Source organism: Amycolatopsis sp. NPDC051373 (genome assembly GCF_040689465.1).
Lineage (GTDB): Bacteria > Actinomycetota > Actinomycetes > Mycobacteriales > Pseudonocardiaceae > Amycolatopsis.
This window is the reverse complement of the sequence record NZ_JBFBAE010000029.1, coordinates 56,050-112,154: the sequence shown is the minus strand read 5'-3', so window position 1 is coordinate 112,154 and position 56,105 is coordinate 56,050. Positions and strand designations below refer to the sequence as shown.

Here is a 56,105-nt window from a genome sequence, read left to right as displayed (position 1 = left end):
GCGTCTCGCGGATCCTGCTGGCCAACCAGCTCGTGGACCCGGCGGGCCTGCGCTGGCTCGCGGGTGAGCTGGCCGCGGACCCGGCGTTCGAGTTCGTGTGCTGGGCCGACTCCGTGCGCGGGGTCGAGCTGATGACCGAGGCGCTGGCCGGGTCCGCGCGTCCGGTCGACGTGCTCGTCGAACTGGGTGGCGCCGGCGGGCGCACGGGGGTGCGCGACCCCGAGACCGCGCTGGCCGTGGCCGAGGCCGTCGCCAAGAGCCCGGTGCTGCGGTTGCGCGGCACGGGCGGCTACGAGGGCGCGCTGTCGCACGACACCGACGACGCCGCGCTGACCAAGATCAGTTCCTATGTGGACACTCTGCGCGACTCGGCGATCGCGTTCGCCGACAAGGGGCTGCTCGCCGAGGGCCAGGTGTACGTGACGGCCGGCGGCAGCGCGTACTTCGACCGCGTGGCACAGGAGCTCACGAAACCGTGGCCCGACGGCATGGACGTGCTGCCGATCCTGCGCAGCGGCGCGTACGTGACCCACGACGACGGTTTCTACCGCGAGATCTCACCGCTCGGCGTGCACCCGCGGCTGGCCGGCGTCGAGCCGTTCCACGCCGCGCTGCACGCGTGGGCACAGGTGACCTCGAAGCCCACCCCCGAGCTGGCGCTGCTCACCGCCGGCAAGCGCGATCTACCCTACGACGAGGGCATGCCAGAACCGCAGCTGCTGCGCAAGACCGGGGTCGTCACCGAACTGACCGGTCACACCGTCACGAAGCTCAACGACCAGCACGCGTTCCTCGCGCTGCCCCCGGAGTCGCCCGTCGAGGTCGGCGACTGGGTGCGGCTCGGGCTTTCCCACCCGTGCACGACGTTCGACAAGTGGCCGCTGCTGCCGGTGGTGGACACCGACGGCGAGACGGTCGTCGACTTCGTGCGGACGTGGTTCTGATGGACGTGCGCTGATGGACACTGTCATCCGCGGCGCCCAAGTGGCAGACGGCACCGGCGACCCGCTGACCCGCCACGACGTCGGGATCACCGGCGACCGCATCGCCGAGGTCGCCGAACCGGGCTCGCTCACCGGAAAGCGCGTTCTGGACGCCGACGGCCTCGTGCTCGCGCCGGGGTTCATCGACATGCACTCGCACTCCGACCTGCAGCTGCTCACGAAACCGGACCACCTCGCGAAGGTCTCCCAGGGCGTGACCACCGAGGTGCTCGGCCAGGACGGTCTCTCGTACGCACCGGTCGACGACACCGTGCTCGAGGCCCTGCGCCAGCAGCTCGCCGGCTGGAACGACGACCCCGCCGGCTTCGATTGGAACTGGCGCTCGGTCGGCGAGTACCTCGACCGGCTCGACCGCGGCGTCGCCGTGAACGCCGCCTACCTCGTGCCGCAGGGCACGGTCCGGATGCTCGCCGTCGGCTGGGAGAACCGGCCGGCGACCGACGCCGAGCTCGACCGCATGAAGGAACTCATCGCGACCGGCCTCGAAGAAGGCGCTTTCGGGCTGTCCTCGGGGCTCACCTACACCCCGGGCATGTACGCGGACACGGCCGAACTCGTCGAGCTGTGCCGCGTGGTCGGCGAGCGCGGCGGCTACTACAGCCCCCACCACCGCAGCTACGGCGCGGGCGCGCTGGAGGCCTTCGCCGAGATGGTCGATGTTTCGCGCCGCGCGGATTGCCCGCTGCACCTCGCGCACGCCACGATGAACTTCTCCGTCAACAAGGGCAAAGCGCCGGAGCTGCTGAAGCTGCTGGACGACGCCCTCGACGCCGGCGGCGACATCACCCTCGACACCTACCCGTACCTTCCGGGCGCCACTTACCTCTCGGCGCTGCTGCCGAGCTGGGCCACCGAGGGCGGGCTCGACGCGACGCTCGCGCGACTGTCCGATGCGGACACGTGCGAGCGGATCCGCGTCGAGATCGAGGAGACCGGCTCGGACGGCGCGCACGGCGTGCCCATCGACTGGTCCGGCATCGAGATCAACGGCGTGCGCCGGCAGAGCAACGCCGGACTCGTGGGCCACAGCGTCGCGGAGTCCGCGCGGGCACAGGGTAAAACGCCCGCCGAGCTGTACTTCGCCACGCTGGTCGACGAGCGCCTCGGCACGTCGTGCCTGATGCACATCGGCCACGAGGAGAACGTGCGGGCCATCATGCGCCACCGCACGCACACCGGCGGTTCCGACGGCCTGCTCGTCGGCAACCGGCCGCACCCGCGGGCCTGGGGCACGTTCCCCCGTTACCTCGCCCGCTACGTCCGCGAACTGGGCGTGCTCGGGCTGGCCGACTGCGTCGCGCACCTCACCGGGCGCGCGGCGCGGCGGCTGCGGCTCGCCGACCGGGGCCTCGTACGCCCCGGGTACGCGGCCGACCTGGTGTTGTTCGATCCCGCCACGATCATCGACACCGCCACGTTCGAAAACCCGAGGCAGCCCGCCAAGGGGATCGCCTGCGTTTTCGTGAACGGCGTCGCCGCGATCGAGGACACCCACCCCACCGGCGCCCTCGCCGGCCATTCCCTTCGTCACCCCGGGAGGGGCCGATGATCCATTGGCTGCAGACCACGACCGGCGGTCTGCTCACGCTCGCCGCGGTTTCGATCGCCGTCCTGCTCGTGCTCATCATCAAGGTCAAGGTCGAACCGTTCATCGCGCTGATCGTGGTGGGCGTGCTCACCGCGCTGGCCGCCGGGCTGCCGGTGGGCACGCTGGTCGGCACCGCGCAGAAGACGTCGGACTCCCTGCTGGAAAAGGGGTTCGGCAGCATCCTCGGGCACATCACGGCGATCATCGGTCTCGGCACCCTGCTGGGGTCGATCCTCGAACGGTCCGGCGGCGCCCGCGTGCTCACGTCGGCGCTGCTGCGCTCGTTCGGCGAAAAACGGGCGCCGCTCGCGATGGGTCTGTCCGGCCTGATCTTCGGCATCCCGGTGTTTTTCGACATCGGCATCTTCGTGCTGGCGCCGCTGGTCTACGCTGCGGCCAAGCACGGCGGCCGCTCCATCGTGCTGTACGCGATGCCGCTGCTGGCGGGCCTGTCGATCACGCACGCGTTCATCCCGCCGCACCCAGGGCCGGTCGCGGCCGCCGGGCTGCTGCACGTGGATCTCGGCTGGCTCATCCTGATGGGCGCGGTCTGCGGCATCCCGGCGTGGTTCGTCGGCGGCATCCTCTACTCGACCTGGATCGGCAAACGCGTGAACGTGCCGCTCGCCGAGGAATTCGCGAAGCTCGCCGGTGACGACGAGGACGACGCCACCAACCCGCCGTCGCTCGGCCTGGTCAGCGGCATCATCGCGATCCCGCTCGTGCTGATCCTCGTGGGCACGTTCGGCAGCATCGTGCTGCCGAAGAACTCCGGCGCCGCCGGCGTCGCGGCGTTCCTGGGCACCCCGGCCATCGCGCTGACGATCGCGACGCTGCTCGCGTCGTGGCTGCTGGGCCGCCGCCGCGGCATGACGGGCGCGGACCTGGCACAGCTGTCGACGAACGCGCTGCGCCCTGTCGCGATGATCCTGCTGGTGGTGGGCGCGGGCTCGTTCTTCGGGGCGGTGCTTTCGGCGACCGGCATCGGCAAGGCCGTCGCCGGCTCACTCGGCGATGCGGGCCTGCCGGTGATCCTCGCGGCGTACATCATCAGCTGCGGCATGCGCATCGCGCAGGGCTCGGCGACGGTCGCGATCGTGACCACGAGCGGCATCGTCGCGCCGACGGTGGTGGAGCTGCACTACTCGCAGCCGCAGCTGGCCCTGATCGTGATCGCGATCTCCGCGGGCTCGATCATCGCCTCCCATGTGAACGACGGCGGCTTCTGGATCGTGTCGCGCTACTTCGGTCTTTCGGTGCCGCAGACGCTGAAAACGTGGACCGCGCTCGAGACGGTCCTTTCCGTCAGTGGCTTCGCCGTGGCAGCATTGATCATGGCAGTGGTCTGAACCACCTTTTGGTCCCCTCACCGTTGGGAGAAACCTCGATGGCCGGACTTTCCCGTCGCACGTTCCTCGGCGCCGCAGGCGCCGCCGGACTCGGCACCGTGCTCAGCACACAGCTCGCGAGCGCCGCACCCGCCGGGTGCCCGCGAGACGCGGGAACCACCGCGTACGTCGGCAGCTATACCAGCACCCCACCGGCCGGACACGGCCTCGACGTCGCGGGCCGCACGGGCACCGCGCCGGCGCTCACCCCGGTGCGCACCGTCGCGGGCGTGCCCGACGCGTCGTGGTTCGACCGCAGCCGCGACGGCCGCACCCTCTACGTGACCAACGAGGGCGACCCGAACGGCGCGATCTCCGCACTCGACGTCACCACGGCGACGAGCCCGAAGCTGCTCAACTCCGTGTCGTCGAAGGGCAGCGCGCCCACGCACCTGTCGGTGCACAGCAGCCAGAAGTACGTGCTGGCGGCCAACTACGGCTCGGGCAGCGTGGTCGTGCTGCCGATCCTCGCGGGCGGCAAGCTCGGCCCGGCCACCGACGTGCAGCAGCACACCGGGGCCGAGCGCGACGCGCACGCGCACCAGGTGGTGAACGACCCGACCGGCCAGTGGGTGCTCTCGGTCGACCTCGGCGCCGACTCGGTCTACGTGTACTCGCTCGACACCGGCAGCGGGAAACTCGCGCTGCACCAGCAGGTCACGCTCTCCTCCGGCGCGGGGCCCCGGCACCTCGCCTTCCACCCGAACGGCCGCTACGCCTACCTCGCGCAGGAGCTGCGGCCGGAGATCACCGTACTTTCCTGGGACGCGGCTGCGGGCAAGCTCACGCCGCTCGCGGTCGTCCCGGCGGTGCCGGCCGGCAGCACCGGCGACCTGTTCCCCGGCGAGATCGCCGTGTCGAACGACGCGAAGTTCGTCTACGCGACCGTGCGCGGCCCGAACACGATCGCCACGTTCTCGGTTTCCGGCGGCGGCACCACGCTGAAGCTGGTGTCCGGTGTGGACACCGGAGGCAACTGGCCGCGCCACCTCGCGCTCTCGCCCGACGAGCGCTGGTTCTACGTGTCCAACCAGCGTTCGGGCACCGTCACCTGGCTGCCGCGCGACGCGGCCACGGGCCTGCCCGGCGCGGTCGCCGGCTCGCTCGCCGTGCCGTCGGTCAACTCCGTTTTCTTCGCCTGACCCGGCGTTTCCCGCAGGCGGCGGACCGACCGGTCCGCCGCCGCCGGGCCCTACCCTCTGGGAGCTCAACGATGAGAGTGCGTCGTACGTCCACCGTCATCAGTGTCACCGCGGCGCTGGCCCTGCTGGCCGGCTGCGCGCCCACGCAGTCCGCCCCGGCCGCGGCCGGCGGGGACGACCAGACCGGCACCCTGCGGGTGTGGCTGTTCGACGAGGCCAGCCGCGCACCCAAGGAAGCGGCGGTGAAGGAGGCGATCACCGAGTTCAAGGCCGCGCACGCCGGCGTGGACGTCGACGTGCAGTGGGTGCCGGTCGAGGGCCGCGCCGACAAGTTCTCCGGCGCCTTCAACGACCCGTCGAACGCCCCGGACGTCGCCGAGTTCGGCAACACCGATGTGGCGAGCTACGCCCAGACCGGCGCGCTCAGCGACCTCACGGGCGACATCTCGTCGTGGAGCGAGGGCAAGGACCTGCTGCCCTCGGTGCTCGACACCGCGAAGTCGGGCGGCAAGACCTACGGCCTGCCCTGGTACACCGGCATCCGCGCCCTCTACTACCGGACCGACGTGTTCACCGAGCTGGGCCTCAAGCCGCCGGCGACCCTCGCGGAGCTGACCGATGACGCCCGCAAGATCCACGCCGCCAAGCCCGACCTCTACGGCATCTCGACCGGTGGCAAGTACACCTACGCACTTCTGCCGTTCGTCTGGGCCAACGGTGGTGACGTGGCCGAGTCCGACGGTGGCAAGTGGACGTCGACTGTGGAATCCCCTCAGGCGAAAGCCGGTATCACCGCGTACGCGAACCTGCTCAAGGACGACATCTGCCCGCCCGCCGCCTGCGCGAACCTCACCGGCACGCAGAGCGTGACCGCCTTCGCCGGCGGCAAGGCCGGGATGACCATCGGCGGTGACTTCAACCGCAAGGCCGTGGAGCAGGGCGCGGTGAAGGGCAAGTACGCCGTGGTCCCGCTGCCGGGCACCACCCCGGGCTCGGTCGCGCCCGCGTTCGCCGGAGGCAACCTGCTGGGCGTGTTCGGCGCGAGCAAGCGCCACGGGCTCGCCGTGCAGTTCGCGGAGCTGCTGGCCGGGGCGAAGTACCAGGAGAAGATGTACAACGCCATGGGCAACCTGCCCACGCTGGAGAGCGTGCAGAAGAAGCTCGCGGCGAGCGACCCGACGCTCAAGCCGTTCGTGGACACCCTCGCCGCCGGCACGAAGTTCGTGCCGAGCACGCCCGGCTGGTCGAAGATCGACAGCCAGAACGTGCTGCCCACCGCCGTCCAGCAGATCGCGACCGGCGGCAAGGACGTCGACGGGGCGCTCGCCGACGCCACGGCGGCGATGAACAAGAACTTCGGCTGATGGTCACCCAGCAGCTGCCCGTCTCCGTCCCGGCCCCGGTCGCGCCCCGACGCGCACGCCGGCGCCGGGACGGCCGGGCGGCCCTGATGTACCTGCTGCCCGCGGGCATCCTGCTCGCGGCGCTGCTGGTGTACCCGATCTACCAGCTGGTGCTGATCTCGTTCTACGACTACGGCCAGCCCCAGGCCGCGGGCGCGGCGCCGCTGGTGTTCCTCGGTTTCGACAACTACGCGGCGCTCCTGCAGGACGTGCAGTTCTGGACGGTGCTCGCGAAGACGGTCGGGTTCGCCGCCGCGTGCGTGATCGGCAGCCTCGTGGTCGGCACGGCGCTGGCGGTGCTGGCGTCGAGGGTGCGCGCGGTGCCGCGCACCCTGCTGTTCCTCGCGGCGCTCGGCGCGTGGTCGACGCCCGCGATCGCCGGCTCGTACGTGTGGCTGTTTCTCTTCGACACCGACTTCGGTCTCGTGAACGAGGTGCTCTCGAGCATCGGCTTCACGGGTATGGCGCACCACTCCTGGACGTTCGGCACCTTCGGCGCGTTCGGGCTCGTGGCCGCCGAGGTGATCTGGTGCTCGTTCCCGTTCGTGCTGGTCACGATGTACGCCGGGATCAAGGCGATCCCAGAGGAGGTCCTCGAGGCCGTGTCGCTCGACGGCGCGTCGATGTGGCGCAGCACGTGGACGGTCGTGCTGCCCATGGTGCGGCCGCTGCTGACGATCGCGACGATCCAGTCGATCATCTGGGACTTCAAGGTGTTCACGCAGATCTACGTGATGACCAACGGCGGCGGCGTGGCGGGGCGCAACCTCGTGCTCAACGTCTACGCCTACCAGCAGGCCTTCGCCGGGCAGGAGTACGGCCTCGGCTCGGCGATCGGAGTCGTGATGACACTGCTGCTCCTGTCGATCACCGGGCTGTACGTCCGGTCCCAGCGCCGGAGCACCGCATGGCTGTGATCAGTGCGCGGTCCCTCTCGACAAGAACGGGCCGCCGCCGGGTGCGCCGCCCGGGCCGGCTCGTCGCGGAGATCATCGCGGTCGTGGTGGCCGGGATCGTGGCGTTCCCGCTGTACTGGATGGTGCTCTCGGCGTTCAAGCCGGCGGGTGAGATCCAGACGGCCAACCCGAAGCCGTGGACGCTCGCGCCTTCGCTCGACAGCTTCCAGCGCGTGCTCACCGTCTCGGGCTTCGGCCGGTTCTTCGTGAACAGCCTGGTGGTCGCGCTGGCCGTGGTGGTGCTGTCGCTGCTGCTGTCGTTCCTGTCGGCGGTGGCGCTCACGCGGTTCCGCTTCCGCGGGCGCACGGTGCTGCTGGTGATGATCCTCGTGGCGCAGATGGTGCCGGTGGAGGCGCTGACGATTCCGCTGTTCTTCCTGATGCGCCAGATCGGCGCGGTCGCGCCGGCGTTCGGGCTCAACGAGCTGGGCTCGCTCGTGCTGGTGCACCTGGCGTTCAGCCTGCCGTTCGCGATCTGGATGCTGCGCGGGTTCGTCGCGGCGGTGCCGGTGGAGCTCGAGGAAGCGGCGAAGCTCGATGGCGCGTCGCGGATGCGCTTCACGTGGCAGATCCTGTTCCCGCTCGTGGCGCCCGGCTTGGTCGCTGTGAGCGTGTTGGCGTTCATCCACGCGTGGAACGACTTCCTGTTCGCGAAGACGTTCATCATCTCCAAGACCGAGAACCAGACGCTGCCGCAGGCGATCCTGGTGTTCTTCAAACCGGAGGACACCGACTGGGGCGCGGTGATGGCGTCGTCCACTCTCATGACGATCCCGGTTCTGGTGTTCTTCGTGCTGGTGCAACGCCGGCTCGTCGCCGGGATGTCCGGCGCGGTGAAAGGCTGATATGCCCGGGTTCGACACCCTGCTCCCCCGCCCCGTCTCCGTCACCGAGGTGCCGGGCGCGTGCCCGTGGCCGGCGCCGGTCACCGTGCAGCAGGCGCCGGAGCTGCCCTCCGAGGGCTACCGCCTGACGATCACGCCGCGCGGGGTCACGCTGGCGGTCGCCGACGCCGCGGGCGAGGTGTACGGCCGGCAGACGCTGCGCCAGCTCGCCGGTCCGGACGCGTTCCGGGCGGCGTCGATCCGCACGGGGTCGACGCTGCCGTGCGGCGTGGTGGAGGACCACCCGCGGTTCGGCTGGCGCGGCTGCCTGCTCGACGTGGCGCGGCACTTCCGCACGAAGGCCGAGGTGCTGCGGTTCGTCGACCTGCTGGCGGCGCACAAGCTCAACGTGCTCAACCTGCACCTGACCGACGACCAGGGCTGGCGGATCGAGGTGCCGCGGTTCCCGCGGCTGACCTCGGTCGGCGGCTGGCGGCGTTCGTCGATGGTCGGCCGCCACGACGGCCCCGAGCGCGACGGCCGCCCCCACGGCGGGTTCTACACCACCGACGACCTACGGGAAATCGTCGCGTACGCCGCTTCGCGGGCTTTGACGGTAGTGCCGGAGATCGACGTGCCGGGCCACGCCCGCGCGGCCATCGCCGCGTACCCGAAGCTCGGTCCCGATCCCGACGCGGACTGGGAGGTGTGGACGTCCTGGGGCATCAGCACCTCGCTGCTGGATCCGTCGGAATCCACTTCGGACTTCTTCCGCGCGGTGTTCGACCACGTGCTGGACGTCTTCCCCTCGCCGGTCATCGGCCTCGGCGGCGACGAGGTGCCGGGCGCGACCGAGGCCCACGGCCGGTTCGTCCGCGAGATCGCGGCGCACCTGGCTTCGCGCGGCCGGCAGGCGCTCGGCTGGGACGAGGTCCTCGACATCGACGACCTCCCGCCCATGGTGATCGGCGCCTGGCAGGACGAGGCACGCGGCGAGCTGGCCGCGTCACGGGGTCACGACGTGGTGCTGTGCCCGGAAGACCGCGTGTACCTCGACCACCGCCAGTCCGACCACCCGGACGAGCCCATCCCCGTCGGCTACCTGCGCACGCTGGAGGACGTCTACACCTACGATCCGGCGTTGACCGGTCCGCACCTGCGCGGCGCCCAGGCCCAGGTCTGGACCGAGCACCTCGACACCGCCCGGCGCGTAGACTACGCGGCTTTCCCCCGGCTGAGCGCGTTCGCGGAGCTGGCGTGGAGTACCGGCCCCCGCGACTTCGCCGAGTTCCTGCCGCGGCTGCGCGACCATCACCTGCCGCGGCTCGACGCGCTGGGCGTGGAGTACCGGCCGCTCGACGGACCGCACCCGTGGCAGACCCGGCCCGACGCACCGGGCCGACCGCGCTGAGTGCTAGCGCTGCCCGCGGTCCGGCCTGACCACGTGCGGCCCGGGCTTCCCGTCCGGCAGCGCGCTCACCGGACGAACACCCGTGGCCCACCACCAGAACGCCGCTCCGACCACCGCCACCAGCAGCCCGCCCACCATCAGGACGACGGCGAGCCACACGACCGACGCCGACAACGCGGCCATGCCCCCGACCACGGCCAGCACCCCGGCGAAATACACCAGCGCCCACCCCTGCAGCGACTGCCGCACCTTCCGGGCGGCCGCGACGCGCAGCCGGAGTTCGGCGCCGCACCAACCGCAGACGGCGGTCGCCGAGGTGTATCCGGTCGCGGGGCGCCGGACGGTGAGCGGAGAGCTACGTTCGCCGCCTTCGGCACTCCGCTCGTGCGCGAGGTGCCGCAGTCGCAGCCGTGGGCGCGGGTCTCGCTCCACCGGTTTCCCCTTCGTCGGGCTGGTTCGCGGCGACCGTACCGCGCGCCCCGCCGAGCTGTGTAGAGCGTTATACAGAACAGTGAGCGAACAACCATCCGGGTGAAACCGGGCGATTCGCCCGCCGGGAGACGGTCCGTGAAGACACGCTCTTCTCGTCGATCGACGGACGAGGGGGAGATCGTGAAACGACTTGGTGTGCTCGCCGCACTCATCCTGACGGCGCTCGGGGTGCTCACCCCGGTGGCGTCGGCGGCGCTGCAGCCGGGGTACGGCCCGCTGACCATCGAGCCCGCGGACCCGAACCGGCAGTTCCGCGCCATGCCTTCGCTGCAGTGGGTCACCTGGCAGGACGCGGCCGGCACGACGAAGCACCGGTTGATCCGCAGCTTCCTGGTCAGCGCCGACGGCGACCGGCAGGTCAAGTCCCGCGTCGAGTACCGGGACGACGCCGGCCGCTGGCAGCCCGCGCTCGAAGCCGGAACCGGGAAGAAGCTGCAGGACCTGTCGTCGGCCCAGTTCGCCATGGTGGCCAACGGCGTCGCGACAGGCAGCGAGTACTCGGTGTTCGAAAGCCTCGGCCGGGTGGACGGCACGAGGCAGCGGTACTTCGTGCGCTGGACCTCGGCCGACGGCGGGGCGAGCTGGCGGATCGGCCGGGCGAACCTCGACCTGGCCGGCGCGACCATCCGAGCCGGCGAGACCGGGCGTCTGTTCCAGGGCGTGCTCACGTTGCCCAACGGCGACCTGGTCGCGCCGTTCTACGCCGGGCAGGCGAACACTCACTCGGCCGCCTACCTGCTGACGATGCCGAAGAGCGGCACCACCTGGACCCGCTCGGCCACCCCGTTCCTGTCCGCCACCTTCAACTACAGCGAGTCCAGCGTGACCCGCCGGGCCGACGGCAGGTTGCTGATGATCACCCGGCAGGACGACGATCCCACGTCCGAAGTCATCCGCAGCCGACTGCTGGGCCGGATCACCAACGGCCCGGTGAACTCCGCGGCGGACCTCGCGGCCGCGAGCTGGGGCGCGGCCTTCGCGGTGAAGGTGCCCGGTGCCGCCGACGCGAACGCGGTCCGCGGCGTCGCCCCGGTGGTGAACACGATGCAGGACGGCATTCTGATGCTGGTGTTCGGCCGCCCCGGCAACAACATCGCGTTCAGCTACGACAGCGGCGCCACCTGGACCGGCCTGCACCGCTTCTACGACAACCAGCCCCGCAACTGCGCCAAGCCCAACGGCGTGCACCCGTGCGACACGCTCGGCTCCAGCGGCTACGTCGGGGTCGCCGTCACCGGACCCCGCACCGCCACGTTCTACGGCGACAACTGCCAGTCCGGCTGGGGCTGCGACGTCGCCTACGACTACCCCCACGAACGGGACAGCAAGCTCTGGACGATCTCCGTGCGGCTCGCCTGAGCCACGCGGCACCGCCCTCACGCGGGGCCGTGGCGGTACCAGACCTCGGGCCGGCCGACCTGGCCGTAGCGGGGCTCGCGGTGGGCCAACCCGTTGTCCGCCAAGTACTCCAGGTAGCGGCGGGCCGTGACGCGCGAAGCGCCGATCGCGCTCGCCGCGCCGGCGGCGGAGAGGCCTTCGGAGGCGGCGGCGAGGGCGGAGGTGATGGCTTCGAGGGTCTCGGCGCTCATGCCCTTCGGCAGCGCGTGCTGCTCGCTCGTGCGCAGCGTGGCGAGCGCGCGGTCGATCTCGGCCTGGCCGGTGACCTCTCCCGAAGCCTGGTGGAACTCGGCGTAGCGCTCGAGCTTTTCCCTCAGCGAAGCAAAAGTGAACGGTTTCAGCAGGTACTGCACCACGCCCACCGATACCGCCGCCTTCACCAGCGCGAGGTCGCGCGCCGAGGTCACGGCGATCACGTCGATGGGCAGGCCGGCCGCGCGCAGGGAGCGACACACGGCGAGGCCATGGGTGTCGGGCAGGTAGAAGTCGAGCAGCACGAGGTCGACGGGTTCGCGTTCGCAGAAGCGCAGCGCGTCGCCGCCGGAGTGGACCACGCCGGCGACGCTGAAGCCGGGCAAGCGCTCCACGTAGAGCCGGTGGGCCTCGGCGGCCACGGGCTCGTCCTCCACCACCAGCACGCGGATCACCGCAGCGCCTCCTGCCTCGGCAACCGGACCGTGAACACCGCGCCGCCGTCCCGGCCGACGTCCACGCTGCCGCCGTAGCGGCGCACGGCCTGGACCACCAGAGCGAGCCCGAGCCCGTGGCCCTCGCCCGCCTTCGTGGACCAGCCGCGGCGGAACATGTCCTCTACAGCTTCCTCCGGTACGCCCGGGCCGTTGTCGGCGACCCGCAGCAGCAGCCCGTCGTCGTCGGTCCGCGCGGTGACGACCACGGCGGGCCGGCCGTCCGCCCCGCGCGCGGCGGCGTCGATGCCGTTGTCGACGAGGTTGCCCAGGATCGTCACGAGGTCCCGGCCGACGATCTCCGGGCCGAGGTCCTCGATCACGGTGTCGGGGGTGATCGTGAACTCGACGCCGCGTTCGCTCGCCTCCGCGGCCTTGCCGAGCAACAGGGCCGCCAGCACGGGCTCGGACACCGCGCTCATCACGCGGTCGGTGAGCTCCTGGGCCAGAGCGAGCTCGGCCGTCGCGAACTCCACCGCGTCCTCGGGCCGGCCGAGCTCCACCAGGGAAACGACGGTGTGCAGCCGGTTCGCCGCCTCGTGCGCCTGCGACCGCAGTGCCTCCGCGAGGCTGCGGGCGGTGGTGAGCTCGCCCGTCAGCGTCTGCAGTTCCGTGTGGTCGCGCAGGATCACCACGGTGCCCTGTGCGCGTCCGGCGGAGCGCACGACAGTGGTACTGACCACCAGCACGCGCGTGTCGGTGAGGTGCAGCTCCTCGGTGCGCGTCTCGGCGGAGACGAACGCGGCCACCAGTTCCGGCGGCAGCCCCAGCTCGACCAGCGGCAGCCCGACCGGATCCGCGGTGAGACCCAGGAGCGTGCGCGCACCGTCGTTGCACAGGCCGACGCGGCCGTCGCGCCCGACCAGCAGCACGCCCTCGCGCACGGAATGCAGCACCGCTTCGTGGTACTCGAACAGGTTGCTGAGCTCACCGGGCGCGATCCCGCGCGTCTGCCGCTTGAGCCGGGCGCTCACGAGCCAGCCGCCGCACGCGCCGACGAGCAGCACCGCGCCCGCGACGCCGGCGAGCGGCCACACGCGGTCGCGCAGCTCCGCGGAGATCGCGGCGATCGTGATGCCCACCGCCACGAGGGCGACGACGCGATGGTTCGCGTCGAACACCGGCACCACGGCCCGGACCGAAGGCCCGAGCGAACCCGCGTAGGTCTCGGTGACCACGCCACCCTCCTGGGCGGCGTCGATGTGGCCGAGGAACGGCTGCCCGATCAACGCGGGGTTCGGGTGGGTGTAGCGGATCCCCTGCGGGGTCATGATCGTGACGAAGTCGACGTCGGCGTCGGTCTGCACCCGCGCCGCGTAGGGCTGCAGCACGGCCGTCGGGTCCGGTGTGGACACCGCTCGGGTCACACTCGGCGAGTCGGCGATCGCGTGGGCGACCGCCAGCGACTGGTCGCGCGCCCGGTCGGTCGTCGTGCGGCCGGCGTCGAGGTACGCGATGGTGATCCCGCCGCCCACGAGCACCAGCAGCACCGCCAGCTGGAGGACCAGCAGCTGGCGGGCGAGGCTCCAGCGGCTGGTCCGGGTCCGGGTGGGGGCAGGCACGTGCTCATACCAGCACACGCGGGCGCGGGGCAACACCCGGGTGGTGCGACGACCCTCGCGTACCACCGTCCGAACCGGACTGGACCTCTCGTGCGAACTCAATGAACACAACGGTGACGCTGGTCATATCCTCCCCGCATAGTGACCGGCGTTCCACCCATTCCCCTACTGGAGGCAACGGTGCCGACACCGACCCCCGAAGCAGCCGCGCCCAAGCGCGACCGCACGCGTTACCTTTACCTGGCCGTGATCGTCGCCGTGGTGGTCGGCGCCGCGGTCGGCTTGATCTGGCCGTCGGTCGGCAAACAGCTCGCACCGCTGGGCACCGGTTTCGTCAACCTGATCAAGATGATGATCGCGCCGATCATCTTCTGCACCATCGTGCTGGGCATCGGCTCGGTCGCGAAGGCGGCGAAGGTCGGCAAGGTCGGCATCACCGCGCTGGTCTACTTCGTCGTCATGTCGACGTTCGCGCTCGCGATCGGCCTCATCGTCGGCAACATCCTGCACCCGGGCAGTGGTCTGCACCTCAACCCGGCCGACGTCACGAAGGTCCACGACCAGGCCAAGGGCGCCGAGGGTGGCGTCGACTTCGTGCTCGGGATCATCCCGACCTCGTTCGTCTCGGCGTTCACCGAGGGCCAGACCTTGCAGGCCTTGCTCATCGCGCTGCTGACCGGGTTCGCGCTGCAGAAGCTCGGCCGGCGCGGCGAGCCGATCCTGCGCGGCATCGAGCACGTGCAGCGCCTGGTGTTCCGCATCCTGTCGATGATCATGTGGGCCGCGCCCGTCGGCGCGTTCGGCGCGATCGCGGCCGTGGTCGGCGCCACCGGCTGGGGCGCGCTGCGCAGCCTGCTGGTGATCATGCTCGGCTTCTACGTCACCTGCCTGATCTTCGTGTTCGGCATCCTCGGCACGGTGCTGTGGCTGGGCGCCCGGGTCAACATCCTCCAGCTGCTCAGGTACCTGGGCCGCGAGTTCCTGCTGATCCTGTCCACCTCGTCATCGGAATCGGCGCTGCCGCGGCTGATCGCGAAGATGGAGCACCTCGGGGTGAGCAAGCCGGTCGTCGGCATCACGGTGCCCACGGGGTACTCGTTCAACCTCGACGGCACGGCGATCTACCTGACCATGGCGACGCTGTTCATCGCCACGGCGCAGGACCAGCCACTGGCGCTGGGCGAGCAGATCGGGTTGCTGCTGTTCATGATCCTCGCCTCGAAGGGCGCGGCGGGCGTCAGCGGCGCCGGCATCGCGACCCTGGCGAGTGGCCTGCAGTCGCACCGGCCGGAACTGGTCGACGGCGTCGGGTTCATCCTCGGCATCGACCGGTTCATGTCCGAGGCCCGCGCCCTGACGAACTTCGCCGGCAACGCCGTGGCGACCGTCCTCATCGGATCGTGGATGAAGGAGTTCGACCGCGACAAGTCCCGCCAGGTCTTCGCGGGGTCCGCGCCGTTCGACGAAGCCACGCTGCTCGACGAAGCGCCCGCACCGGCCGAACCGCCCGCCACTGAGCCGCCCACCGACCGGGGCGAACCGGTCGGAGCGTCAGCGGGCAACTGAAGCCGTTCGCACCCCAGGGCTCCTTCCGGCCCACACTCCCCCGCCGGGGTGCGAACACCCCCGTGTGCCGTGGTCGTGAGCGTCCCCCGTGCTCACGACCACGGCACACGTGTTTCTACTGTGCGTCGTAGGCCTCGCGCGCCACGGCGATCGCTTCGCGGTGGCGCTGCGCCCAGTCGACCAGACCCGACAACGTGCCGTAGAGCTCACGCGCCATCGGCGTCGCCTCGTATTCCACGCGCGGCGGCACGGTCGGGTAGACAGTGCGCTCCAGCAGCCCGTCGCGTTCGAGATTGCGCAGGGTCAACGTGAGCATCCGGCGGCTGATGCCCGCCACCGAGCGTTCCAGCTCCGTGAACCGCACCGGGCCCTGCGACGCCTCCAACAGGATGCCGATCGCCCACTTGCCACTGATCCGGTTGAGCACCTCGAGCAGCGTGCACGCCTCGAGTTTCTCCGGGTCGATCGCGCTGACCTGGTCGGTCACAGCGGTGTTTCCCTGGGACATGAAAGTGCCTCCTTCCGCGCGCCTCGATGGTCACACAAGATGGTCACTGTAACAAGAGATGCCCTGGGCACGACCTGGGGATTCTCTTCGGTGATCGTTCTGGAGGGACCGAAATGCCGGAAGTCCGTCGCCGGGCCGTCGCACTGGTGGTGCTGTGCGCGGCCTCGCTCATGGTGGTGCTCGACGGGACCATCGTCGCCGTCGCGCTGCCCTCGATCCAGGCCGAGCTGGGCTTCACGTCCGCGGGGCTGGCCTGGGTCGTCAACGCCTACCTCGTCGCGTTCGGCGGGCTGCTCCTGCTCTCGGGCCGGCTCGGTGACCTGCTGGGCCGGCGGCGGGTGTTCCTCGCCGGGCTCGTGGTCTTCACCGCGTCGTCGCTCCTGGCCGGGCTCTCGACCGACGCGGCGGTGCTGGTGGCCGCCCGGTTCGTGCAGGGCATCGGCGGCGCGCTCGCGTCGGCCGTGGTGCTGGGCATGATCGTGACGATGTACCCCGAACCCCGTGCGCAGGCCCGGGCGATCGGCGTCTTCAGCTTCACGCAGGCCTCGGGCGCGTCGATCGGGCTCATCGCCGGCGGCGCGCTCACGCAGGCGCTCGACTGGCACTGGACGTTCTCCGTGAACCTGCCGATCGGCGTCGCCGCGCTGGTGCTGGCGCCGCTGGTCGTGGACGCCGATCGCGGCCGGGGGTTGCGCACGGGAATCGACGCGCTGGGCGCCGTGCTCGTGACGGGCGGCGTGATGCTGTTGGTGTATGGGATCGTCGAGACCGGCGCCGCGCTTCCGTTGGCGGGCGCGGCTTTGCTGCTCGTCGCGTTCGTCGTCCGGCAGGCTCGCGCGCGGACTCCGTTGCTGCCGCTGCGGCTGTTCCGCGTTCGCGCGGTCAGCGGCGCCAACGTCACGATGGTGTTCATGGTCGCCGGCATGATGGGCTTCCAGTTCGTGACGGCGCTGTACCTGCAGAAGGTGCTCGGGCTCGACGCGCTCGCCACCGGGCTCGCGTTCCTTCCGGCGCCGGTGATGATCGCGGTGTTCTCGCTGGGGATCTCCGCGAAGTTCAGCGCGCGCTTCACGCCGGGCGCGGTGCTGCTGGGCGGGCTCGCGGTGGTCGTGATCGCCTTCGCGTTGCTCACCACTGTGCCCACGGACGGCAGCTACTTCCTGCACGTGTTCCCGGCGCTGGTGCTGATGGGTTCCGGTGCGGGCGCGGCCATCCCGGCCGTGATGGGGCTTGCGATGTCCGGCACCGACCCGGCCGACGCGGGGGTGGCGTCGGGCCTGATCACCACCACGCAGCAGGTCGGCGCGGCCATCGGCACCGCGGCACTCGCCACTGCAGCGGCGGCGCGCACGGCAGGGCTGGCATCGGAGGGGGCTCGCGCCGCACTCGCTTCGGGTTACCGGCTCGCATACGGGCTGAGCGCGGGCTTCGTGGCACTCGCCGCGGTGGCGGCCGCGCTCGTGCTGGTGCGCCGCCCGCGCCCGGCCGCGGAGCCCGAGCTGTGCGTGGCGGGTCAGGCCAGGTAGGCGGTCAGGCCGCGGTGACCCCGGCGCATCATCCACGCGTGGTTGGCGCGGAAGAACGGCCGGGCCACCGTGTCCAGTTTGCGCAGCAACGGTTTGCGGGCACGCACGTGCTGCGTGATCTCCAGCCGCGTGCCCGCGCCGACGGCGTGCAGCGCGCCGGCGAGGAACCCTTCCAGGTCGCCGCTCAGGCCGACACGGACGTGGCCGGTGACGGGGTCCTCTTCCTCGCGGTGCATGGCGATCACGAGGTGGTAGGGCAGGCTCGAGCGGCAGACGACCTCGGCGGAGTCGTCGTCGAGGCGGCGGACCGAGCGCACGTCGCGCCACCAGTTCGGGTAAGCCTCGAGGTCCACGACGGCGTCGAAGACCCGGCGGGCCGGGGCGGCCGGGAGCCACCAGGTGCTGGAGAACCGGTACTCCGCTGCCGCCACGGCCTACACCTGCGCCGAGACCAGGTCCCGGCCGTCGAGGGTGACGATGCCGACCGACGCGACGTCCGCCGGTGCGACCAGCGCCGAACCGTCGAGGCCGAAGCCCTGCGTGCTCCACTTCTCCGACACGAGCCAGCTGCCGGCGTCCCACTTCGCGCCGGCCTTGTCCGTGACCACGAGCTTGCACTTCTCGCCCGCGGGGATCCCCTTCACGGCCACGTGCACCTTGACCCAGCCGGCCGCCGGGATCACCGACGCGGTGAGGCTCGCGCCCGTCGCCGCGTTGGTGGCGGCCACGTCCCGGGTGCCGGGCACGGCCACCTGCTGGGCGGACTCGGGCGCCGTCTGACGGCCGATGAAGACCCCGCCGCCGAGCGCCACCGCGGCGACGACCGCCGCGGCCGCGATCGCGAGCCCCCGGCGTGAACCGGCGCGGCTCGGTGCCGCGGTGGATTCGGTGGGGCCGGCCTGCTCCTCCTCGGCCCGGATCCGGCGCAGCGTGCGCTGCAGCAACAGGTCACCGCCCTCGGGCGGGCCGTCGAGGAACGCCTCGGGCGGCACCTCGTCGAGCGCCTCCCGCAGGGCGCCGAAGTCCTTGAGTTCGAAGCGGCACTGCGCGCACGTGACCAGGTGGCGTTCGAACTCGACCGCCTCGGCCGGGTCCAGCGCGCCGAGGACGTAGGCGCCGAGCTGCGCGTGCTCCTGCTCGACCGCGCTCATCTCACTGCCTCCGTTCCGCCGCTCACCATCGCCGCGCGCAGGGCGCGCAGGGCGTAGTAGGACCGGGATTTCACGGTGCCGGGAGCGACCCCCAGCATCTCGGCTGCCTCCGCCACCGATCTCCCTCGATAGTAGATCTCCACGAGCACGTCGCGATGCTCTTGCGACAACCCTTCGAGGGCTCCCAGCACCGTCATCGAGTCGACCACTCCCTGGGCGTGGTCGCGTTCCACCGGCGCCGCGAGTGTCTCCGGGCCCTCGGCGACCTCCGGCGGCCGCGAAGCGCGAGCCCGCGCCCGGTCCGTGACGAGGTTGCGGACCACGGTGAGCAGCCAGCCGCGCACGGACCCCTGGCGGTCGCCGCTCAGGTCGTCGGCGTGCTTCCAGGCGCGCACGAGCGTCTCCTGGACCACGTCCTCGGCGGCCGCGCGGTCACCCGTGAGCCTGGTCGCGTAAGCCACCAGGCTCCGGCCGTGTTCCGCGTAGAGCTGCTCCACGAGCCGCTCGGCGGCGGCCCGTTTCGGCCGCCCGCGTCCGATCGCCACCCTCGACCTCCCGACGGTGTTCTGGGTAGGCGAGGACAGTACTGCAAACCGCGGCGTGAACGCCGGTCGTCGCCGCACGCCCAGCACCGCCGCCGTGTCCACCGTGAGATCGCCCCCCTTCCGAGGTGAGAGTGGGTCGTGCCGTCGCCGGTGAGAGCCCCCGACACCCCTCACACGGATGCCGGCGCCATGCGGTTCACCGCGAATTCAGAAAGTTCGCCGGAGGAATTCGTCGCCGGAGGCCGGGCGGATGGGTGGTGCCGGTGATCGGGACGCGCCTTGTCGATCACCGGCACGGGTTCCTAGGCTGACGCGGCACCGCCGCCGCCTGGACGTCCCGGAGGCTTCGCCGTGCCCGTGAAACCCGCCTCGCGCTCGCGGCGCTGGCCGTGCTGGTCGCCGCCGGCTGCTCTGCGGCCCCGGCCGCCGCTCCGGAGCCACCGCCCCACGGCCTCACGGCGACGCTCACGACCCCGACGGACATCGACCTGCGCTGGTCCGCGGGCGACCCCGCCGCGGCTGGGCACCTGCTCGAATACGCGAACTCCGCCGACGGCCCGTGGACGGCGCTGCGGTACATCCCGCGCTCGCAGACCACCTACCGGCACCCGGACCTGATCCCGGAGACACCGTTCTACTACCGCGTGCGGGACTTCTACGGGCCCGTGTCGGCGGTCGTGCAGCCGGGCTCCGCCGGCCGGCCCGGCTCCGCGGGACACGCCACTCCCCTGGCCACGGCCGTGCCGGTGCGGACGCCAGGGGACGCCGCTGCTCCGGCCGAGGTGACCGTGGTCCCGGCCGAGGACGCGGCCGTGCACTTCACCTGGGCGGACCGCTCCCGCGACGAGACGGGGTTCCTGGTGGAGATCCGCAACCCGGACGCGGCGGACTTCGTCCCGGTCGAGATCACCGACCCCGACACGACGACCTGCGCGCTGTCGCTGCTGCCCGGCGAGCAGGGCTCCGCCTTCCGCGTGCGCGCGCTGTACTACGGACCGCTCTCGCCGGTTGTCGACCGCACGACCGGCAAGGACTGACGCCCGCCGGTGCGGCGACCCGGTTTCGGGCCACCGCACCGGGACGGGGTCAGGCCGGGTTGAGGACGTGCTTGAGGAACTCGCCCGTGTAGCTCTCCGGCACGGTCGTGAGGTGCTCGGGCGAACCCTCCGCCACGACCATGCCGCCACCGGAGCCACCCTCCGGGCCCATGTCGATGACCCAGTCCGACGTCTTGATCACGTCGAGGTTGTGCTCGATCACGATCACCGTGTTGCCCTTGTCCACCAGCCCGTTGATCACGCCGATGAGCTTGCTGATGTCCTCGAAGTGCAGGCCCGTGGTCGGCTCGTCGAGGATGTACACGGTCTTGCCGGTCGAGCGCTTCTGCAGCTCGCTCGCGAGCTTCACCCGCTGCGCCTCGCCGCCCGACAGGGTCGGCGCGGGCTGGCCCAGGCGCACGTAGCCGAGGCCGACGTCGACGAGCGTCTGCAGGTGCCGGTGGATCGCCTTGATCGGCTCGAAGAACTCGGCCGCCTCCTCGATCGGCATGTCCAGCACGTCGGACACCGTTTTGCCCTTGTAGTGCACCTCGAGGGTCTCGCGGTTGTAGCGGGCGCCCTTGCAGACCTCGCACGGCACGTAGACGTCGGGCAGGAAGTTCATCTCGATCTTGATCGTGCCGTCGCCCGCGCACGCCTCGCAGCGGCCGCCCTTGACGTTGAACGAGAACCGGCCCTGCTGGTAGCCGCGCACCTTGGCCTCGGTGGTGGCCGCGAACAGCTTGCGCACGTGGTCCCACACGCCGGTGTAGGTGGCCGGGTTCGACCGCGGGGTGCGGCCGATCGGCGACTGGTCCACGCGCACCAGCTTGTCGACCGTGTTCAGCCCGTTGACCCGCGTGTGGCGGCCCGGCACCTGACGCGCGCCGTTGAGCTTGTTGGCCAGCACCTGGGCGAGGATGTCGTTGACGAGCGTGGACTTGCCCGAGCCGGACACGCCGGTGACGGACACCAGGCAGCCCAGGGGGAACGACACGTCGATGCCGCGCAGGTTGTGCTCGCGCGCGCCCACGACCGTGAGCTGCCGCTTCTTGTCGACCGGACGCCGGATCGCCGGCACCTCGATCGCGCGGCGGCCCGACAGGTAGGCGCCGGTGAGCGACTCCTTGCTCTTCAGCATCTTCTTGTACGGTCCACTGTGGACGATGTGCCCGCCGTGCTCGCCCGCGCCCGGGCCGATGTCGACGACCCAGTCGCTCGCGCGGATCGTGTCCTCGTCGTGCTCCACCACGATCAGCGTGTTGCCGAGGTCGCGCAGGCGCGTGAGGGTCTCGATCAGCCGGTGGTTGTCGCGCTGGTGCAGGCCGATCGACGGCTCGTCGAGCACGTAGAGCACACCCACCAGGCCCGAGCCGATCTGCGTGGCCAGCCGGATGCGCTGCGCCTCGCCACCCGAGAGCGTGCCCGACGCGCGGTCGAGCGAAAGGTAGGTGAGGCCGACGTCGAGCAGGAAGCGCAGGCGTGCCTGGATCTCCTTGAGCACCGCGCCGGCGATCATCGCCTCACGCTGCCCGAGCACCAGCTCGTCGAGGAACTTCGACGCCTCGTCGATCGACAGGGCGCAGACCTCGGCGATCGAACGCTCACCCTGCGTCGCGTGCTCCAGGGTGACCGCAAGGATCTCCGGCTTGAGCCGTGTGCCCTGGCACGTGGGGCACGGCACCTCGCGCATGTAGCCCTCGTACCGCTCGCGCATGTACTCGGACTCGGTCTGCTCCTGGCGCCGCTCGAGGAACGGGATCACGCCCTCGAAGTTGGCGTAGTACGAGCGCTGCCGACCGTAGCGGTTGCGGTAGCGCACGTGGACCTGCTCGTCGACGCCGTGCAGCACCGCTTTCTGGACCTTCGCCGGCAGCTGGCGCCACGGCGTGTCCATGCGGAACCCGATGGCCTCCGACAGCGACTCCAGCAGCCGGATGAAGTAGTCGGCGCTCTGCCCGCCGGCCCACGGCGCGATGGCGCCCTCGCCCAGCGACAGCTCGTCGTCGGGCACCACCAGCTCCGGGTCGACCTCCTTGCGGATGCCGATCCCGGTGCACACGGGGCACGCGCCGTAGGGCGAGTTGAACGAGAACGACCGCGGCTCGAGGTCCTCGATCGCCAGCGGGTGACCATTGGGGCACGCCAGGTTCTCGGAGAACCCGCGCACGCGGTGCGGGTCGTTCTCCGGCAGGTCGACGAACTCCAGCTCGACCAGCCCGTCGGCCAGCCGCAGCGCCGTCTCGACCGAGTCGGTGAGCCGCTGACGAGAGCTCGTCTTCACGCTCAGGCGGTCGATGACCACACCGATCTGGTGCTTCTCCTGCTTCTTCAGCTTCGGCGGGTCGGTGAGCGGGTGCACCTTCCCGTCGACGACCACGCGCGCGTAGCCCTGCTGCTGCAGGTTCTGGAACAGGTCGAGGTACTCGCCCTTGCGCCCGCGCACGACCGGCGCGAGCACCTGGAAGCGCGTGCCCTCGTCCATGTCGAGCACCTGGTCCACGATCTGCTGCGGCGTCTGCTTGCTGATCAGCTCGCCGCACTGGGGGCAGTGCGCCTTGCCCGCGCGGGCGTAGAGCAGCCGCAGGTAGTCGTAGACCTCGGTGATCGTGCCCACCGTGGAGCGCGGGTTGCGCGAGGTGGACTTCTGGTCGATCGACACCGCGGGCGAGAGGCCCTCGATGAAATCGACGTCGGGCTTGTCCATCTGCCCGAGGAACTGCCGCGCGTAGGCCGAGAGCGACTCGACGTAACGGCGCTGCCCCTCGGCGAAGATGGTGTCGAAAGCGAGGCTCGACTTGCCCGACCCGGACAGGCCCGTGAACACGATCAGGCTGTCGCGGGGCAGATCGAGGTCGACACCGCGGAGGTTGTGCTCGCGGGCCCCGCGAACAACGAGGCGATCAGCCACGCCCACGTCCCTTCAATTCAAATCTCGGCTCGGAGGCCGGCCCGGTGGAAGTCCTGCACGGGCGGCCGCGTCCATGCTAGGACGCACCACCGACAGAAACGGGCTCCGGCTCTTCGACCTGGGCTTTTACGGGTTCCTGGGCGGGTTTGCCCGCCCGCCGGGCGGTCAGGCGCCGATGCAGCGGCCGTTCCACCCACGCGGTGAGCGCCCAGCCGGCAAGCACGGCGGCGGCCAGCACCGCGGGGAGCCGCAGCCAGCCGGGGACACCGATGTCCAGCAGGGCGCGCGCCAGGACGTAACCCAGTTCCTGGTGCACCAGATAAAGACCATACGAGATCCCGGCGAGCCAGGTGAGCGCCGGGGCGACCCGCGCGAGACCCGGGAACCGCCAGTCGGAGCCGCGTGCCGCCAGGCAGATCATCAGCAGCAGCGCGGCGAAGCCGATCGTGGAGGGCCAGCGCGCGGGGTCCTGGGGCATCGCCCGGTGGAACGGGAAGACGTGCAGGTCCTGAACCAGAATACAGGCCGCGGCGAGCAGCCCGAGATGCCAGGACTCCAGCCGTTTCCGGCTCCACAGCCACAGTGCGATCCCCATCGCGAACAGGTGCGTGCGCTGCAGGCCGAGCCCGAAGAAGACGTTGACGACCTGGATCGGCGTCCGGCCGGGGTCGAAGATCAGGAACCGGACCACCGCCGACGCGACCATCAACACCCAGACGAGCCACATCATCACTCGATCGGTGCGCCACCGCCGCAAGAACAACCACGCGGCGGCGCAGAACGCGAACAGCTGGACCGGCAGGGTCCACCACGAACCGTCGAGGTAGTGGAACCCGTAGTAGTCCCATGCCTGGATCATCCCCAGGTTCGTGAGCAGGTCCTGCCAGGTCGGGATGTACCACGGGAACGGGTCCGCCGGCGGGCCCTGCGGCACGCCGAACAGGAAGCCGGTGACGCCGTCCGGCGTGGGCAGGCCGCTGAAGTGGATGGCGGCATAGCGCGTGACGACGTAGGTGACGAGCACCGCGACGAGGTACGCCGGCACGAGCCGCGCGACGCGGCTCCACAGCCACCGGCCCGTGTCCGGCTTGCGAACGCTCACGCACACGAAATAGGCGGAGATCACCATCAGCCCAGCGGCCCCGAACTGCGCGGGCACGCGGAACGGGTAGCCGGTGAGCTCGCCGTGCAGCAGCGCGCCCTGGTGCGTGACGTGGCCGAGCACGACCGAGACGATCGCGATGACTCTGAGCAGGTCCCAGCTGATCCGTCGGGTGGAATGGTGCGGTGTCGCGGTGTTCGGCACTGGTTCCCTGGGGTCGCCCGGCTGGTCGCGCCGAGCCTACGTGTGCGGGGGTAGGACAGACCGCGTTGCCCCGGCTACCGTGTGGACGTGAACATCGCCGACACCTACACCGGGCACGTCGAACCGGGCGGCGACGCCGCCCGCCGCACGCTGGACGCGCTGACCATCACCAAGCTCTCCGTGGGGCCGATGGACAACAACGCCTACCTGCTCGTCTGCCGCGCCGAGAACGAGGCGCTGCTGATCGACGCCGCCAACGACCCCGAGCGCATCTCCGACCTCATCGGCCACGGCCCCGACCGGCCCGCGCTGCGCACCGTCGTGACCACCCACCAGCACCAGGACCACTGGCAGGCCCTGGGCGCCGTGGCGGGCGCGAACGGCTCGAACACCGCCGCGCACCCCCTGGACGCCTCGCCGCTGCCCGTGCCGCCCGACTTCCTGGTCGAACACGGCGACACGCTCCAGGTGGGGCAGGTCACCCTCGAGGTGATCCACCTGCGCGGCCACACGCCGGGCTCCATCGCCTTGCTGTACCGCGACCCCGCCGGGCACCCGCACCTGTTCACGGGTGACTCGCTGTTCCCCGGCGGGGTGGGGAAGACGTCGTCGCCGGAGGACTTCGCGTCGCTGCTGGACGATGTTTCGGCGCGGATCTTCGACCAACTGCCGGATGAGACGTGGTTCTACCCGGGGCACGGGGATGACTCGACGTTGGGGGCTGAGCGGCCGAAGCTCGCGGAGTGGCGCGAGCGCGGTTGGTGAGCTGAGGATCGACCTACGTGACCGGGCTGCCTGGCTTTCAGGCAGCCCGGTTTTGTTTCCGCCGTTACGGACGCGCCTCGCCGAGATGCCATTGTTACTCGCCGTAACGAGTGAACGGCACCGCACGACTACCCGGCACACCACGTCGAGGGGCCCGCCATGACCAAGCGCACCACGCTCTTCACCGCCGCGGCCGTCGCCGCGCTCGGGCTGTTGACGGCCTGCGGTTCCGGCGGCAACCTCGGCGTCACGGTGCAGCAGGCCGCGGGAACTCCCACTGCTCCCGCCACGTCCGTGCCGAGCTACCAGCCGCAGGGGTCCTGTCCCGCGCTCCAGGAAGGTCAGTCCTGTGTGAACGGAGAGCTCGTCGACACACCGCCGCCCTCGATCGATCCCGCGAAGTTCACGATGTCGCTCAAGGTGCTGAGCAAGCACTGCTTCGGCTCGGCGGGCTGCAACGTCGAGGTGATCCCCGACGAGTCCCTCAAGTACGACGGCCCGCAAAGTGACTTGGCGTACTACTCCGGCGGCTGCAGCCTCACCTACGAGATCGACGGGGACGAGTCCGGCGAGGTGGTCGAGACGGCGCAGTCGTCCGGGGCCGGATCGTGGCAGGTGCACTCCACGTCGCTGTCCACCGCGTCGTCCAAGACGAAGGTCTCGGCGAAGGTCACCGACGTCAGCTGCGACTCCTGACGCAGGGATTGTCCGGCTCGGCGTGCAGCGGAACCGAGGGTGCACCGCCGAGCGCCCGTGAGCAGGGCAGCCACAGGGCCAGGATCAGGCTCGTCCGGTCGAACTCCTTCTCGAGCTCCCAGTCTGCGGGGAGGAACCGGCCGAACGACGGGAGCAGTTCGAGCGCGCTGATCGAGCGGGCGGCGGGATCGGCGCCGGTCACCTTCGCGCGGACGGTCACGATGGCCACCTGCCGCTGCTCCGGCCGGACCATCAGCCAGACGCCGAACAGCCCGGCTCCTCGGGCAGCTTCCCTGATCAGCGGCCAGGCCCGCCGCAGCGCCGCCTCCTCGTCCCGGCCCCGGTAGGCCCAGCGTTCGAACCGGTTGACGTGGTGGGTACTCGCGAGCGAGGAGAGGTCGTGCGCTCCGATCACGTGCCAGACGTGGCGCACGACGCCGTGGAAGAACGGGCGGCCCCAGAACTTCACCCCCGGCTCGAACTCCAGCTCCTCGGTGGTGAACCGCTCGTAGTCCGTCGCGTTCGACCACATGTCGAACAAGTAGCGGCGACCGACCTGAGGGGCTCCGGCGGCGGGGTCGAACCGCAACGGCAGGTACTTGTGCCGCATCCCGGGGCGAACGTCCATGGCGGGCCGGTCGGCCTCCACCAGGTCCGCGATCTGCCGCACCCGAAGCACACCGGGGAGCGCGTAATCAGAGGTGAAGGCGCCTTCCGCTGAGATCGGCCCCGGCTCGTACCCGCGGATGTCCATCGACGCTCCCCTCGCCCGGCTTCTGCTCCGAACGTAAGAAGCCGGCGGGACCAAGGCCAACTTCGTCGGCCGCGCGAGCCGGCACGGTGGTCATACGGGCCGTCGCGGCGAACCGATCGGCCACTTTTCGCTTACAGGATGGCGATGTCGCTGATGCGCCAGTGCCCGTTGTCCTCCGTGGCGGTGAGGCGGACCTGCGCGCCGCCGCTGGAGGTGTCAGACGTGCCGGTGCGGGAGGTCGTCTGGTCGGCGAAGACGAGGACGTGGGCGGTGGTGCCGGTGATGTCCCTTGATGCCAATGGTGCGGACGCGGCTGGTGAGCGTGAGGTGGTTGGGGACGGCCTGTTGCTGGACGGCCGAAAGCAGTTGGCGGCGATCAGGAGGACGACGGTCACGGCCAACAGGCCTGGATGGCGCGGTTGCGGCCAGGTTTGCCGGGTGCGGCGGTTGCCGGTTCTTCGGTGGGTTCGGCCGAGAGTGCCTCGGCGCACTCAGGTGTGGCAGCGCGGCGGCGCGGCGCGACATCGTGGCTGCGCGTGGCGGCAGCGCGGCAGCGGAGTCCGGCGCGAGGGCACCACGAGCCTTCGACTCGATTCCGGAACCCGGCGCGGCGGCCTCAGGCTCGGCGGCGAGGTGCGGTCCCGCGGCCGGCTCGATCACGTCGACCGGCAGACGCCGCCGAAGGCTGCGCGGCGCGGGGTTTCCCGGCGGCCGCCGTGCGGCGCGGGCGGGGGGATGGCGGGCGGTGGCGGGTGCGGGCCATGGCGGGAATCTGTTCGGAAGGGTCTCAGAGGCTGACGGTGACCGCTGGACGGCGGAGAGCTTCCAGCCGTCCGGGGTCCGCGTGACGGCGCCTGGAAGCGGTTGCGCTTGACGGCCGAGGGGTCGTGCCCTGGCGCGCGGTGACTTCCACGACGCCGGCAGACCGGGCGCGGGCTGCATCTGCGGCGGAATGCCGGCGACCTCTTCGACGCCGAAGGCGTCATGTCTGAGGCCGTGCCCGGCGGCGATCTTCGCGCGTTCCGCGGCCATGGTCGCCGAGTCCTTCTCCTCGCTCATGCCGATCGGGCCGTCCACGCGGCCGTTGAGGAACTGGCGCACCACGGGCTCCTCGCCGGTCAGCAGCACCTCGCGCGGCCCGAACAGCACGAGCTCGCGGCGGAAGAGCATGCCGAGGTTGTCGGGCACGGTCCGGGCGAGGTTGATGTTGTGCGCGACGATGAGGAACGTCGCGTCGCTCTGGGCGTTGACGTCGAGGAACAGCTGCGAGATGTAGGTGGTGCGCACCGGGTCCAGGCCGGAGTCCGGCTCGTCGAGCACGTGACCAAGTCGACACTGTCGACCACGCAGCGGCCGCGGTCGGGCTTGAGCAGCCCGATCAGCGACTTGAGGAACACCGACTTCCCGGTGCCCGAGGGACCCAGCAGGACGGACGCCTCACCCGGGGGAGGGTGAGGGTCACGTCCCGCCAGATCGTCTGACGCCCGAACGACTTCGTCAGGCCCTCGACGACTTCCGCACCCACCGTTGTGCTCGCCCTTCCCGGCTCAGCCGACGATCAGGTCCTCGCGCCCGTCGGCGCGCAGCTTTTCGACGTACACGGGGAAAAGCTTCTTCGACAGCGGCGCGAGCTTGATCAGCTTCGACACCGGACCGTCCACTTTGACCTTGCCGCGGGCCATGGCGAACGTGAGGTTCACCTTGCCCTGCCAGTAGCCGTTGGCGACCTCGCTGTCCATCGTCATGGTCGCGTCGGCCGGGGCGTCGAACGCGTCGCCGGTCACACGGCGGTTCTGCGTGTCGATCAGCAGCGCGGACTCGGGGTTGGTGCACACCATCTTCAGCACCAGTCCGGTGCCGGCGAGCTTGGCGGCGAGGTCGGCGTCGGCGAACGCGGTTTCGAAGATGCCGCCGATGTACTGGTAGATCTCTTCGGGCTTGCTGAACGCGGGCATGGCTGGCCTCCGGTCGGTTCGGGAAGGTGGTCTCAGAAGAAGCAGGGCATGGCGCGCACGGCGTGCACGAAGTTGCCGGCCAGGTATTCGGGCTCGCCGGCGGTGATGGTCGGCAGGGTGCGCAGCAGCTCGCCGAACAGGGCGCGCAGCTGGGCCTTGGCGACCTGGTTGCCCAGGCAGAAGTGCGCGCCGCCCCCGCCGAAGCTCACGTGCGGGTTGGGGCTGCGGCTCAAGTCGAAGCGGCCGGGCTCGTCGAACACCTCGGGGTCGAAGTTGCCGGACGCGTAGAACATCACCACCTTCTCGCCGGTGCTGATCCGCTGCCCGCCCAGCTCGAAGTCCGCGACGGCCGTGCGGCGGAACGTCATCACCGGCGAGGCCCAGCGGACGAACTCCTCCAGCGCGCTGCCGATGCGGCCGTCGAAGTCGGCCATCAGCCACTCCCGCTGTTCCGGGAAGTCGGTGAGCGCGCGCAGGGTGTGGCTGGTGGTCTGGCGGGTGGTGTCGTTGCCCGCCACCGACAGCAGCACGAAGAACGCCGCGATCTCCTCGTCGGTGAGGCGCTCACCGTCCACTTCGGCCTGTACGAGGTTGGTCATCAGGTCCTCGGCCGGGTGGGCGCGGCGGTGCTCGGCCATCTCGAACGCCACGCCGTGCAGCGTCATCTGGGCCTCGAAGATCATGTCGATCGGGTCACGCCCCGCGAGGTAGACCGGGTCGGCCCAGGACACCGACGCGTCGGCGGCGTGGGCCACGCTCTCGCGGTGCGACTCCGGGATGCCGACCATGTCCGAGAGCGTGCGGATCGGCAGCTGGCCCGAGCACTGCTTCACGAAGTCGGCTCCGCTGGCCGCCTCGGCCAGCTCGCGCACGATGTCGCGGGCGTTGGCCTTGATCTGCTCGTCGATGCGGCGTACCTGCTTCGGGGTGAACGCGGCACTGACGAGCTTGCGGATCTTCGTGTGCCGCGGCGGGTCCATCGCCAGGAACGACTGCGAAGCCTCGAGCATCTCCTCGGGGATGTTCTCGAACATCACGCCCTGGCCGGACACGAACACGTCGTTGCGGCGGCTCACCTCGACGATGTCGGCGTGGCGGACCACGGCCCAGTAGCCGGGGTCCTCGGGGTCCTCCATCAGCGCGTCCTCGACCGGCCGGTGCCAGGACACCGGACGCTCCCGGCGCAGCGCCGCGAAACTGCGCTCACGGTCGGCGGCGCGGGTCGACCAGAAGGCCCGCGACGAAAGGTCGATCTCGTCGTACTCGCGCTGCTGCGGGGTCACGATGGCGGTCATGCGGGAATCTCCTGTCCCAAGTAGACGGACTTGAGCTGCTGGTATGCGGCCAGGCCCTCGGGGCCGAGCTCGCGGCCGACGCCGCTGGCCTTCACGCCGCCGAACGGGGCGCCCAGGTCGAGGTCGTAGAAGTTCACCCCGACGCTGCCGGTCTCCACGCGGCGCGCCACGTCGAGGCCCTTCTCCACATCGGAGGTCCAGATGGTGCCGCCGAGTCCGTAGTCGGAGTCGTTGGCGATCGAGACGGCCTCGTCGACGCCGTCGTACGGGATGACCGTGAGCACCGGGCCGAAGATCTCCTCCCGCGCGATCCGGCTGCCGTTGTCGACGCCACCGAACACGGTCGGCTGCACGTACCAGCCACGGTCCCGGTCGGGGCGCCCGCCACCGGCGGCCAGCGTGGCGCCGGACTCGCGGCCCACGGCCACGTACTCCTCGACCTTGCGCCGCTGCTTGTCGCTGACGAGCGGGCCGATGTGTGTGCCCGGGTCGAGCGGGTCGCCGACGGTCAGCGCGGACGCCAGCCCGGACAGCGCGGCGACGACCTCGTCGTGGCGCGAGCGCGGGGCGAGGATGCGCGTGGAGAGGTAGCAGGTCTGGCCGTTGTTGAGCAGGCTCGCGGTGGCCAGGCCCTGCACGGTGGCCGCCAGGTCGGCGTCGTCGAGCACGATCGCCGCCGACTTCCCGCCCAGCTCCAGCGTGACGGGACGCAGCAGGCGGCCGCAAGCCTCGCCGATCTTGCGGCCCACGGGCGTGGACCCGGTGAACGCGACCTTCCGCACGCCCGGGTGCGTCACGAGGTACTCGCCGATGTCGGCGCCGCCGGAGATCACGTTCAGCACGCCCGCGGGCAGGCCGGCGCGCTCGGCGGTGGCCGCCAGCTCCAGAGCGTCCAAAGTGGTCTCGGGCGAGGGCTTGAGCACCACGGTGCAGCCCGCGGCCAGTGCCGGCGCGAGCTTGAACATCGTGAGCACCTGCGGGAAGTTCCACGGCACCACGAGCGCGACCACGCCGACCGGCTCCTTGCGCACCACGGTGACGCCCTGCCCGTCCAGCCGCGGCCGGCGCTCCTCGGCGGGCGCGGCCCCGAGCGCGGCGTAGTACTGCAGGATCCCGACGGGGCCGGCCCCCTCCGCGGCGGTGGCGACGGTGATCGGCATGCCGTTCTGGATCGTGGTGAGCTCGGCGCGTTGGGCCACGTTCTTGCCCAGCTCCTCGGCAAACGCCATCAGCAGCCCGGACCGGGCCTCCGGTCTGAGCCCGCCCCACTCCGCGGACCGCAGCGCGCGGCGGGCGGCGGCGACGGCGGAGTCCACTTCGGACTCCCCGGCGAGCGGCACCGTGCCGATGCGGTCCTCGGTGTCCGGCGAGACCACGGCGAGCGTGGCACCGCCGGCCGGGCGCACCCACGCGCCGTCGATGTACAGGGCTTCGTGCTCGTGCATCAGCGCACTCCTTCGGACACGGGTTCCCGCCGCCGGGCGGCGAAGTCGAGCGCGCCGGACCAGTCGGTGCGGCGCGCGATGAGGGCCCGGAACTTCATGATCTCCCGCTGTTTGTTCACCGCGAGCACGCCGGTGAGGCGGTCGCCGGAGCGGTACAGCGCGACGAAGCGGCCCTCGTCCGGATCGCCGAGCACCACTTGGATCTCGTCGGCGTCGGGCACGCCGGCGAACTGGATGCGGGTGTCGTACCAGTCGGACCAGAAGTAGGGAACGGTCTCGTACGGCTTCCCCGCCCCCGGCATCGCCGCCGCAACGCCCGCCGCGGCCCCCTGCTCCGCGGCGCTGCTCCAGTGCTCCAGGCGCATGGCCCGGCCGAACAGCGGGTTGGCCCAGCTGGCGACGTCCCCCGCGGCGTACACGCCGGGCAGTCCCGTCGCGAGCGTCTCGTCGCACACCACGCCGTCCTCCAGCGTGAGCCCGCTGCCCGCGAGCCAGTCCGTGGCCGGAATCGCGCCGGCGCCGACCACGACGAGGTCGGCGTTGAGCGTGGTGCCGTCCGTGAGCCGCACTCGCTCGACGCGGTCCGAGCCTTCGACCCCGGTCACGGCGACTCCGCAGCGCAGGTCCGTGCCGTTCGCACGGTGCAGCGCCGAGCACGGTTCTCCCATGGCGCCGATCGCGCGCATCAACGGCGTGGGCGCGGCCTCCACCACGGTCACCGGCAGGCCGCGTTTGCGCGCGGCCGAGGCGACTTCCGAGCCGATGAACCCGGCGCCGATCACCACCGTGCGCGCACCGGCGTCGAGGGCCGCGCGCACGGCGAGCGCGTCGTCGAGGGTGCGCAGCGTGTGCACGCCGGCCAGGTGGCTCGTGCCGGGCAGCGTCCGGGCGGTCGCGCCGGTGGCGATCACCAAGCCGTCGTACGGGATCTCCCGTTCCCCCGCGTGCACCACGCGCTCGGCCGGGTCCAGGGCGTGCGCGCGGGTGCCGAGCACGAGGTCGACGTCGAGCTCGTCCCGCAGCACCTGCTCCTCACGGAACACCGGCGCGGCGACCGGCCCGTCGAGGAACGCCTTCGACAGCGGCGGCCGGTCGTAGGGCAGGTGCTCCTCGGCGCCGACGAGCGTGACGGACCCGGTGAACCCGGCCTTGCGCGCGCCCTCCACGGCCCGCAACCCGGCCAGGGAAGCACCGACCACGACGAGACGCGTCACTGCACAAGCCCCGTCAGTTCGAGAGCCGCCGTCATTTTTCCAGCCTCAGTGCCTCGGTCGGACACCCCGTCACGGCTTGCTCCACTTCGGACTCCAGCCCGTCGGGCACGGTCTCGGACGACAGGACCAGGTCACCGTTGTCGTCCACCTCGAACACCTCGGGCGCGAACGACTCGCAGATTCCCAGCCCGGTGCAGCGGGCGCGGTCCACGACGATCTTCACGTGCTCACTCCTTCCGCGCGGCGGGAACCAGGACGGGCTTGACGACCTCGCCCTTCAGGCTCGCCTGCTCGGCTTCGTTGATCTCCTCGAACGGGAACGTCTCCACGAGCCGGTCGAACGGGAACCGGCCCTGGCGCCACAGCTCGATCAGCCGCGGGATCATCACCTGCGGCACGGCGTCGCCCTCGAGGATTCCCATCACGTTGCGGCCCACGGCGAGCGCCGTCGGGTCGAGCACCAGGTCGCCCTGCTGCACCCCGACGAGCCCGCACGTGCCGGTCGGGCGCAGCACCGCGATCGCCGTGGTGATCACCGACGGCACGCCGGTGGTGTCCAGCGTGTACTGAGCGCCGCCCGTGGCCGCGAGCAGCTGCTCCACCAGGTCGGCCGCGGCGCCGTCGGCGGTGTGCGTGGCGCCGAGCTCCTTCGCCAGTTCCAGCCGGCGCGGGTTGAGATCCACGGCGACGATCCGCGCGGCACCGGCCACCCGCGCGGCCATCACCGCGGACAGGCCCACGCCGCCGGCGCCGAACACGACAAAACTCGTGCCGGGTGCCACGCCGAGCGCACTGAACACCGAGGCCGCGCCGGTCTGGATGCCGCAGCCGAGCGGGCCGAGCAGCTCCAGCGGCAGCTCCGGGTCGACCTTCACCGCGTTGCGCGCGGCGACCACCGAGTGCGAGGCGAACGACGACTGCCCGAACCAGCGCGCGGCCACGGCTTCGCCGGCGGCGTCGAGCACCGGCTGCTCGCCGTCCGGGTCGTGGCCGGTGAGGTTGCGTCGGAAGAAGGTCTCGCAGTACGACGGGTGCCCGGCGACGCAGTTGGCGCAGTGGCCGCAGAAGTCGAACGAGAGCACCACGTGGTCTCCCGGCGCCAGGCTCGTCACGTCGGCGCCCACGGCCTCGACGATCCCCGAGCCTTCGTGCCCGGTGATGATCGGCGGCGCGGCCAGGAAACCCGGCGCGCGCGGCAGCAGGTCGGTGTGGCACAGCCCGGCGCCCGCGATGCGTACCAGCACCTGGTCCGCGCCCGGGGCGGGCAGCTCGACGTCCTCGATCCGGTAGGGCCCGTCGGCGGCGCGCAGCACCGCGGCCTTGATCTGCATGATCTTCTCGCTCCTGGTGGGTCCGAAGGGGTCGGTCAGCGGGTGAGCTCGCCCTTGACGAGCTTCCCGGTGGGAGTGCGGGGCAGCCGGTCCACGAAAGTGAACGCACGGGGCACCTTGTAGTGGGCGATGCGTTCGCGCAGGTACTCGCGCAACTCGTCGCCGAGGCCGGGCCCGGCCTCGCCCGCGGGTTCGACGAACGCCTGCACCGCCTCGCCCATCTCCGCGTCGGGCACACCGACCACGGCGACGTCGAGCACCTTCGGGTGCAGCGTCAGCGCGTTCTCGATCTCCTGCGGGTAGATGTTCACCCCGCCGGAGATGATCATGAAGGCCTTGCGGTCGGTGAGGAACAGGAAGCCGTCCTCGTCGACGTACCCGACGTCGCCGGTGGTGGTCCACGTCGGGTGCTCCGGGTGCTGCGCTTCGGCGGTCTTGCCCGGGTCGTTGTGGTAGGCGAACGGCAGCGCGTCGCGTTCGAAGTAGACGGTGCCGATGCCGCCCGCCGGCAGCTCTTCGCCGTGTTCGCCGCAGATGCGGATCACACCGACGCCGGCCGGCCCGACCGAGCCGGGCTTGCGCAGCCACTGCTCACTGTCGATGAACGTGATGCCGCTGCCCTCGGTGGACGAGTAGTACTCGTGCAGGATCGGGCCCCACCAGTCGATCATGGCGCGCTTGACGTCGATCGGGCACGGCGCCGCGGCGTGGACGGCCGCGCACTGGCTCGACAGGTCGTACTTCGCGCGCGTGGCTTCGGGGAGCTTGAGCATGCGGACGAACATCGTCGGCACCCACTGGCTGTGCGTCACGCGGTGGGTCTCGATCGCGGAAAGCGCTTGCTCCGCGTCGAACTTCTCCATCAGCACCACCGTGCCGCCCAGCGCCTGCACCACACCGCCGAAGCGCAGCGGCGCCGCGTGGTAGACCGGCGCGGGCGAGAGGTAGACCGTGTCGGGTCCGAACCCGTACAGGGTCCCGAAAACCGCGGTGTAGACGTCACCCGGCTCGTCGACCCGGCGCTCGGGCAGCGGCGGCTTGATCCCCTTGGGCCGGCCGGTGGTGCCGGACGAGTAGAGCATGTCCATGCCCCGCGGCTGCTCCGGCAGCGGCTCGGCCGAGACGCTCGCCAGCGCGTCCTCATAGGACTCGTACCCGGCCACGCTTGCCCGGTACGCCAGCCGGATGCGCACCTTCGACGTGTCCGCGACGACGGCTTCGGCCACGTCGGCGAGCCCGGCCGACACGATGAGCGCCTCGGCGCCGCAGTCGTCGACGATGTAGGCGACCTCGCCCGGCGACAGGTGCCGGTTCACGGCCGTGATGTAGAGGCCCGAGCGCAGCGCGGCCCAGTAGACCTCGAACACTTTCGGGTCATTTCCCGAAAGGAGCGCGATGTGGTCGCCGCGGCGCAGGCCCGCTTCGTGCAGGTAGCGCGCCAGCCGCGCCGAACGCTCCTCCAGCTGCCCATACGTGAGCACCTCGCCGCCCGCCACGACGACGGCGGGCTTGCCGGGGAACTGCTCGGCGTGGACACCGGGGTACATGGGCGCTCCTGGCGGGGGAACCGGACCGGAAGCCGACCGGCGCGCCGCGGGCGTCCGAACCGGTCGGCTGTGACCTGGGAGAACTATCTAGCGTTCGTTAAGTTGAGCGTATGGCCCAGCTCACATGTTGTCAAGACAGTATGTCTGGATTCTCTGTCCAGTCAATTCGAGCGGCGAGCCGGTAGGGTGAGAGCGAAGAAAAGGAGGCTGGATGCCGTCGGTGACCCGCAAGCCCCAGACCGCTCGCAAGCAGCAGCGCCGGGAGACGCTCGGCCGCCAGTTGCTGGAGGCCACCGAGCGCCTCATGGGCGAGGGACTCACGTTCACCGAGCTGAGCGTCGACCGCCTGGCGTCCGAGGGCGGCATCTCGCGCGCCACCTTCTACGTCTACTTCGAGGACAAGGGCCAGCTGCTGCGGCTGTTCGCCCAGCACGTGTTCGCCGACCTCACCGAGGCCGCGCAACGCTGGTGGGACAGCGCCGACGCGCGCGATCCGGAGGACCTGCGGGCGTCGATCACGGAAATCATCGCCCGCTACCGCAACCACCGTTCGGTGCTCTACGCCGTGATCGAGATGGCGGCCTACGACTCCGAGGTCGACGAGCTCTACCGCGGCATCATGGAAGGCCTCGTCGACGCCATCGCGGCGATCATCGAACGCGGTCAAGCCGCCGGCACGATCGCCCCGATGCCCGTGCGCGCCACGGCTTCCGCGCTCACGTGGATGGTCGAGCGCACGTGCCACCAGACGCTGCGCTTCACCCCGGAGTCCGAGGACGACACGCTGGCCGACTCCATGACCGAGGTCATCTGGCGCACCCTGTACCTGGAGCCGGCGCCGCGTCCGTGACGCAACTCAGCGCTTGCGTTTCACCGGCCGCGCGCCGACGGTGCGCAGCGCGAGGTCCACGTACCGCTCGGCGAGCTCTTCGGGCTTGAGCGGGCCGCCGGGCTGGTACCAGCGCGCGATCGACTGACACATGCCCAGCACGGCCCGCACGGTCTCCTCGGGGTGGGCCACGGTGAACACACCCTCGCGCGCGCCGTCCTCGATGATGCCGGTCAGAACGGTCTCGATCTCCTTGCGGCGCGCGGCGTAACGCTTGCGCGAGTCCGGCGAGAGGTGCCGCAGCTCGAGGTCCAGCGCCGCCAGCCGCGTGCGGTGCGTCATGTGCAGCACCACTGCTTCGACGACGTTGACCAGCTGCTCGCGCGGGCCGGCCGCGTCGGCCGCCGCGGCGTTGACCCGGCTGACGGCTTCGCCGGTGCCCAGGTCGAGCAACGCGGCGAAGGCGCCTTCTTTGCTGTCGTGGTGGTAGTACAGCGACGGCACGGTCTGCCCGACCCGGCGGACGATGTCGCGCACCGACGTGCCGTGGAAACCGTGCTCGTAGAACGCGTCGAGTGCGGCGGCGAGCAGAGGCGTCAGCTCCAGCTCGTCGTAGTGCCGCCAGCCGGCCCCCGGCTCGACCTCGATCGAGACCGAAGCGGAGGTCACCGCCTCCCGCGCACGCACCATGTTCCACCCATCGAGTCCGGAAGCTTCCTCGCCGAGTCTAGGCTCAGCGCGGGGCCATGCGGATGGCGCCGTCGAGCCGGATGGTCTCGCCGTTGAGCATCGGGTTCTCCACAATGTGGCAGGCCAGCGCCGCGTACTCCGCCGGATCACCCAGCCGGGACGGGTGCGGCACCTGCGCGCCGAGTGACTCGACGGCCTCGTCGGGCAGCGTCGCGAACAGCGGCGTGCGGAACAGCCCCGGCGCGATGGTCATCACGCGGATCTTGAGGCTCGCCAAGTCACGCGCGATCGGCAGCGTCATGCCGACGATCCCGCCCTTCGACGCCGAGTACGCCGCCTGGCCGACCTGACCGTCGAAGGCTGCCACGGACGCGGTGTTCACGATGACCCCGCGTTCCTCCCCCACCGAGTCCACACCCGCGATGCGCTCGGCGGCCAGCCGGAGCACGTTGAACGTGCCGATCAGGTTGACCGACACGACCTTCGTGAACGCGTCCAGCGGGAACGCGCCCTTCTTCCCGACGGTCTTCACCGCGTTGCCGATGCCCGCGCAGTTCACGATCACCCGAAGGTCGCCCAGCGACGCGGCGGTGTCGACGGCGGCCTGCACATCGGCCTCGCTCGTCACGTCGGCCGGGGCGAACACGCCGTCCAGCTCCGCGGCGACCACCGCACCGTCCGAAGTGGGCAGATCGACCACCACCACCTTCGCGCCGCGCTTGTGCAGCTCCTTCGCGGTGGCCAGGCCCAGCCCCGACGCCCCGCCGGTCACGAGCGCGACCGTGTTCGCGATGTCCATCCGTGTCCTCCTCAGGCCAGCACGCCGGCCAGGCGGCCGGCGATGATCTCGTGTGCCTCGGCGACGACGCGGGAGACCAGCTCCGCCACCGTCGGCACGTCGTGGACGAGTCCCTGCACCACACCCGCGGACCAGATGCCGAGGTCGACGTCGCCGGTTTCGTACACCTTGCGGCCGCGGCTGCCCGCCACCAGGTCGCGCACGTCGTCGAAGCCACCGCCGCCGGCGAGGATGCCGACCACCTCGCGGCTCGTGGCGTTGGACGCCACCCGGGCGGTGTTGCGCAGCGACCGGAAGATCAGCTCCGTGTCGCGCTCGGTCGCCTCGACGAGGCGCTGCTTCACGTTGTCGTGCACCGGCGCCTCGGCCGTGGCGAGGAACCGGGTGCCCATGTTGACGCCGTCGGCGCCGAGCGCGAGCGCGGCGACGAGGCCGCGGCCGTCGGCGAACCCGCCGGAGGCGATCATCGGGATGGTGACCTGCTCGGCCGCGGCGGGGATCAGCACCAAGCCCGGGACGTCGTCCTCGCCGGGGTGCCCGGCACACTCGAACCCGTCGATGGAAACTCCGTCCACACCGAGGGCCTGCGCCTTCACCGCGTGGCGGACGCTGGTGCACTTGTGCAGCACTTTCACCCCGGCCGCTTTGAACGCGGGCAGGTGCTCGGCGGGGTTGAACCCGGCGGTCTCGACGACGGGCACGCCGGAACTGGTGATCACGTCGCGATACTCGGCGTACGGCGGCGGGTTGATCGACGGCAGGATCGTGAGGTTCACCCCGAAGGGTTTGTCCGTGAGCTCCCGGCAGCGGACGATCTCCTTCGCCAGGTCCTCCGGCGTCGGCTGCGTGAGCGAGGTGAGGAATCCGAGCGCGCCCGCGTTGGCCACGGCGGCCACGAGCTCCGCGCGGCCCACCCACTGCATGCCGCCTTGGACAATGGGGTGCGCCACCCCGAAAACCTCGCAGAAGCGCGTGCGCAGCATCCGGACTCCCTCGTTCGGCCTACGTTCGGTTCGGGACTGTGTTTCACCACCGAAGGTAACTTAACGATCGTTAGATATACAGTGACCCGTGTCTCTTGACAGCGGCGGGCGTGTTTAACGATCGTTAGATAACTTTCGACGACGCAGGGGGGCACCGTGCAGCGCCAGCTCTTCACCGCCGACCACGAGGCCTACCGCGAACTGGTCCGGGAGTTCACCGCACGCGAAGTCGTACCGAACCTCGACCGGTGGGACGCCGACCGGCTGATCGACCGCGAGGTCTGGCGCGCCGCCGGCAAGCAGGGCGTGATCGGGCTGGCCGTGCCGGAGGAGCACGGCGGCGCCGGGCAGCCGGACTACCGCTACCGCGTGGTCGTGGCCGAGGAACTGGCGCGGGTCGGGGCGGCCTCGCTGCACTCGAGTTTCGGGCTGCAGGACGACGTCGTCATTCCCTACGTGCAGGACCTCGGCACCGACGAGCAGCGGCGGAAGTGGCTGCCGGGCATGGCTTCGGGCGAGCTGATCGGCGCCATCGCGATGACCGAGCCCGGCGCGGGCAGCGATCTGCAGGGCGTGCGCACCACGGCTGTGCGCGACGGTGACGAATGGGTCCTCAATGGACAGAAGACTTTCATCACCAGCGGCATCAACGCCGATTTCGTGATCGTGGTGGCGCGCACGGACCCGGCGGCGGGTTCGCGCGGGTTCAGCCTGATCGTAGTCGAGGACGGCACCCCCGGATTCACGCGCGGACGCAAGCTCGACAAGGTCGGCCTGCACGCCCAGGACACCGCGGAGCTGTTCTTCGAACAGGTACGCGTGCCGGTGGCGAATCTGCTCGGCACCGAGGGCCGCGGGTTCGCGCACCTGATGGAACGGCTGCCGCGCGAGCGCATGTCGATCGCCGTCGGCAGCCTCGCGAGCGTCGACGCGGTGTTCGCCGAGACGCGCGAATACTGCTTCAGCCGCAAGGCGTTCGGCAAGGCGATCAGCGACTTCCAGAACACCCGCTTCGTCCTCGCGGAGATCGCCACCGAACGCGATGTGACGGCCGCGTACCTCGACGCGTGCGTGCACGAACTCAACGGAGGCACCCTCACCGCGGTCGATGCGGCGAAGGCGAAGTGGTGGGCCAGCGAGCTGCAGAAGCGCGTCGTCGACCGCTGCGTGCAGCTGCACGGCGGCTACGGCTACATGCTGGAGTACCCCGTCGCGCGGGCCTTTGTGGACTCCCGCATCCAGACGATTTACGGCGGCACCACCGAGATCATGAAGGAGATCATCGGCCGGGACTTGGCCGTCCGGGACTAGCCGCCGCCAACTGACCACCCTCTCTCACGAAAAGGCTGGCGTTACATGGGTTTGCGCACGGCGAAGGAGTACCGGGACGGGCTGCGCGACGGCCGTCGCGTGTTCTACCGCGGGCAGCGGGTGACGAGCGTGGGCGACCACCCGGAGCTGACGCTCGCGGTGGACCACTCCGCGCACTGCTTCGACATCGCGCAGTCGCACCCCGAGCTGGCCGTCGCCGACGGGTACTCGGCGTTCTACCGGGTGCCGCGTTCGGCCGAACAGCTGCGGGCACGCGGTGAGCTGATCGAGACCGTCTCCGCTGGGCGGCGGGATCATCGTGCTCAAGGAGGTGGGCAGCGACGCGATGTTCGCGCTGCTGCGCACGCTCGAAGGTGAGAAACTGGAGCGTGCGAAGGCGTTCCACGAGCGCGTGTGCCGCGACGACCTGGCGCTGGCCGTGGCGCAGACAGACGTGAAGGGCGACCGTTCACTCGCACCGCACCAGCAGGCCGACCCGGACCTGTACCTGCGGATCGTCGACGAGGACGCCGACTCGATCACCGTGCGCGGCGCGAAGTGCCACACGTCGTATTCGGCCAACGCCGACGAGCTGATCGTGCTGCCGACCCGCGCGATGGGACCTGAGGACGCGGACTACGCGGTGTCGTTCGCGATCCCGGTCGACACGCCGGGTCTGGACATCTACGTGTCGCCCTACCTCGCCGGTGAGCGCAACGAGTTCGAATTCCCGTTGTCGTCGAAGCACAAGATGCTCGAGAGCCTCACGGTGTTCGACGATGTGCGGGTGCCGAAGGAGCGCGTGTTCCTGAACCGGCGCCCGGAGCTGGCGGGGCCGCTGGCGATCGCGTTCGTGGACTACCACCGGTTCACCGCGATCAACTACAAGCTGCCGCTGCTCGACCTGCTCGTGGGCTCGGCGTCGCTGATCGCGGAGTACAACGGCATCGCGCGCGCCGGGCATGTGAAGGACAAGATCACGCAGCTCATCGCGTACGCCGAGACGGTGCGCGGGCTCGCGGAGCTGGCCGCGCTGCGGTCGCGGCCCGGGCAGGACGGCATCCAGCAGCCCGACCCAGTCGCGGTGAACACGGCGAAGTACACCTTCGCGCACGGTTTCCACGGCGCGGCGGCGAAGCTCATGGACCTCGCCGGCGGCCTGCTCGCCACCGGCCCCGGCGGTGAGGACTGGGCGAACCCGGAGATCCGCGCGGTGCTGGAGAAGTACTACGCGGCCGCCGTGCCGGCCGAGCCCCGGCTGCGGCTGCGGCTGCTGAACCTCATCGCCGACCTCACCGCCCGCGACTACGGTGGCTACCAGGCCGTGCTCGCCACGCACGCGGAAGGTTCGCTGGAGGCGGAGAAGCTGCAGATCGCCCGCACCTACGACCCGACGCGCGCCCGGGCGTACGTCAGCCACCACGCCGGACTCGCCTGAAAGGGGCCTTCCTTGACCGCGCCAGTTGATGTGCCAGTGAAGATCGAGCAGGACGGTGCCGCACTCCGCATCGAGTTCGACCGGCCCGACCGGCTCAACGCCGTGACCACCGCGATGCTCGTCCGCGTGGGCGACGCCGTGGAGGAAGCGCTGGCGGACGCGAGCGTGCGGGTGGTCGTACTGACCGGCGCCGGGCGTGCCTTCTGCGCCGGCGCCGATCTCGCCGGCAGCGACATCGAAGCCGACCCGGACACGGGCACGATCGACGCCGCCAACCGGCTCACGCGCCTGTTCCGCGACATCCCCAAGCCGGTGGTGGCCGCGGTGAACGGCCCGGCCGTGGGCGTGGGCTGCTCGTTCGCGCTGGCCGCGGACCTGTGCGTGGCACGGGAGTCGGCGTACTTCCTGCTGGCCTTCGCCAACGTCGGTCTCATGCCCGACGGCGGCTCCACCGCTTTGGTTCCCGCCGCCATCGGCCGCGCCCGGGCGGCGCGGATGGCGATGCTGGCCGAACGTGTGCCGGCTCCGCAGGCCCTGGAGTGGGGCATGATCTCCCACGTCGTGCCGGACACCGACTTCGACGCGGAGGTCGCTCGCCTCACCCAGCAGCTGGCCGAGGGCCCCACGGCTTCGTTCGCACAGACGAAGCGGGCGTTGGCCGCTTCGTCGCTGGCCCAGCTCGACGGCGCGTTCGAGCTGGAGCGGGCCGGTCAGTCGTCGTTGTTCGCCACGAAGGACTTCGCCGAAGGCCTGGCCGCCTTCCGCGCCAAGCGTCGGCCCGAGTTCCGCGGCGAGTGAGGTCTACTGCCGTTCGTAGGGCAGCTTCTCGCCCGCCTCCACGGCGAACGGGAGCCGGTTGCCCTCGGGCGGCAGCGGGCACGTCGCGAAGTCGGTGAACGCACAGGGCAGGTTGCGCGCCCTCGTGAAGTCCACCGTGACGCGGCCGTACTCGTCCGGCTTGCCCACCGACAGCGACCGGTTGGCGGCGTAGGTGGTGACACCGCTGGTGGCGTCGGTGAAGAGGATCGTGAACCCGCCTTCGCGCCCGTTGAAGGCGGTCAGCGTGTACTCGGCACCATCGTGGGTGAACCGGACCTTGCCGGGCGCGGTGTACACGTGCGACAGCCCCTCGACCACGGCCCCCACCGTGACCGGCCGGGGCTCCTCGAACGCTTCGAACCGAGCTTCGACCGCCCAGCTCTCGTCCGGTTCATACGCCGGTACACCCCGGAACCCGGCGAGCACCGGCGCCTCGGGATCGTGCACGCGAATCAGGTACCCCGACCGCCTCGCGATCTCCACCTCGACGGCCCCGGCCCGCACCCGCGTCCCGGCGCCGCTGTTCACCAGCTCGATCCGCTGGACACCGGTGATCTTCTCGCCCTCGTGCTCGAGGTCGGCACCGTCCGGGTCGACGTACGCGGCTTCCTCGTCCTGCCACCACTTCCCGGGCAGGTTCCCGTAGCTGCGCGGCTCGTCCTCCAGCCAGTCGAGGGACACGAGCGCCAGCCAGCCGTAGGGGTCGGCCAGCTCCTTCTCGCGCTGGAGCTTCCAGTCCTGCCAGGCTTGGGTGAAGTCCCTGGTGCTCGCCGTCATGCTTGCCCCTTCCGTCGACCCGTGCTGGAGACAACGCCTCGCCGCGGGCGTTGTTCCGCGTCCCATCATGCGGGCGGCCCCGGGCGGAGCGATGCTGCTGCACCGGTCCGGCACCGGTGGGCCGCCGGTGGTCTTCCCGGCCGACGACGGGATGTTCGGCCTCTACTACTGGAACGTGCACGACCTCCTCGCGGAGTTCACCACGAGCGTGCTCTACGACCGGCTCGGCACGGGCTGGAGCGACGTGGTGGATCTCCCCCGCAGCGGCACGCAGGTGACCGGCGATCTGCACGAGCTGTTGCGCACCGCGGCGGTGCCCGGTGGATCAGGGGTTCAGCCGAGAGCGCTACCGGCAGTCCCTGCGGGAGCCGATGAACCTGCCGCGGCTGTTCGGCGAGGTCCGCGACGCCGGGCCTGATCCCGACGTGCCGCTGATCTTCGTGTCCGCCATGGGGATCGACCGGTTCGCCGAGGAACTGGTGCCGCCCGAAGCGCGCGCGTCGCTGGTCGAGTCCAATCAGGCCAAGCACCGGCTGTACACCGATCTGGCCGCAGCACTCCCCCAAGCCGAAGTCCGCCGCCTCGACGATGCCGGGCACTCGGGCCTCGCCTGGCTCCGGCCGGACGCCGTGGTCCAGGCGATCTGTGCCGTGTCGCCGCGCTGAGCCGGCCCCGCCGGTCTCGGGTCGGAAACGTGGGCCCTGTCGATCTCGGAACGGCGTTACGATCCGCCTTCCGGGTGAGGGGGAGCCATGGGGGAAACCGCTTCGGAGACAGCCGCGAAGACCAGGGCGCCGTTCGCGGCGGGCGGGGTCGGGGTCGTGGTGCTGGTGCAGGCCGCGGTGCTCACGGTGTTGTCGGGTGGGTACGGCTTCCATCGCGACGAGTTCTACTACGTCGCCGCCGGGAACAGGCTGGCGTGGGGGTACGTGGACCAGCCGCCGTTGACGCCGACGTTGGCGAAGCTCGCGACGATCCTGTTCGGGGACACGCCGCCCGGGCTGCGGGTGGTCGCGACGCTCGCCGGGGTGGCGACCGTGATCGTCCTGGCGTTGGTCGCGCGGGAGTTCGGGGCGGGATACGCGGGTCAGGTGATCACCGCCGTGGTCACGGCCCTGTCCGGTTACGTCCTCGTCGTCTCGCACATGCTGTCCACCACCACGATCGACATGCTGGTCTGGTCGGTGCTGGGGCTGTTCACCGTCAAGCTGCTCAAGACCGGCGACGGCCGCTGGTGGCTCGCGATCGGCGCGGCGACGGGCGTCGGGCTGCTCAACAAGTGGCTCGTGCCCCTGCTGCTCGTGGCGCTGGCGGTCAGCGTGTTCGTCACGGGGCCCCGCGAGGTGTTCCGGACGTGGTGGCTGGCGGCCGGCGCGGCCATCGCGCTCGCGGCGGTCGCGCCCGTGCTCGTCTGGGAGGCACGCAATGGCTGGCCCATGGTCACGTTCGCCGGCGGCATCAGCGAGAACGACGGTGCCGAGAACCGCCTGATGTTCGTCCCGCTGCAGATCGCGTACCTGTCCCCCGCGCTGGTGCCCGTGTGGATCGCCGGGATCGTGCGGCTGTGGAAGACGTCGCGGCTGCGCTCGCTCTCGCTGGCATACCCGATCCTCTGCGTCATCCTGCTCGCGCTCGGCGGCAAGCCGTACTACTCGCTGCCGCTGCTGATGCTGCTCACCGCCGCCGGGGTGCAACCCGCACTGGAGTGGTTCGCGCGCCGCCGGGCGAGGCGGTGGTGGCTGGTCGCCGCGGCGCTCGGGGCGGCCGTCTCCCTCGCCATCGGGCTGCCGACCGTGCCGGCGCAAGCCCTCGGTCCGGTGCTCGCGCTGAACAAGGAGCAGGGCGAGCAGATCGGCTGGCCGGGGTTCGTCACGACCGTCGCCGCCGTGTGGCGGCAGATTCCCGAGAAGGCCGACGCCGTCGTCTTCACCAGCAACTACGGCGAAGCCGGCGCGATCGAGCGCTACGGCCCGGCGCACGACTTGCCCGCGCCTTACTCGGGCCACATGTCCTACGCAGACTGGGGCCCGCCGCCCGACCGGATGGACGGGGCCGTGGTGCTCGTCGGCACGTTCGACCGCCCGGCCCGCGCGTTCACCGGCTGCCGCCAGGTCGCCGTGCAGGACACCGGGATCGACAACGACGAGCAGGGCACCCCGGTCGCCCTGTGCACCGGGACCACGGCCGCGTGGTCGGCACTCTGGCCGAGCCTCCGCCACTTCTCCTGACGCGCTCGGTAGGGTCGCTGCGTGAGCGAAGAGGCCGTGGAGATCTACACCGACGGAGCGTGCAGCGGCAACCCCGGCCCGGGCGGCTGGGGCGCCTTCCTGCGCTACGGCCGCCACGAGCGCGAGCTCTACGGCGGCGAGGACACCGTGACCACCAACAACCGCATGGAGCTGATGGCGCCGATCCGCGCGCTGGAAAGCCTCACGCGCCCCTCGGTCGTGCGGATCTACACCGACAGCACCTACGTCCGCAACGGCGTGATGCAGTGGATGCCGCGCTGGAAGAAGAACGGCTGGCAGACCGCGGCGAAGCAGCCTGTGAAAAACGCCGACCTGTGGCAGCGCCTCGACGCCGCGGGCGAACGCCACGAGGTCGAGTGGCTGTGGGTCAAGGGCCACGCCGGCCTGCCCGAGAACGAGCGCGCCGACCGGCTGGCGGTGAAGGGCGCGCAGGAGTCCGCCCAGGCAGGGGTCAAACGTGCCCGCGGCTGACCCACGCTGCCCCTGCGGCTTGCCGCAGGCCTACGCCGAGTGCTGCGGCCGCTTCCACGACGGCCGCCAGGCCGCGCCGACCGCCGAGTTGCTCATGCGCTCGCGCTACAGCGCGTTCGCCGTTGCCGATGCCGCGTACCTGCTGGCGACCTGGCACCCGGACACCCGCCCGAAGCGGCTGCGCCTCGACGACGGCCAGAAGTGGACCGGCCTCGACATCCTCGGCGGCACGGGCGGCGGGCTGCTGCAGAACGAGGGCACCGTCGAGTTCCGCGCGCACTACCGCTTCCGCGGCAACGAAGACACGCTGCACGAGAACAGCCGCTTCGTCCGCGAAGCCGGCCAATGGTTCTACGTCAGTGCCCTCTAGAACTGCGCTCTGACCCGGTTTCAGAGGGAATCCCACAGCCGGCGCTGCCCGGCGTCCGGATCGGACACGGTCTGGCTCACGTCGTCGAACAGCCGCGTGATCCGTGCGCGAGGCTCGTACGGCGCCCAGCCCGGGTCGCCCGTCGCGACGAAGCGGACCCACACGTCGAACATCTGCGTCGCCATCGCCTGCAGCCGAGCCGGATCCGGTTTCGCCAGCGCGAACAGGAAGCGCCAGTTCTTGTTGCCGATGTCGTCGAACATCAGCGGCAGGTCGAGCCCGTGCACGGCGCCGAGCCCCTTGCCGCGCGGCGCGATCCGCCAGTCGAGGCGGTACATCCACGCGGTACCGCCGGCGGCGTGCTGCGCCTCCGCCAGCCGGATGGCGGGCAGCCACCAGTCGCCGGCCGTCCGCACGCGGTTGCGCAACTGGTCCTCGGGCCAGTCCGGCAGCAGCTCGCGGTAGGCGGCGACGCCCTTGGCGATCGTCTCGTCGTCGAGCATCGTCGAGCCGGTGCCGAGCAGCTTCGCGCGCCCGGTCTGCAGCCAGGAGAACAGGTCCTGCTCATCGGCCGTCGTGCCGGTGAGGACCCGGACGTCGCGCGCGGCCCCGTCGGCCACAGCTTCACCCGGGTACCGGGGCAGCAGATCTCCGTCCACGATCACGCGGTAGGTCACGAGCTTCCCCGAAGCGGCCGCGACCCGTTGCTGCGCCTCGACGATCCGCGTCACCGGCAGCGTGGCGAGCTCGCCCGCGGACACGCCGAGGTCGGCCAGCAGCGCCGCCGCCACAGCCTCACCCTCGGCCGGCATGTGCACGACCGAGCCGACGCCCGTGCCGCTCTGCACGATCGCCTGGTGGAAAAGCCCCCGCGTCCGCGGCACGGCCAGCAACGTGCCGACCGTGCGCCCGCCGTTCGACTGTCCGGCGAGCGTGACCCGGTCCGGGTCGCCGCCGAACGCCGCCACGTTGTCGCGCACCCATTCCAGCGCGAGCACCTGGTCGTGCAGTGAAAGATTGCCCTCGGACACGCCGGGCAGCCGCAGCATGCCCAGCACCCCGAGGCGATAGCCGACGGTCACCACGACCACGCCGCGGCGCGCGTACGCCGACGCGTCGAACTGGTGCGGCGAGCCCATCACCCCGCCACCACCGTGGATCCACACCAGCACGGGGTACGGCCCGGGTGAGACCGGCGCGTAGACGTTGACGTGCAGGCAGTCCTCCTCGCCGGTGAACCCGCGCCCGGTCACCTCCGGCTGCGGAGCCCGCGCGGCGAACCGCGTCGCGTCGCGGACTCCGGTCCAGTTTCCAACCGGCCGCGGCGGCCGGAACCGCAGCGGACCCACGGGCGGCTCGGCGTAGGGCACACCCAGGAAATACCCGACCCCGTCGCGCATTTCGCCACGCACCGCACCGGCTCGCGTCTCCACCGTCGTCACGCGAGCCAGCCTAGTGACCACGCCGGTGGCGAGTTCGGTGTCCCACGAGCGGCCGCGGCCACGCGCGGGTCATGATTACCCCGTGCACATCGCGGCGGAATTGGTGGGTCTGGTCGTGACGGTCCTCGTCGTCACGGTCATCGCGCGGCGGCTGGACTGGTCGGCGCCCCTGTGTCTGGTCGCGGTGGGGGTCGCGGCGTCGTTCATCCCGAGCCTGCCCGACTACCAGCTCGACCCCGAGGTCGTGCTGATCGGGCTGCTGCCCCCGCTGCTGTACTCGGCCTCGATCCAGACGTCGTTGGTCGCGTTCAACAAGCTGCGCGGGCCGATCCTCGTGCTGTCGGTGGGGCTGGTCGTGTTCACCGCGTTCGGCGTCGGTGTGGTCGCCTGGGCCGTCGTGCCCGGCCTGCCGCTCGCCGCGGGGATCGCGCTCGGCGCGGTGGTCGCGCCGCCCGACGCGGTGGCCGCGAGCGTGGTCGCGCGCAGGGTCGGTATGCCGCGCAAGCTCGTGCGGCTGCTGGAGGGCGAGAGCCTGTTCAACGACGCGGCCGCGCTGGTCACCCTGCGCACCGCGATCGCGGCCATCGCCGGGTCGATCAGCCTGTGGCAGGTCGGGCTCGACTTCCTGCTCGCCGCGTTCGGCGGAATCGTGGTCGGCCTCCTGGTCGGCCTGGTCGCGACCCAGCTGCGCAAGCGCCTGGAGGAACCGGTCACGGACACGGCGCTCTCGTTCGCCGTGCCGTTCGTCGCCTACCTCCTGGCCGAGGTCGCGCACGGTTCCGGCGTGCTCGCGGTGGTCGTCTGCGGCCTGATGCTGGGCCACGAGTCGCCGCGCATTCTCTCGGGCTCCACGCGGCTCGCGTCGCGGCTCAACTGGCAGACGGTGCAGTTCCTGCTGGAGAACATGGTCTTCCTGCTGATCGGCCTGCAGCTCCGCGGAATCCTCATCGAGGTCTCCAAGACAGGCCTGTCGGTGTGGGAGCTCGTCGGCATCTGCGCCGCCGTGCTCGGCACGGTAATCCTCACGCGCTTGCTGTGGCTGATCGGCATCGGCGTGCAGAAGCGCCTCACCGCGCGCTTCGTCAAGAAGCCGAAGATCTGGCCCTGGCGCTACTCCGCGGTGATCGCGTGGGCCGGCATGCGGGGCGTGGTCACGCTCGCCGCGGCGTTCGTGCTCCCGGCCGACACCCCACAGCGCGCCGTGCTGGTGCTGGCCGCGTTCGTGGTCGTGGCCGGCACGCTCGTGGTGCAGGGCATGACACTGCCGACCCTGATCCGCCGCCTGCGCCTGCCCCGGCCCGACCCGGCTGAGGACGCGCTGCAGGAAGCCGCCGTGGTCAACGACATGACCCGCGCCTCGCTCGCGAAGCTCGAGGAGATCAGCACCCCGGACGACCCGCCGGACATCATCGAACGGCTGCGCGACCGCCTGCAGTACCGCGCCGACTCGGCGTGGGAGCAGCTCGGCCGCCAGAGCGCGCTCGCCGAGACCCCGAGCGATGCCTACCGGCGGCTGCGCCTGCAGCTGCTGGAGGTCGACCGTGAGCAGTTCCTGCTGGCGCGCGACAACGGCATGGCCGACGACACCGTCCTACGCCGCGTGCTGGCCCACCTCGACATCGAGGAGTCACTGCTCGACCGCGTCGAAGAAGAAGCCCCGGCCGTCGAGCGCGAGCTGAGCACGCCGGCCGTCACGGCGCGCTCGTGCAAGCATTTGGCGCACCCGTGGCGCGACGTGGACCCGAGCTCGCAAGACGTCTGCGCCGCGTGCATCGCGGAAGGCACCACCTGGGTACACCTGCGCATGTGCGTCAAGTGCGGCAACGTCGCGTGCTGCGACTCCTCGCCGCGCAAGCACGCGACGCGCCACTTCCACGACGAGCGCCACCCCGTCATGCGCAGCTTCGAACCGGGTGAGACGTGGCGGTGGTGTTTCGTGGACAAACAGCTGGGCTGAGGACCCCGGCTCGCAACCCGGCCCGGATAGGGTCGGGGCCATGAGCACGCCCGAGCAGGAAGTCGAATACCGCCAGCACCGGTTCAGCCCCCAGCCGGGAGCGACCGAGATCTTCTTGGTGCGCCACGGAGAATCCGCGCCCGCGCGGATCAGCGCACCGTTCGACCTCGTCGACGGCCAGGCCGACCCCGACCTCGCGCCCGAAGGCCGCGACCACGCCCTCCGCATCGGCGAACGGCTCGTCGGCGAGCGCATCGAAGCGCTCTACGTCACCACGCTGCGGCGCACGGTGCAGACCGCCGCGCCGCTCGCCGAAAAGCTGGGCCTCACGCCCGAGGTCGTGCCCGAGCTGCGCGAAATCCACTTGGGCGACTGGGAGAACGGGCTCTTCCGCCAGTACACGACCGAAGGCCACCCGATCGTCGATCGGCTCTGGACCGAGCAGCGCTGGGCGGTGATCCCGGGCGCGGAGTCCGACGAGGCGTTCGGCCGGCGCATCCGCCGGGCGCTCATGCGGATCGCCGCGGCCAACCCCGACCGCCGCGTCGCGGTGTTCACCCACGGCGGCGTGATCGGCGAAGTCTTCGCGCAGGCGAGCCGCGCGGTCGACCGCTTCGCGTTCCTGGGCGCGGACAACGGGTCCATCTCCCACCTCGTGGTGCAGGGCGACCGCTGGCTCGTGCGGCGCTTCAACGACACCGCTCACCTGGCGGCGCCGCTCGGCTGACGCCACGGCACCCACGCGAAGATCCACCGGCGGCGCACCGGCTCGTCGCGGCGGATGAACCCCGCCGCGACGAGCTGCACCGTCGTCAGCACGGCCACGGACTCCGCGGCCAGCAGCCCGATCAGCACGAGCGCCTGCGCGATACCCGCCTGGATCGGGCCCGCACCGCCGAGCAGCAGACCGACGTACGCACCCGGCAGCGTCACCAGCCCGACCGTGCGCGTCTGGTCGAGCGCCGGGATCAGCGCCTGCCCGGCCGAGGGACGGCAGATCTCCAGCGCGGCCAGCCGGGGCAGGAAACCCAGTGCCAGCGCGGCTTCGTACTCGCCGTGGCGCAGGGCGAGCTCGTCGAGCGCGCGGCGCGCCGACTGCGACGTGGCGGTCATCGTCCCGCCGATCACGATGCCGGCGATCGGGACGACCGTGATCGGTTCCGGCGGCACCACTCCCGAAGCGAGTACCAGGGCCAGCACGGGCGCGACGCCCGAGGCCAGTGCCAGCGCCACCCAGCCAATCCGGCGTGGCACGCCGATGCGAGAAGCCGACGTGACCGCCGCGATCGCGAACATCAGCAGCACGAACAGGCCGGTGAGCCAGCCCGACCGCAGGATCAGCGTGATCACCAGGGACACGAGCGCGAGCTGCGCGACCGCGCGGACCGCCGCCAGCAGCACTGCCCGGCCCTGACCCAGCCCGCCGAAGCGCACCACCCCGGCCCCCGCCAGCGTCAGCACCGCCAGGACGATCACCAGGGCGGGCCCGAACCCGATCGCACCGTTCACGACTGTGATCCTGCCCCAGGAACGGCTTGTCCGAGGCTCACGCCGTGGTTCACGCGGTGCAGCTGAGCTGCGCGCCCTCCTCCGACACCGACTTCTCGGCGACGACGGTGCCGTCCACGGTGATGCGGCAGGTCAACCCGCCCGGCCCGGCGCTCTGCGCGGCAAGGCTCGCGAACTCGGCTTCACCGGCCGGCGCGGTGCGCGTGACGGCGACCGACCACGGCGTGGTGACCGCGGTCTGCTGCTCGAGGCCCGCGTCGGCCGCGACGTAGGTGAGGTTGCGGGCGCCGCCTTCGCCCTCGAGCGAGTAGACGATGGTGCGGGTGACGTTCTGGACGGCCACGGGCTCGGCCTGCGCGACCTCGGTCGGGGACACCTGGCCGGGTTCGCCGGCCGTCGGCGCCGCTTTGGGCGTGACGTACGAGGCCACAGCGATCGCGACGGCGATGACGCCGACCACGACGACCACGCTGCCGAGCGGCTTGAGCCGGCCCGGACCACCCGCACCCGGCGGCGATGCCGGAGGGGTCGCGGCAGGAACACTCATGGAGAGGTCTTCTCTCGTTCCAGCGCACTTCTGACGAGTACGACGTCTGGTTCTCGTCCGAACGTCACTCGGCGTTAGCCAACCGCGCGAAGTTGGTGAAACTTCACCCTTTCGGGTGCCCCCGTGGGCCAGTCACCGGTGTGGTCACCACGGACGATGCCGATAACACCGTCGTGATATCCGGTCACGGAGAGTCATTCCACGACGCCCTGCTCTGCCAGCATCCGCAGCACACGCTGCCCGGCGGGCGGACACACTGCGGCGTCGGCGGAGCCCAGCCACGCCGCCTCGGCGATCTCGGCCGACGGCTCCGGCTCGCCCGTGTGTTCGGCCGTGTAGCAGATCATGCGCACGCGGCGGCCGTCGGCGAACCCGTCGGCCTGCTCGTCGAGCAGCGCGAAGAAGCGGAAGGTCAGCGGGTCGAGCTCGACGCCCAGTTCTTCGCGGATCTCGCGGCACAGCCCCGCGACGTCGCCCTCGCCCGGCTCGCGTTTGCCGCCCGGCAGGTAGAACTTCGCCTTGCCGCGCGTGCGCACCGACAGCAGCCGCCGGTCGCGGACGTGGACCCAGGCGAGCGCGTCGATCGGGGTCATGGGTCGCATTCTGTCGTACCCGGAGGGGATGATCAGGGGGTGTACTCGGAGACGCTCGCGCCCGAGCCGGTGCGCGCCGTGGTCCGCTGCCTATGGCGGTCGGTCCCGGCGGGCCCGAAGCGGATCGTGCCCGACGGCTGCGTCGACCTCGTCGCCGGCGACGGCGAGGTCTTCGTCGCGGGCCCGGACACCGAGGCATGGTCGTCGAGCACCTCGCCCGGCGCCACGCTGCACGGCCTGCGCTTCCACCCCGGCGCGGCACCCGCCGTGCTCGGCGTGGCGGCCGACGAGCTGCGCGACCGCCGGCTCCCGCTGGCCGAGGTGTGGGGCCGCCGCGGGGAGCTGCTGACCGACGCGGTACTCAGCGGTGCGCGTTGCCTCACCGACGTCGTGGCCGGCCGGGAGGCCGACCCCGACCCGGCCGTGGCCGCGCTGCTGTCGCACCTGCACACCGCGCCGGCCCGCGTGGGCACTCCGGCGACGGCCGTGGGTGAACGGCAGTTGCGGCGGCGCTTCACCGTCGCCGTCGGCTATGGACCCGCGACCTACCTGCGCGTGCTGCGGTTGCAACGCGCCATCGCCCTCGCGCCGCGTGCGCCCGGGCTGGCCGGCCTCGCGGCCGGCGCCGGGTACGCCGACCAGGCCCACCTGTCGCGGGAGTGCCGGGCGCTGACCGGCCTCACGCCGAGCGCCTACTTCACCGGAGCCTGAGCCGCGCGTTCCTGTTGCGCGGCAAGGAAGTGCACGATGTCGACCGTCGCGGGGTACAGGGCGCGGTAGCGGGCGTAGAACTCGTCGTAGACGTCGGCCCGCGCGGGGTCGGGCCGCACGACGGTCGCGACCGGGTTCCACGCGTCGATGTCCGGCTCCAGCCCCACGGCGAACGCGGCCAGCAACGCGTCCCCGAAAGCCGCGCCGATCGTTTCGGTGGGCACGTGCTGCTCGGCGCGCGTCACGTCGCTCACGATGTGCGTCCACACGCGACCCTGCGTGCCGCCGCCGACCGCGACGAGGCGGCGGCCTTCGGCGGAACCCATCGTCTCCAGGTTGTGCCGCACGCCGTACGCGGTGCCTTCCAGTGCGGCGCGGTAGAGGTCGGCCCTGGTGTGCAACAGCGTCAGCCCGGCGAGCACCCCGCGCGCGGCCGGGTCCGGCACCGGGGTGCGTTCGCCGGCGAAGTACGGCAGCATCAGCAGTCCGCGGCTCCCGGCGGGCACGTCGCCCGCCTCGGCGACCAAGTCGGCGAACTCACCGCCGACGAGGTCGCGCAGCCAGTCGGTGATCGCGCCGGACGTGGCCATGCCGGCGGCCAGCGAGTACGTGCCTTCGAACGCACCGCGCGTGGCCCACAGGCCCGGCACCGGACGCGGCTCGGCGGCGGTCTGCACGAGGAACATCGTGGTGCCGTACATGAGCATCGTGTCGCCGGGCGCCCGCACGCCGGCGCTCGCCGCCTCGGCCCACGCGTCGACCGTGCCGCACGTGACGGGCAGGCCCGCGGGCAGCCCGGTCGCCGCAGCCGCCGACGCGGAAACCGTGCCGGCCACTTCCGTCGGCCACGCCAGCCGCGGCAGCCGCACGCCGGGCGCGACCAGCCGGGCCCAGTCCTCGGCCCACGCACCGGCGCGCAGGTCGTACATCGGGTCGCACTGGCTCGCCGAGTGGTGGTCGAGCACGTACTCGCCGGTGAGCCGCAGCACGAGGTACGAGCTTGCCATGAGGAACAGTTCGGCGCGTTCCGCGACCTCGGGCTCGTGCCGGAACAGCCAGCGCCACTTGGGTCCCACAGCCTGGCTGGACAGTGCACTGCCACCGCGCTCCACAATGGACCCTTCACCCAGCTCCGCCGTGAGCTCGGCGATCTCCGTGCCCGCGCGCGTGTCGACGCCGTAGAGGATCGCCGGGCGCAGGGGCCGGCCGTCGGCGTCGGCGGGCAGCAGCACCGGCCCGATGCCGCTCACGGCCAGCCCGGCGAGCGGCCGGTCGCCCGCCGCCGCGGCGAGCTCGCGCACGAGCGCGATGAAGTCGGCCCACCACACCGTTTCCGCGTCGTGCTCGAACCACCCGGGCCGTGGACGGGAGGTGGTGTGCGCGCGGCCGGCGCGCGCCAGTATCGTCCCGTCGGCACCGACGAGGACGCCCTTCGAGCTGGACGTGCCGATGTCGATGCCGAGCAGCAGGCCCGGATCCACCGCGACTCCCCGTATGCGGACGGTAAACGATTACCCGGGACGCTATTCTTCGGGGGACGAGGGTGTCAAGGACGGCCGGAGGAGGTCACGGTGGCCACGATCAGCGACGTCGCCGCGCGCGCCGGCGTCTCCACCGCCACGGTGTCCCGGGCCCTCAACGGCAAGTCCACAGTGGACCCGGAGCTCGCCGCGCGGGTGCTCGTGGCGGCCGAGGAACTGGGCTACCACCCCAACGGCCTGGCCCGGAACCTGCGCCGCCAGGAGACGGCCGTGCTGGCGCTGATCATCTCCGACGTCGAGAACCCGTTCTTCACGGCGATCGCGCGCGGCGTCGAGGACCTCGCACAGGTGTCGGGCTACTCCGTGGTGCTGTGCAACTCAGACGAGAACGAGGACAAGGAGCGCCGCTACATCGACGTCGCGCTCCAGGAACGCGTCGCCGGCGTCGTGCTCTCCCCCACGGGCCGCTCCACCAACGTCGACCGCCTGCGCCGCCAGGGCACGCCCGTGGTCGCGGTCGACCGGCCGCTCACCGGCCCGGACGGCGACCAGGTCCTCGTGGACACCCGCCGCGCCGCGCGCGACGCGACCCGCCACCTCGTGGCCGGCGGCTACCGCCGCATCGCGTGCCTGACGGGTCCCGCCGGCGTCCGTACGGCCGATGACCGCCTCGCCGGCTACCTCGACGCCGTCGGCGAGGAGAACGCGCTCTTCCGCCGCGCCGAGTACCGCGCCGAGGGCGCGCGGGTGGCCGCCACCGAGCTGCTCGAACTGCCCGAACCCCCGGACGCGCTGCTGGTGGCCAACAGCACCATGACGATCGGCGTCCTGGAAACCCTCGCGAGCCGCGGCGTGCGCCCCGGCCGCGACGTCGGCATCGTCTCCTTCGACGACGCCCCCTGGACGACCCTGATCGACCCGCCGCTGACGGTTGTCGCGCAGCCCGCCTACGAAGTCGGCCGGGTCGCCGCGCAGCTCCTGCTCGCCCGCATCACCGACAGCACCCGCCGCCCCACCACGACGACACTGGAAGCGCGGCTCATCGAACGGCAGAGCTCCCGCCGCTGAGGCGCACGGAATTCACGTCGCGCAATTCGCGCCCACCACCCGGAATTGCGTCCACGCCGACGTGAAACTGCGCGGAAAACCCTGAAAAGACGACGTGCCTGGTGGACCGGCCAGTACCGGTCCACCAGGCACGTCCCACCCCCTGTCCCCCCAGCACCGGCGGCCGAAACCACCGGAGCCCGCAACAGCACGAGGCGGGAAATCGATTACCAACCGAACGTAAAGGGGCCACGGCGGAGTGTCAAGGGCACGAAAGCCTGGACAGCACGACCACCGGCCGGGCAGACTGACGCGAAATCGCCTACACCTCGTGTTGGGTTCTGCGCGCCGCGTGTCGATCTCTGGTGAATTCACCCACAAATCCGGTGCTGAACCGCACGAACCCGCACACGCGAGCTACTCTGAGCGCATGTCAGTCGCGCTCGAGAACGTCCTCGCCAAGGCGGGGCTCAAGGCCGACGCCACCGAGTTCCTCACGCTCGTCGAGGACGCGGCGCGCAGGCTGTCGCCGCCGAATCCGGACCCGTCGCACTACTTCTCGCCCGACCAGCAGGCCGCGCTGGCGGACGTGGGGCTCGACCTCACGCCCCACGGCGACGACGAGCCCGATTTCCGCGCGCGCACCGTGGCCGCCCACGCCGTGCTCGCCGACTCG

Annotated in this window: 55 protein-coding genes and 1 pseudogene (2 of these 56 only partly in view); 29 read left to right on the top strand and 27 right to left on the bottom strand. The window is 71.2% G+C overall.

Going from position 1 to position 56,105, the window contains the following annotated elements; all coding sequences use genetic code 11:
* The 8 genes from AB0383_RS39960 to AB0383_RS39925 form a co-directional block, all read left to right on the top strand.
* A protein-coding gene (locus AB0383_RS39960) for an amino acid deaminase (protein WP_366190062.1) crosses the window boundary here: on the top strand, window positions 1-944 show its 3' portion. Its footprint begins 361 nt before the window's first position; the window shows 944 of its 1,305 coding nt (coding positions 362-1,305); the start codon falls outside the window, past its left edge; the stop codon is at window positions 942-944.
* A 13-nt stretch (window positions 945-957) separates the two neighbouring features.
* Window positions 958-2,553, top strand: a complete 1,596-nt coding sequence (locus tag AB0383_RS39955; RefSeq protein WP_366190061.1) for a D-aminoacylase — start codon at window positions 958-960, stop codon at window positions 2,551-2,553.
* Window positions 2,550-3,941 (top strand): gluconate:H+ symporter, encoded by a 1,392-nt coding sequence (locus AB0383_RS39950; RefSeq protein WP_364185735.1) that lies wholly within the window; start codon window positions 2,550-2,552, stop codon window positions 3,939-3,941. Before AB0383_RS39955 ends, AB0383_RS39950 begins: the two co-directional genes overlap by 4 nt.
* Before the next feature lie 38 nt (window positions 3,942-3,979).
* On the top strand, window positions 3,980-5,122 hold the full coding sequence (locus AB0383_RS39945) for a lactonase family protein (protein ID WP_366190060.1): 1,143 nt from the start codon (window positions 3,980-3,982) through the stop codon (window positions 5,120-5,122).
* Window positions 5,123-5,193: 71 nt separating this feature from the next.
* The gene (locus AB0383_RS39940) at window positions 5,194-6,486 is read left to right on the top strand and encodes an extracellular solute-binding protein (RefSeq protein WP_366190059.1); all 1,293 of its coding nucleotides are present in this window, start codon (window positions 5,194-5,196) and stop codon (window positions 6,484-6,486) included.
* Window positions 6,486-7,442: a sugar ABC transporter permease gene (locus AB0383_RS39935; RefSeq protein ID WP_366190058.1), complete on the top strand. Its 957-nt coding sequence runs from the start codon at window positions 6,486-6,488 to the stop codon at window positions 7,440-7,442. Before AB0383_RS39940 ends, AB0383_RS39935 begins: the two co-directional genes overlap by 1 nt.
* Entirely contained in the window at window positions 7,433-8,326 is an 894-nt protein-coding gene (locus AB0383_RS39930; protein WP_366190057.1) for a carbohydrate ABC transporter permease, read from the top strand. The genes AB0383_RS39935 and AB0383_RS39930 overlap by 10 nt, the downstream gene beginning before the upstream one ends.
* Before the next feature lies 1 nt (window position 8,327).
* Window positions 8,328-9,716: a beta-N-acetylhexosaminidase gene (locus AB0383_RS39925; protein ID WP_366190056.1), complete on the top strand. Its 1,389-nt coding sequence runs from the start codon at window positions 8,328-8,330 to the stop codon at window positions 9,714-9,716.
* A 3-nt stretch (window positions 9,717-9,719) separates the two neighbouring features.
* Here the strand turns inward: AB0383_RS39925 and AB0383_RS39920 are convergent, their stop codons facing one another.
* Entirely contained in the window at window positions 9,720-10,148 is a 429-nt protein-coding gene (locus tag AB0383_RS39920; RefSeq protein WP_364185723.1) for a hypothetical protein, read from the bottom strand.
* Between the two features lie 180 nt (window positions 10,149-10,328).
* Here AB0383_RS39920 and AB0383_RS39915 point away from each other — a divergent pair, with 180 nt between their 5' ends.
* On the top strand, window positions 10,329-11,567 hold the full coding sequence (locus AB0383_RS39915; RefSeq protein ID WP_364185721.1) for a sialidase family protein: 1,239 nt from the start codon (window positions 10,329-10,331) through the stop codon (window positions 11,565-11,567).
* A gap of 17 nt (window positions 11,568-11,584) precedes the next feature.
* Here the strand turns inward: AB0383_RS39915 and AB0383_RS39910 are convergent, their stop codons facing one another.
* Both AB0383_RS39910 and AB0383_RS39905 read right to left on the bottom strand, forming a co-directional pair.
* Window positions 11,585-12,253: a response regulator gene (locus tag AB0383_RS39910; RefSeq protein ID WP_364185720.1), complete on the bottom strand. Its 669-nt coding sequence runs from the start codon at window positions 12,251-12,253 to the stop codon at window positions 11,585-11,587.
* A complete protein-coding gene (locus AB0383_RS39905) occupies window positions 12,250-13,854 on the bottom strand; it encodes a sensor histidine kinase (RefSeq protein WP_366190055.1) in 1,605 nt (534 codons plus the stop codon). Before AB0383_RS39905 ends, AB0383_RS39910 begins: the two co-directional genes overlap by 4 nt.
* A gap of 180 nt (window positions 13,855-14,034) precedes the next feature.
* Between AB0383_RS39905 and AB0383_RS39900 the strand changes: the two genes are divergently transcribed.
* Entirely contained in the window at window positions 14,035-15,420 is a 1,386-nt protein-coding gene (locus tag AB0383_RS39900; RefSeq protein ID WP_364185716.1) for a cation:dicarboxylase symporter family transporter, read from the top strand.
* 115 nt (window positions 15,421-15,535) lie between these two features.
* On the opposite strand, the gene AB0383_RS39895 is transcribed toward AB0383_RS39900, so the two are convergent.
* On the bottom strand, window positions 15,536-15,928 hold the full coding sequence (locus AB0383_RS39895; RefSeq protein WP_364185714.1) for a helix-turn-helix domain-containing protein: 393 nt from the start codon (window positions 15,926-15,928) through the stop codon (window positions 15,536-15,538).
* Between the two features lie 113 nt (window positions 15,929-16,041).
* On the opposite strand from AB0383_RS39895, the gene AB0383_RS39890 reads away from it, so the two are divergent.
* Window positions 16,042-17,454: an MFS transporter gene (locus AB0383_RS39890; RefSeq protein ID WP_364185712.1), complete on the top strand. Its 1,413-nt coding sequence runs from the start codon at window positions 16,042-16,044 to the stop codon at window positions 17,452-17,454.
* Here the strand turns inward: AB0383_RS39890 and AB0383_RS39885 are convergent.
* Genes AB0383_RS39885 through AB0383_RS39875 form a run of 3 tightly spaced genes read right to left on the bottom strand, consistent with a single transcriptional unit; the run spans window position 17,442 to window position 19,150 of the window.
* Window positions 17,442-17,885: an SRPBCC family protein gene (locus AB0383_RS39885; RefSeq protein ID WP_364185710.1), complete on the bottom strand. Its 444-nt coding sequence runs from the start codon at window positions 17,883-17,885 to the stop codon at window positions 17,442-17,444. The genes AB0383_RS39890 and AB0383_RS39885 overlap by 13 nt on opposite strands.
* 3 nt (window positions 17,886-17,888) lie before the next feature.
* Window positions 17,889-18,605 (bottom strand): zf-HC2 domain-containing protein, encoded by a 717-nt coding sequence (locus AB0383_RS39880; protein WP_364185708.1) that lies wholly within the window; start codon window positions 18,603-18,605, stop codon window positions 17,889-17,891.
* A complete protein-coding gene (locus AB0383_RS39875; protein ID WP_220241983.1) occupies window positions 18,602-19,150 on the bottom strand; it encodes a sigma-70 family RNA polymerase sigma factor in 549 nt (182 codons plus the stop codon). The genes AB0383_RS39880 and AB0383_RS39875 overlap by 4 nt, the downstream gene beginning before the upstream one ends.
* A gap of 389 nt (window positions 19,151-19,539) precedes the next feature.
* Between AB0383_RS39875 and AB0383_RS39870 the strand changes: the two genes are divergently transcribed.
* Complete coding sequence (locus AB0383_RS39870; protein WP_366190054.1) at window positions 19,540-20,187, top strand: fibronectin type III domain-containing protein; 648 nt, start codon at window positions 19,540-19,542, stop codon at window positions 20,185-20,187.
* A gap of 49 nt (window positions 20,188-20,236) precedes the next feature.
* Here the strand turns inward: AB0383_RS39870 and uvrA are convergent, their stop codons facing one another.
* Complete coding sequence (gene uvrA, locus AB0383_RS39865) at window positions 20,237-23,098, bottom strand: excinuclease ABC subunit UvrA (protein WP_364185706.1); 2,862 nt, start codon at window positions 23,096-23,098, stop codon at window positions 20,237-20,239.
* A gap of 76 nt (window positions 23,099-23,174) precedes the next feature.
* Window positions 23,175-24,404 (bottom strand): acyltransferase, encoded by a 1,230-nt coding sequence (locus tag AB0383_RS39860; RefSeq protein WP_366190053.1) that lies wholly within the window; start codon window positions 24,402-24,404, stop codon window positions 23,175-23,177.
* Between the two features lie 87 nt (window positions 24,405-24,491).
* On the opposite strand from AB0383_RS39860, the gene AB0383_RS39855 reads away from it, so the two are divergent.
* Window positions 24,492-25,169, top strand: coding sequence for an MBL fold metallo-hydrolase (locus AB0383_RS39855; RefSeq protein ID WP_364185703.1), 678 nt, complete (start codon window positions 24,492-24,494; stop codon window positions 25,167-25,169).
* Between the two features lie 159 nt (window positions 25,170-25,328).
* Window positions 25,329-25,865: a hypothetical protein gene (locus AB0383_RS39850; RefSeq protein ID WP_366190052.1), complete on the top strand. Its 537-nt coding sequence runs from the start codon at window positions 25,329-25,331 to the stop codon at window positions 25,863-25,865.
* Here AB0383_RS39850 and AB0383_RS39845 read toward each other — a convergent pair.
* The 9 genes and pseudogenes from AB0383_RS39845 to AB0383_RS39805 form a co-directional block, all read right to left on the bottom strand.
* Window positions 25,849-26,619: a hypothetical protein gene (locus AB0383_RS39845; RefSeq protein WP_366190051.1), complete on the bottom strand. Its 771-nt coding sequence runs from the start codon at window positions 26,617-26,619 to the stop codon at window positions 25,849-25,851. The two genes, AB0383_RS39850 and AB0383_RS39845, sit on opposite strands and share 17 nt — an antisense overlap.
* A 918-nt stretch (window positions 26,620-27,537) precedes the next feature.
* Window positions 27,538-28,144 (bottom strand): annotated as a pseudogene (locus AB0383_RS39840) (ATP-binding cassette domain-containing protein); the annotation flags it as partial.
* A gap of 22 nt (window positions 28,145-28,166) precedes the next feature.
* Window positions 28,167-28,574, bottom strand: a complete 408-nt coding sequence (locus tag AB0383_RS39835) for an SCP2 sterol-binding domain-containing protein (RefSeq protein WP_360606121.1) — start codon at window positions 28,572-28,574, stop codon at window positions 28,167-28,169.
* A 32-nt stretch (window positions 28,575-28,606) separates the two neighbouring features.
* Window positions 28,607-29,869 carry a cytochrome P450 gene (locus AB0383_RS39830; protein ID WP_366190050.1) on the bottom strand — a complete coding sequence of 421 codons (1,263 nt, stop codon included), beginning with the start codon at window positions 29,867-29,869 and terminating at the stop codon, window positions 28,607-28,609.
* The gene (locus tag AB0383_RS39825; protein ID WP_366190049.1) at window positions 29,866-31,314 is read right to left on the bottom strand and encodes an aldehyde dehydrogenase; all 1,449 of its coding nucleotides are present in this window, start codon (window positions 31,312-31,314) and stop codon (window positions 29,866-29,868) included. The genes AB0383_RS39830 and AB0383_RS39825 overlap by 4 nt, the downstream gene beginning before the upstream one ends.
* Window positions 31,314-32,528: an FAD-dependent oxidoreductase gene (locus AB0383_RS39820; protein WP_366190048.1), complete on the bottom strand. Its 1,215-nt coding sequence runs from the start codon at window positions 32,526-32,528 to the stop codon at window positions 31,314-31,316. Before AB0383_RS39820 ends, AB0383_RS39825 begins: the two co-directional genes overlap by 1 nt.
* Window positions 32,529-32,559: 31 nt before the next feature.
* Window positions 32,560-32,751, bottom strand: a complete 192-nt coding sequence (locus tag AB0383_RS39815) for a ferredoxin (RefSeq protein ID WP_220241991.1) — start codon at window positions 32,749-32,751, stop codon at window positions 32,560-32,562.
* Between the two features lie 4 nt (window positions 32,752-32,755).
* The gene (locus tag AB0383_RS39810; RefSeq protein ID WP_366190047.1) at window positions 32,756-33,859 is read right to left on the bottom strand and encodes an NAD(P)-dependent alcohol dehydrogenase; all 1,104 of its coding nucleotides are present in this window, start codon (window positions 33,857-33,859) and stop codon (window positions 32,756-32,758) included.
* Window positions 33,860-33,894: 35 nt separating this feature from the next.
* Window positions 33,895-35,406: an acyl-CoA synthetase gene (locus AB0383_RS39805; RefSeq protein WP_366190046.1), complete on the bottom strand. Its 1,512-nt coding sequence runs from the start codon at window positions 35,404-35,406 to the stop codon at window positions 33,895-33,897.
* Between the two features lie 211 nt (window positions 35,407-35,617).
* Between AB0383_RS39805 and AB0383_RS39800 the strand changes: the two genes are divergently transcribed.
* Window positions 35,618-36,256, top strand: a complete 639-nt coding sequence (locus AB0383_RS39800) for a TetR/AcrR family transcriptional regulator (protein WP_364185684.1) — start codon at window positions 35,618-35,620, stop codon at window positions 36,254-36,256.
* 6 nt (window positions 36,257-36,262) lie between these two features.
* Here AB0383_RS39800 and AB0383_RS39795 read toward each other — a convergent pair whose 3' ends face one another.
* Genes AB0383_RS39795 through AB0383_RS39785 form a run of 3 tightly spaced genes read right to left on the bottom strand, consistent with a single transcriptional unit; the run spans window position 36,263 to window position 38,707 of the window.
* A complete protein-coding gene (locus AB0383_RS39795; protein ID WP_364185682.1) occupies window positions 36,263-36,925 on the bottom strand; it encodes a TetR/AcrR family transcriptional regulator in 663 nt (220 codons plus the stop codon).
* Window positions 36,926-36,968: 43 nt separating this feature from the next.
* A complete protein-coding gene (locus AB0383_RS39790) occupies window positions 36,969-37,724 on the bottom strand; it encodes a 3-hydroxyacyl-CoA dehydrogenase (RefSeq protein ID WP_366190045.1) in 756 nt (251 codons plus the stop codon).
* Between the two features lie 11 nt (window positions 37,725-37,735).
* A complete protein-coding gene (locus AB0383_RS39785) occupies window positions 37,736-38,707 on the bottom strand; it encodes a nitronate monooxygenase family protein (protein ID WP_366190044.1) in 972 nt (323 codons plus the stop codon).
* Window positions 38,708-38,863: 156 nt separating this feature from the next.
* Between AB0383_RS39785 and AB0383_RS39780 the strand changes: the two genes are divergently transcribed.
* From AB0383_RS39780 to AB0383_RS39765, 4 genes are read left to right on the top strand one after another with little or no spacing between them, the layout of a single operon-like run.
* On the top strand, window positions 38,864-40,018 hold the full coding sequence (locus tag AB0383_RS39780; RefSeq protein ID WP_366190043.1) for an acyl-CoA dehydrogenase family protein: 1,155 nt from the start codon (window positions 38,864-38,866) through the stop codon (window positions 40,016-40,018).
* A gap of 45 nt (window positions 40,019-40,063) precedes the next feature.
* Entirely contained in the window at window positions 40,064-40,396 is a 333-nt protein-coding gene (locus tag AB0383_RS39775; RefSeq protein ID WP_366190042.1) for a 4-hydroxyphenylacetate 3-hydroxylase N-terminal domain-containing protein, read from the top strand.
* Complete coding sequence (locus AB0383_RS39770; protein ID WP_366190041.1) at window positions 40,338-41,456, top strand: 4-hydroxyphenylacetate 3-hydroxylase N-terminal domain-containing protein; 1,119 nt, start codon at window positions 40,338-40,340, stop codon at window positions 41,454-41,456. The genes AB0383_RS39775 and AB0383_RS39770 overlap by 59 nt, the downstream gene beginning before the upstream one ends.
* A 36-nt stretch (window positions 41,457-41,492) precedes the next feature.
* Window positions 41,493-42,254: an enoyl-CoA hydratase gene (locus AB0383_RS39765; protein WP_364185672.1), complete on the top strand. Its 762-nt coding sequence runs from the start codon at window positions 41,493-41,495 to the stop codon at window positions 42,252-42,254.
* Window positions 42,255-42,257: 3 nt separating this feature from the next.
* Here AB0383_RS39765 and AB0383_RS39760 read toward each other — a convergent pair whose 3' ends face one another.
* Window positions 42,258-43,052 (bottom strand): DUF1684 domain-containing protein, encoded by a 795-nt coding sequence (locus AB0383_RS39760; RefSeq protein ID WP_366190040.1) that lies wholly within the window; start codon window positions 43,050-43,052, stop codon window positions 42,258-42,260.
* 67 nt (window positions 43,053-43,119) lie between these two features.
* Here AB0383_RS39760 and AB0383_RS39755 point away from each other — a divergent pair, with 67 nt between their 5' ends.
* From AB0383_RS39755 to AB0383_RS39735, 5 genes are all read left to right on the top strand, one after another.
* Window positions 43,120-43,470: a hypothetical protein gene (locus tag AB0383_RS39755; protein ID WP_366190039.1), complete on the top strand. Its 351-nt coding sequence runs from the start codon at window positions 43,120-43,122 to the stop codon at window positions 43,468-43,470.
* Window positions 43,424-43,717, top strand: coding sequence for a hypothetical protein (locus AB0383_RS39750; protein ID WP_366190038.1), 294 nt, complete (start codon window positions 43,424-43,426; stop codon window positions 43,715-43,717). Before AB0383_RS39755 ends, AB0383_RS39750 begins: the two co-directional genes overlap by 47 nt.
* Window positions 43,718-43,804: 87 nt before the next feature.
* Entirely contained in the window at window positions 43,805-45,280 is a 1,476-nt protein-coding gene (locus tag AB0383_RS39745; protein WP_366190037.1) for a glycosyltransferase family 39 protein, read from the top strand.
* Between the two features lie 21 nt (window positions 45,281-45,301).
* Window positions 45,302-45,772, top strand: a complete 471-nt coding sequence (gene rnhA, locus AB0383_RS39740) for a ribonuclease HI (RefSeq protein ID WP_255638179.1) — start codon at window positions 45,302-45,304, stop codon at window positions 45,770-45,772.
* Entirely contained in the window at window positions 45,759-46,142 is a 384-nt protein-coding gene (locus AB0383_RS39735) for a YchJ family metal-binding protein (protein WP_364185662.1), read from the top strand. Before rnhA ends, AB0383_RS39735 begins: the two co-directional genes overlap by 14 nt.
* Before the next feature lie 20 nt (window positions 46,143-46,162).
* Here AB0383_RS39735 and AB0383_RS39730 read toward each other — a convergent pair whose 3' ends face one another.
* Window positions 46,163-47,584, bottom strand: coding sequence for a carboxylesterase family protein (locus AB0383_RS39730; RefSeq protein WP_366190036.1), 1,422 nt, complete (start codon window positions 47,582-47,584; stop codon window positions 46,163-46,165).
* 82 nt (window positions 47,585-47,666) lie between these two features.
* Between AB0383_RS39730 and AB0383_RS39725 the strand changes: the two genes are divergently transcribed.
* Together AB0383_RS39725 and AB0383_RS39720 are read left to right on the top strand one after the other, a co-directional pair.
* Window positions 47,667-49,541: a Na+/H+ antiporter gene (locus AB0383_RS39725; protein ID WP_364185658.1), complete on the top strand. Its 1,875-nt coding sequence runs from the start codon at window positions 47,667-47,669 to the stop codon at window positions 49,539-49,541.
* A 40-nt stretch (window positions 49,542-49,581) separates the two neighbouring features.
* Window positions 49,582-50,268, top strand: a complete 687-nt coding sequence (locus tag AB0383_RS39720; RefSeq protein ID WP_364185656.1) for a histidine phosphatase family protein — start codon at window positions 49,582-49,584, stop codon at window positions 50,266-50,268.
* On the opposite strand, the gene AB0383_RS39715 is transcribed toward AB0383_RS39720, so the two are convergent.
* The 3 genes from AB0383_RS39715 to AB0383_RS39705 all read right to left on the bottom strand — a co-directional run bounded on the left by AB0383_RS39715 (window position 50,244) and on the right by AB0383_RS39705 (window position 52,190).
* Window positions 50,244-51,050, bottom strand: coding sequence for an ABC transporter permease (locus tag AB0383_RS39715; protein ID WP_366190035.1), 807 nt, complete (start codon window positions 51,048-51,050; stop codon window positions 50,244-50,246). The two genes, AB0383_RS39720 and AB0383_RS39715, sit on opposite strands and share 25 nt — an antisense overlap.
* A 49-nt stretch (window positions 51,051-51,099) precedes the next feature.
* Window positions 51,100-51,597, bottom strand: a complete 498-nt coding sequence (locus AB0383_RS39710; protein WP_366190034.1) for an MmpS family transport accessory protein — start codon at window positions 51,595-51,597, stop codon at window positions 51,100-51,102.
* Window positions 51,598-51,791: 194 nt separating this feature from the next.
* The gene (locus tag AB0383_RS39705) at window positions 51,792-52,190 is read right to left on the bottom strand and encodes an NUDIX domain-containing protein (protein ID WP_366190033.1); all 399 of its coding nucleotides are present in this window, start codon (window positions 52,188-52,190) and stop codon (window positions 51,792-51,794) included.
* Window positions 52,191-52,229: 39 nt separating this feature from the next.
* Here AB0383_RS39705 and AB0383_RS39700 point away from each other — a divergent pair, with 39 nt between their 5' ends.
* Window positions 52,230-52,901, top strand: coding sequence for a helix-turn-helix domain-containing protein (locus tag AB0383_RS39700; RefSeq protein ID WP_364185648.1), 672 nt, complete (start codon window positions 52,230-52,232; stop codon window positions 52,899-52,901).
* On the opposite strand, the gene AB0383_RS39695 is transcribed toward AB0383_RS39700, so the two are convergent.
* On the bottom strand, window positions 52,883-54,382 hold the full coding sequence (locus AB0383_RS39695) for an FGGY family carbohydrate kinase (RefSeq protein ID WP_364185646.1): 1,500 nt from the start codon (window positions 54,380-54,382) through the stop codon (window positions 52,883-52,885). The two genes, AB0383_RS39700 and AB0383_RS39695, sit on opposite strands and share 19 nt — an antisense overlap.
* A gap of 90 nt (window positions 54,383-54,472) precedes the next feature.
* Here AB0383_RS39695 and AB0383_RS39690 point away from each other — a divergent pair, with 90 nt between their 5' ends.
* Both AB0383_RS39690 and AB0383_RS39685 read left to right on the top strand, forming a co-directional pair.
* A complete protein-coding gene (locus AB0383_RS39690; protein WP_364185644.1) occupies window positions 54,473-55,450 on the top strand; it encodes a LacI family DNA-binding transcriptional regulator in 978 nt (325 codons plus the stop codon).
* 409 nt (window positions 55,451-55,859) lie between these two features.
* A protein-coding gene (locus tag AB0383_RS39685) for a DNA-binding protein (protein WP_364185642.1) crosses the window boundary here: on the top strand, window positions 55,860-56,105 show its start. Its footprint extends 336 nt past the window's final position; the window shows 246 of its 582 coding nt (coding positions 1-246); the start codon lies at window positions 55,860-55,862; the stop codon falls past the right edge of the window.

Bases quoted from the DNA above. Each gene is read 5' to 3' on its own strand.
- AB0383_RS39955 (WP_366190061.1), top strand. From the start codon at position 958: ATGGACACTGTCATCCGCGGCGCCCAAGTGGCAGACGGCACCGGCGAC.
- AB0383_RS39950 (WP_364185735.1), top strand. From the start codon at position 2,550: ATGATCCATTGGCTGCAGACCACGACCGGCGGTCTGCTCACGCTCGCC.
- AB0383_RS39945 (WP_366190060.1), top strand. From the start codon at position 3,980: ATGGCCGGACTTTCCCGTCGCACGTTCCTCGGCGCCGCAGGCGCCGCC.
- AB0383_RS39940 (WP_366190059.1), top strand. From the start codon at position 5,194: ATGAGAGTGCGTCGTACGTCCACCGTCATCAGTGTCACCGCGGCGCTG.
- AB0383_RS39935 (WP_366190058.1), top strand. From the start codon at position 6,486: ATGGTCACCCAGCAGCTGCCCGTCTCCGTCCCGGCCCCGGTCGCGCCC.
- AB0383_RS39930 (WP_366190057.1), top strand. From the start codon at position 7,433: ATGGCTGTGATCAGTGCGCGGTCCCTCTCGACAAGAACGGGCCGCCGC.
- AB0383_RS39925 (WP_366190056.1), top strand. From the start codon at position 8,328: ATGCCCGGGTTCGACACCCTGCTCCCCCGCCCCGTCTCCGTCACCGAG.
- AB0383_RS39895 (WP_364185714.1), bottom strand. From the start codon at position 15,928: ATGTCCCAGGGAAACACCGCTGTGACCGACCAGGTCAGCGCGATCGAC.
- AB0383_RS39890 (WP_364185712.1), top strand. From the start codon at position 16,042: ATGCCGGAAGTCCGTCGCCGGGCCGTCGCACTGGTGGTGCTGTGCGCG.
- AB0383_RS39880 (WP_364185708.1), bottom strand. From the start codon at position 18,605: ATGAGCGCGGTCGAGCAGGAGCACGCGCAGCTCGGCGCCTACGTCCTC.
- AB0383_RS39850 (WP_366190052.1), top strand. From the start codon at position 25,329: ATGACCAAGCGCACCACGCTCTTCACCGCCGCGGCCGTCGCCGCGCTC.
- AB0383_RS39845 (WP_366190051.1), bottom strand. From the start codon at position 26,619: ATGGACATCCGCGGGTACGAGCCGGGGCCGATCTCAGCGGAAGGCGCC.
- AB0383_RS39835 (WP_360606121.1), bottom strand. From the start codon at position 28,574: ATGCCCGCGTTCAGCAAGCCCGAAGAGATCTACCAGTACATCGGCGGC.
- AB0383_RS39830 (WP_366190050.1), bottom strand. From the start codon at position 29,869: ATGACCGCCATCGTGACCCCGCAGCAGCGCGAGTACGACGAGATCGAC.
- AB0383_RS39825 (WP_366190049.1), bottom strand. From the start codon at position 31,314: ATGCACGAGCACGAAGCCCTGTACATCGACGGCGCGTGGGTGCGCCCG.
- AB0383_RS39810 (WP_366190047.1), bottom strand. From the start codon at position 33,859: ATGCAGATCAAGGCCGCGGTGCTGCGCGCCGCCGACGGGCCCTACCGG.
- AB0383_RS39805 (WP_366190046.1), bottom strand. From the start codon at position 35,406: ATGTACCCCGGTGTCCACGCCGAGCAGTTCCCCGGCAAGCCCGCCGTC.
- AB0383_RS39800 (WP_364185684.1), top strand. From the start codon at position 35,618: ATGCCGTCGGTGACCCGCAAGCCCCAGACCGCTCGCAAGCAGCAGCGC.
- AB0383_RS39795 (WP_364185682.1), bottom strand. From the start codon at position 36,925: ATGGTGCGTGCGCGGGAGGCGGTGACCTCCGCTTCGGTCTCGATCGAG.
- AB0383_RS39790 (WP_366190045.1), bottom strand. From the start codon at position 37,724: ATGGACATCGCGAACACGGTCGCGCTCGTGACCGGCGGGGCGTCGGGG.
- AB0383_RS39785 (WP_366190044.1), bottom strand. From the start codon at position 38,707: ATGCTGCGCACGCGCTTCTGCGAGGTTTTCGGGGTGGCGCACCCCATT.
- AB0383_RS39775 (WP_366190042.1), top strand. From the start codon at position 40,064: ATGGGTTTGCGCACGGCGAAGGAGTACCGGGACGGGCTGCGCGACGGC.
- AB0383_RS39760 (WP_366190040.1), bottom strand. From the start codon at position 43,052: ATGACGGCGAGCACCAGGGACTTCACCCAAGCCTGGCAGGACTGGAAG.
- AB0383_RS39755 (WP_366190039.1), top strand. From the start codon at position 43,120: ATGCGGGCGGCCCCGGGCGGAGCGATGCTGCTGCACCGGTCCGGCACC.
- AB0383_RS39750 (WP_366190038.1), top strand. From the start codon at position 43,424: ATGAACCTGCCGCGGCTGTTCGGCGAGGTCCGCGACGCCGGGCCTGAT.
- AB0383_RS39745 (WP_366190037.1), top strand. From the start codon at position 43,805: ATGGGGGAAACCGCTTCGGAGACAGCCGCGAAGACCAGGGCGCCGTTC.
- AB0383_RS39720 (WP_364185656.1), top strand. From the start codon at position 49,582: ATGAGCACGCCCGAGCAGGAAGTCGAATACCGCCAGCACCGGTTCAGC.
- AB0383_RS39710 (WP_366190034.1), bottom strand. From the start codon at position 51,597: ATGAGTGTTCCTGCCGCGACCCCTCCGGCATCGCCGCCGGGTGCGGGT.
- AB0383_RS39705 (WP_366190033.1), bottom strand. From the start codon at position 52,190: ATGACCCCGATCGACGCGCTCGCCTGGGTCCACGTCCGCGACCGGCGG.